This is a genomic window from Sphingobacteriales bacterium (assembly GCA_016700115.1).
In the GTDB taxonomy this organism is placed as follows: domain Bacteria; phylum Bacteroidota; class Bacteroidia; order Chitinophagales; family UBA2359; genus UBA2359.
Genome location: CP064999.1, coordinates 2,998,912 through 3,056,582, shown reverse-complemented (window position 1 = coordinate 3,056,582; position 57,671 = coordinate 2,998,912). Strand labels below are relative to the sequence as shown.

The 57,671-nt window shown below is 38.0% G+C and carries 48 protein-coding genes (2 of these 48 only partly in view); 21 read left to right on the top strand and 27 right to left on the bottom strand.

The genetic code is table 11. From position 1 onward, the window contains the following. On the bottom strand, nt 1-120 hold the start of the coding sequence (locus tag IPM47_11000) for a hypothetical protein (GenBank protein ID QQS27440.1). 609 nt of this gene lie to the left of the window's left edge; 120 of the gene's 729 nt are visible here — the first part of the coding sequence; it begins with the start codon at nt 118-120; its stop codon lies off the left edge, out of view. Between the two features lie 207 nt (nt 121-327). Between IPM47_11000 and IPM47_10995 the strand changes: the two genes are divergently transcribed. Next, entirely contained in the window at nt 328-1,596 is a 1,269-nt protein-coding gene (locus IPM47_10995) for a replication-associated recombination protein A (GenBank protein QQS27439.1), read from the top strand. Between the two features lie 286 nt (nt 1,597-1,882). Here the strand turns inward: IPM47_10995 and IPM47_10990 are convergent, their stop codons facing one another. The 4 genes from IPM47_10990 to IPM47_10975 all read right to left on the bottom strand — a co-directional run bounded on the left by IPM47_10990 (nt 1,883) and on the right by IPM47_10975 (nt 4,543). Further along, the gene (locus IPM47_10990) at nt 1,883-2,344 is read right to left on the bottom strand and encodes a hypothetical protein (protein ID QQS27438.1); all 462 of its coding nucleotides are present in this window, start codon (nt 2,342-2,344) and stop codon (nt 1,883-1,885) included. A 459-nt stretch (nt 2,345-2,803) separates the two neighbouring features. Further along, nucleotides 2,804-3,169 carry a DUF2200 domain-containing protein gene (locus IPM47_10985; GenBank protein ID QQS27437.1) on the bottom strand — a complete coding sequence of 122 codons (366 nt, stop codon included), beginning with the start codon at nt 3,167-3,169 and terminating at the stop codon, nt 2,804-2,806. Beyond that, nucleotides 3,166-3,558, bottom strand: a complete 393-nt coding sequence (locus tag IPM47_10980; protein ID QQS27436.1) for a DUF1801 domain-containing protein — start codon at nt 3,556-3,558, stop codon at nt 3,166-3,168. The genes IPM47_10985 and IPM47_10980 overlap by 4 nt, the downstream gene beginning before the upstream one ends. Before the next feature lie 112 nt (nt 3,559-3,670). After that, nucleotides 3,671-4,543, bottom strand: a complete 873-nt coding sequence (locus tag IPM47_10975) for an EamA/RhaT family transporter (GenBank protein QQS27435.1) — start codon at nt 4,541-4,543, stop codon at nt 3,671-3,673. A gap of 226 nt (nt 4,544-4,769) precedes the next feature. On the opposite strand from IPM47_10975, the gene IPM47_10970 reads away from it, so the two are divergent. From IPM47_10970 to IPM47_10955, 4 genes are all read left to right on the top strand, one after another. Continuing rightward, nucleotides 4,770-6,395, top strand: a complete 1,626-nt coding sequence (locus IPM47_10970) for a PQQ-dependent sugar dehydrogenase (GenBank protein QQS27434.1) — start codon at nt 4,770-4,772, stop codon at nt 6,393-6,395. A 62-nt stretch (nt 6,396-6,457) separates the two neighbouring features. Beyond that, nucleotides 6,458-7,774, top strand: a complete 1,317-nt coding sequence (thrC, locus tag IPM47_10965) for a threonine synthase (protein QQS27433.1) — start codon at nt 6,458-6,460, stop codon at nt 7,772-7,774. 56 nt (nt 7,775-7,830) lie between these two features. Beyond that, nucleotides 7,831-8,826 carry a cation transporter gene (locus IPM47_10960; protein QQS27432.1) on the top strand — a complete coding sequence of 332 codons (996 nt, stop codon included), beginning with the start codon at nt 7,831-7,833 and terminating at the stop codon, nt 8,824-8,826. Between the two features lie 30 nt (nt 8,827-8,856). Next, the gene (locus IPM47_10955) at nt 8,857-9,741 is read left to right on the top strand and encodes an SDR family oxidoreductase (protein QQS27431.1); all 885 of its coding nucleotides are present in this window, start codon (nt 8,857-8,859) and stop codon (nt 9,739-9,741) included. On the opposite strand, the gene IPM47_10950 is transcribed toward IPM47_10955, so the two are convergent. The 4 genes from IPM47_10950 to hemF all read right to left on the bottom strand — a co-directional run bounded on the left by IPM47_10950 (nt 9,738) and on the right by hemF (nt 13,113). Beyond that, a complete protein-coding gene (locus IPM47_10950) occupies nt 9,738-10,226 on the bottom strand; it encodes a 6,7-dimethyl-8-ribityllumazine synthase (protein ID QQS27430.1) in 489 nt (162 codons plus the stop codon). The two genes, IPM47_10955 and IPM47_10950, sit on opposite strands and share 4 nt — an antisense overlap. 92 nt (nt 10,227-10,318) lie before the next feature. Further along, on the bottom strand, nt 10,319-11,017 hold the full coding sequence (locus IPM47_10945; GenBank protein QQS27429.1) for a tetratricopeptide repeat protein: 699 nt from the start codon (nt 11,015-11,017) through the stop codon (nt 10,319-10,321). Between the two features lie 74 nt (nt 11,018-11,091). Next, on the bottom strand, nt 11,092-12,105 hold the full coding sequence (pdhA, locus tag IPM47_10940) for a pyruvate dehydrogenase (acetyl-transferring) E1 component subunit alpha (protein QQS27428.1): 1,014 nt from the start codon (nt 12,103-12,105) through the stop codon (nt 11,092-11,094). A 96-nt stretch (nt 12,106-12,201) separates the two neighbouring features. Further along, a complete protein-coding gene (gene hemF / locus IPM47_10935; GenBank protein QQS27427.1) occupies nt 12,202-13,113 on the bottom strand; it encodes an oxygen-dependent coproporphyrinogen oxidase in 912 nt (303 codons plus the stop codon). Between the two features lie 898 nt (nt 13,114-14,011). Between hemF and dnaB the strand changes: the two genes are divergently transcribed. Then, a complete protein-coding gene (gene dnaB / locus IPM47_10930) occupies nt 14,012-15,547 on the top strand; it encodes a replicative DNA helicase (GenBank protein ID QQS27426.1) in 1,536 nt (511 codons plus the stop codon). Between the two features lie 393 nt (nt 15,548-15,940). On the opposite strand, the gene IPM47_10925 is transcribed toward dnaB, so the two are convergent. From IPM47_10925 to IPM47_10915, 3 genes are read right to left on the bottom strand one after another with little or no spacing between them, the layout of a single operon-like run. Beyond that, nucleotides 15,941-16,141 (bottom strand): hypothetical protein, encoded by a 201-nt coding sequence (locus IPM47_10925; GenBank protein ID QQS27425.1) that lies wholly within the window; start codon nt 16,139-16,141, stop codon nt 15,941-15,943. A 32-nt stretch (nt 16,142-16,173) separates the two neighbouring features. Further along, entirely contained in the window at nt 16,174-16,635 is a 462-nt protein-coding gene (locus IPM47_10920) for a hypothetical protein (GenBank protein QQS27424.1), read from the bottom strand. Then, nucleotides 16,605-17,285, bottom strand: a complete 681-nt coding sequence (locus IPM47_10915) for a hypothetical protein (protein QQS27423.1) — start codon at nt 17,283-17,285, stop codon at nt 16,605-16,607. Before IPM47_10915 ends, IPM47_10920 begins: the two co-directional genes overlap by 31 nt. A 171-nt stretch (nt 17,286-17,456) precedes the next feature. Between IPM47_10915 and IPM47_10910 the strand changes: the two genes are divergently transcribed. Next, entirely contained in the window at nt 17,457-18,695 is a 1,239-nt protein-coding gene (locus IPM47_10910; protein QQS27422.1) for a hypothetical protein, read from the top strand. 218 nt (nt 18,696-18,913) lie between these two features. Here the strand turns inward: IPM47_10910 and IPM47_10905 are convergent, their stop codons facing one another. Continuing rightward, a complete protein-coding gene (locus IPM47_10905; protein QQS27421.1) occupies nt 18,914-19,705 on the bottom strand; it encodes an alpha/beta fold hydrolase in 792 nt (263 codons plus the stop codon). A gap of 112 nt (nt 19,706-19,817) precedes the next feature. Then, a complete protein-coding gene (locus tag IPM47_10900; GenBank protein ID QQS27420.1) occupies nt 19,818-20,894 on the bottom strand; it encodes a hypothetical protein in 1,077 nt (358 codons plus the stop codon). Between the two features lie 370 nt (nt 20,895-21,264). Here IPM47_10900 and IPM47_10895 point away from each other — a divergent pair, with 370 nt between their 5' ends. Beyond that, entirely contained in the window at nt 21,265-21,630 is a 366-nt protein-coding gene (locus tag IPM47_10895; GenBank protein QQS27419.1) for a T9SS type A sorting domain-containing protein, read from the top strand. A 111-nt stretch (nt 21,631-21,741) separates the two neighbouring features. On the opposite strand, the gene IPM47_10890 is transcribed toward IPM47_10895, so the two are convergent. Together IPM47_10890 and IPM47_10885 are read right to left on the bottom strand one after the other, a co-directional pair. Further along, complete coding sequence (locus IPM47_10890) at nt 21,742-22,515, bottom strand: enoyl-CoA hydratase/isomerase family protein (protein QQS27418.1); 774 nt, start codon at nt 22,513-22,515, stop codon at nt 21,742-21,744. 30 nt (nt 22,516-22,545) lie between these two features. Next, complete coding sequence (locus IPM47_10885; protein QQS27417.1) at nt 22,546-23,250, bottom strand: thioredoxin fold domain-containing protein; 705 nt, start codon at nt 23,248-23,250, stop codon at nt 22,546-22,548. A gap of 484 nt (nt 23,251-23,734) precedes the next feature. Between IPM47_10885 and topA the strand changes: the two genes are divergently transcribed. Continuing rightward, nucleotides 23,735-26,287 (top strand): type I DNA topoisomerase, encoded by a 2,553-nt coding sequence (topA, locus tag IPM47_10880; protein ID QQS27416.1) that lies wholly within the window; start codon nt 23,735-23,737, stop codon nt 26,285-26,287. A 26-nt stretch (nt 26,288-26,313) separates the two neighbouring features. Beyond that, complete coding sequence (locus IPM47_10875) at nt 26,314-27,231, top strand: hypothetical protein (GenBank protein QQS27415.1); 918 nt, start codon at nt 26,314-26,316, stop codon at nt 27,229-27,231. A gap of 59 nt (nt 27,232-27,290) precedes the next feature. Here IPM47_10875 and IPM47_10870 read toward each other — a convergent pair whose 3' ends face one another. Both IPM47_10870 and IPM47_10865 read right to left on the bottom strand, forming a co-directional pair. Next, nucleotides 27,291-28,700: a PorT family protein gene (locus IPM47_10870; GenBank protein ID QQS27414.1), complete on the bottom strand. Its 1,410-nt coding sequence runs from the start codon at nt 28,698-28,700 to the stop codon at nt 27,291-27,293. Continuing rightward, nucleotides 28,693-29,259: an RNA polymerase sigma factor gene (locus IPM47_10865; GenBank protein ID QQS27413.1), complete on the bottom strand. Its 567-nt coding sequence runs from the start codon at nt 29,257-29,259 to the stop codon at nt 28,693-28,695. Before IPM47_10865 ends, IPM47_10870 begins: the two co-directional genes overlap by 8 nt. A 699-nt stretch (nt 29,260-29,958) precedes the next feature. Here IPM47_10865 and IPM47_10860 point away from each other — a divergent pair. Then, nucleotides 29,959-35,424 (top strand): PKD domain-containing protein, encoded by a 5,466-nt coding sequence (locus IPM47_10860; protein ID QQS27412.1) that lies wholly within the window; start codon nt 29,959-29,961, stop codon nt 35,422-35,424. A gap of 68 nt (nt 35,425-35,492) precedes the next feature. On the opposite strand, the gene IPM47_10855 is transcribed toward IPM47_10860, so the two are convergent. Then, nucleotides 35,493-36,017, bottom strand: coding sequence for a DinB family protein (locus IPM47_10855; protein ID QQS27411.1), 525 nt, complete (start codon nt 36,015-36,017; stop codon nt 35,493-35,495). Between the two features lie 63 nt (nt 36,018-36,080). Further along, nucleotides 36,081-36,557, bottom strand: coding sequence for a DUF1572 domain-containing protein (locus IPM47_10850; GenBank protein QQS27410.1), 477 nt, complete (start codon nt 36,555-36,557; stop codon nt 36,081-36,083). 2,136 nt (nt 36,558-38,693) lie between these two features. On the opposite strand from IPM47_10850, the gene IPM47_10845 reads away from it, so the two are divergent. From IPM47_10845 to IPM47_10835, 3 genes are all read left to right on the top strand, one after another. Then, on the top strand, nt 38,694-38,858 hold the full coding sequence (locus IPM47_10845; GenBank protein ID QQS27409.1) for a DUF559 domain-containing protein: 165 nt from the start codon (nt 38,694-38,696) through the stop codon (nt 38,856-38,858). 379 nt (nt 38,859-39,237) lie between these two features. Continuing rightward, nucleotides 39,238-40,155, top strand: a complete 918-nt coding sequence (locus IPM47_10840; GenBank protein ID QQS27408.1) for an Rpn family recombination-promoting nuclease/putative transposase — start codon at nt 39,238-39,240, stop codon at nt 40,153-40,155. 22 nt (nt 40,156-40,177) lie between these two features. Next, nucleotides 40,178-40,336, top strand: coding sequence for a hypothetical protein (locus tag IPM47_10835; GenBank protein ID QQS27407.1), 159 nt, complete (start codon nt 40,178-40,180; stop codon nt 40,334-40,336). 324 nt (nt 40,337-40,660) lie between these two features. Here IPM47_10835 and IPM47_10830 read toward each other — a convergent pair whose 3' ends face one another. From IPM47_10830 to IPM47_10820, 3 genes are all read right to left on the bottom strand, one after another. Beyond that, nucleotides 40,661-41,716, bottom strand: a complete 1,056-nt coding sequence (locus IPM47_10830) for a DUF2279 domain-containing protein (GenBank protein QQS27406.1) — start codon at nt 41,714-41,716, stop codon at nt 40,661-40,663. A 9-nt stretch (nt 41,717-41,725) separates the two neighbouring features. Beyond that, complete coding sequence (locus IPM47_10825) at nt 41,726-42,832, bottom strand: hypothetical protein (GenBank protein QQS27405.1); 1,107 nt, start codon at nt 42,830-42,832, stop codon at nt 41,726-41,728. A gap of 95 nt (nt 42,833-42,927) precedes the next feature. Further along, entirely contained in the window at nt 42,928-44,046 is a 1,119-nt protein-coding gene (locus IPM47_10820) for an SPFH domain-containing protein (protein QQS27404.1), read from the bottom strand. Between the two features lie 203 nt (nt 44,047-44,249). Here IPM47_10820 and IPM47_10815 point away from each other — a divergent pair, with 203 nt between their 5' ends. The 5 genes from IPM47_10815 to IPM47_10795 all read left to right on the top strand — a co-directional run bounded on the left by IPM47_10815 (nt 44,250) and on the right by IPM47_10795 (nt 49,055). Next, a complete protein-coding gene (locus IPM47_10815) occupies nt 44,250-45,068 on the top strand; it encodes a hypothetical protein (GenBank protein QQS27403.1) in 819 nt (272 codons plus the stop codon). A gap of 187 nt (nt 45,069-45,255) precedes the next feature. Beyond that, on the top strand, nt 45,256-46,257 hold the full coding sequence (locus IPM47_10810; GenBank protein QQS27402.1) for a D-glycero-beta-D-manno-heptose-7-phosphate kinase: 1,002 nt from the start codon (nt 45,256-45,258) through the stop codon (nt 46,255-46,257). A gap of 99 nt (nt 46,258-46,356) precedes the next feature. Beyond that, the gene (locus IPM47_10805) at nt 46,357-47,505 is read left to right on the top strand and encodes a hypothetical protein (protein QQS27401.1); all 1,149 of its coding nucleotides are present in this window, start codon (nt 46,357-46,359) and stop codon (nt 47,503-47,505) included. 255 nt (nt 47,506-47,760) lie between these two features. Continuing rightward, a complete protein-coding gene (locus tag IPM47_10800) occupies nt 47,761-48,348 on the top strand; it encodes an NADAR family protein (GenBank protein QQS27400.1) in 588 nt (195 codons plus the stop codon). 83 nt (nt 48,349-48,431) lie between these two features. After that, a complete protein-coding gene (locus IPM47_10795) occupies nt 48,432-49,055 on the top strand; it encodes a LysE family transporter (protein ID QQS27399.1) in 624 nt (207 codons plus the stop codon). A 23-nt stretch (nt 49,056-49,078) separates the two neighbouring features. On the opposite strand, the gene IPM47_10790 is transcribed toward IPM47_10795, so the two are convergent. Beyond that, entirely contained in the window at nt 49,079-49,879 is an 801-nt protein-coding gene (locus IPM47_10790) for a rhomboid family intramembrane serine protease (protein ID QQS27398.1), read from the bottom strand. A 267-nt stretch (nt 49,880-50,146) separates the two neighbouring features. Between IPM47_10790 and IPM47_10785 the strand changes: the two genes are divergently transcribed. After that, the gene (locus IPM47_10785) at nt 50,147-50,701 is read left to right on the top strand and encodes a hypothetical protein (GenBank protein QQS27397.1); all 555 of its coding nucleotides are present in this window, start codon (nt 50,147-50,149) and stop codon (nt 50,699-50,701) included. Between the two features lie 896 nt (nt 50,702-51,597). Here IPM47_10785 and IPM47_10780 read toward each other — a convergent pair. The 3 genes from IPM47_10780 to IPM47_10770 form a co-directional block, all read right to left on the bottom strand. Next, a complete protein-coding gene (locus IPM47_10780; GenBank protein ID QQS27396.1) occupies nt 51,598-54,120 on the bottom strand; it encodes a bifunctional UDP-N-acetylmuramoyl-tripeptide:D-alanyl-D-alanine ligase/alanine racemase in 2,523 nt (840 codons plus the stop codon). A gap of 36 nt (nt 54,121-54,156) precedes the next feature. After that, nucleotides 54,157-54,948 (bottom strand): alpha/beta hydrolase, encoded by a 792-nt coding sequence (locus IPM47_10775; protein ID QQS27395.1) that lies wholly within the window; start codon nt 54,946-54,948, stop codon nt 54,157-54,159. Nucleotides 54,949-55,029: 81 nt separating this feature from the next. After that, nucleotides 55,030-56,484: a wax ester/triacylglycerol synthase family O-acyltransferase gene (locus IPM47_10770; protein ID QQS27394.1), complete on the bottom strand. Its 1,455-nt coding sequence runs from the start codon at nt 56,482-56,484 to the stop codon at nt 55,030-55,032. A gap of 441 nt (nt 56,485-56,925) precedes the next feature. On the opposite strand from IPM47_10770, the gene IPM47_10765 reads away from it, so the two are divergent. Continuing rightward, nucleotides 56,926-57,671 carry the 5' portion of an ABC transporter permease gene (locus tag IPM47_10765; GenBank protein QQS27393.1) on the top strand. It continues 307 nt past the right edge of the window, so 746 of the gene's 1,053 nt are visible here — the first part of the coding sequence; the start codon lies at nt 56,926-56,928; its stop codon lies beyond the right edge, outside the window.

Genomic DNA, 57,671 nt, shown 5'->3' with positions numbered 1-57,671 from the left:
CTTAGCAGAAATTACCGGCACATTTTGAGTGTTCGGAATGTAGTAATTGGGATTGCAGCCAAAATTCGTTAAGGTCAACAAGACTGAAAACAACCAAAATATGTTTTGATAATTTTTCATGGCAACAAAAGTGTTAAAAAGTAAAAAACTTGTTTTCACCATGTTTTAGTAATAAGCTGTTAATTTGTCGAATCAAAGTTAAATAAATAAACCGTTTAATTACTTTCACTCAAAAATTGAATGTCCTCTATCTTGAAAACTAAGTTGACAAGATACTAAGCGCACCAAAGAAGAACCTGCATTGTTTATTGCAAAAGTCTTTATAGTATGTTTTCAAATATTCCTCTTGCTGAAAGGATGAGACCCCACTCACTGAACGAATTTATAGGACAGGAGCATCTGACTGCATCCGGTGGTCTGTTGAGGACAATGATTGAAAATAAAAATATCGGTTCAATTTTGTTTTGGGGACCTCCCGGAGTAGGTAAAACAACGCTTGCCAATATTATTGCCAAACAGTTGGAATTGCCTTTTTTTATGTTGAGTGCTATTGACAGTGGGGTAAAGGATGTTCGAAATGTAATATCTCAAGCCCAACAATCAGGGAGGGCTTTATTGTTTATTGATGAAATTCACCGGTTTAATAAAGCGCAACAAGACTCTTTACTCGGTGCTGTCGAAAAGGGAATCATTACGCTTATCGGTGCAACTACCGAAAATCCCTCATTTGAAGTGATTGCCCCTCTCCTTTCGCGTTGTCAGGTCTATGTGTTAAAACATTTAAATCGCGAACATCTCGAGAAAATACTAAATCAGGCAATTGAAAACGATACCTATCTTAAAACCAAAAAGATATCACTTCTGGAAACTGAAGCTTTATTGCGGATTTCAGGAGGAGATGCCCGCAAACTTTTGAATTTATTGGAGTTGGTGGTAACCCATATTCCTGAAAAGGCAGAAATTGAAATAACCAACAAAATTGTTCAACATATTGCACAACAAAACATAGCACTGTATGACAAACAAGGAGAACAACATTATGACATAATTTCAGCTTTTATAAAATCTATGAGAGGAAGCGATCCCAATGCTGCTTTGTATTGGTTAGCCCGAATGTTGGCAGGAGGCGAAGACCCGAAATTTATCGCGAGGCGAATGTTGATCTTATCGAGTGAAGATATAGGCAATGCAAACCCGACAGCTATGGTGATGGCAAACGCTTGCTTTGATGCTGTAAACAAAATAGGATATCCCGAATGTGATTTAATTCTGGCCCAAACTGTGATTTATTTAGCAGCAAGCGCAAAAAGCAACAGTACTTATACTTCTATTCGGGCTGCCCAAAAAATGGTGGAAACTTATGGTGACCTTCCTGTCCCCCTTCATTTGAGAAATGCACCAACAAAATTGATGAAGGAATTAGGTTATGGCGACAATTACCAATATGCCCATGATTTCGAAGGCAATTTTTCGGATCAGGAGTTTTTACCTCAAAAAATAAAAGGGAAATCGTTGTACCAACCGGGAAACAATCAGCGTGAAAATGAAATCAGGAGATGGTTAAAGGAAAAATGGAAGAATAAGTATGGGTATTGATTGGTCTTTAAAATCAATTTTGAAAGCGCCTCAATATCTGAATGAACGTGAGGTTGGAATTAAATCAGGCAAAATCAAAAAAACTAAAAGGGAAAGAAACCTTATTACCTTAGTAACCGGGTAAGAATTAGTCGTTCAGACCTTATTATCTTATTCATCGGACGATTTCAGGATGTTCAAGAAGGTAATAAGGTTTCAATCTCTTACGCCTTTCGATTTGCCGCTTAACAATACCAACAACCCGATAAAATAAGGATTCTATTTCCAACCTCACGTTATTTTATTATTACAATCCGTATAAGTCATCCAAATCTTTCGCTAAGTCGTCCAAATCTTTCGCTAAGTCGTCCAAATCTTTCGCTAAGTCGTCCAAATCTTTCGCTAAGTCGTCCAAATCTTTCGCTAAGTCGTCCAAATCTTTCGCTAAGTCATCCAAATCTTTCGCTAAGTCGTCCAAATCTTTCGCTAAGTCGTCCAAATCTTTCGCTAAGTCGTCCAAATCTTTCGCTAAGTCGTCCAAATCTTTCGCTAAGTCGTCCAAATCTTTCGCTAAGTCGTCCAAATCTTTCGCTAAGTCATCCAAATCTTTCGCTAAGTCGTCCAAATCTTTCGCTAAGTCGTCCAAATCTTTCGCTAAGTCGTCCAAATCTTTCGCTAAGTCGTCCAAATCTTTCGCTAAGTCGTCCAAATCTTTCGCTAAGTCGTTTTGACAAAAAAACAAGTCATAAACCGGGGTGATTTCTGCCAAAATGACAGTTATTTACGTGAGGTTGGAATTAAATCAGGCAAAATCAAAAAAACTAAAAGTGAAACAAACCTTATTACCTAAGTAATCGGGCAAGAATTAGTCGTTCAGACCTTATTATCTTATTCATCGGACGATTTCGGGATGTTCAAGAAGGTAATAAGGTTTGCAGAACGGCTTGTTTTCGTGTTTTTACTAAGGTAATAAGGTTTCAATCTCTTACGCCTTTCGATTTGCGGCTTAACAATACCAAAAACCCGATAAAATAAGGATTCTATTTCCAACCTCACGTTGAATGAATGAATCAAATCAGATTGCGTATGGAGTATCTAAACAATTGAGAATGGTTTCATTTGAAATTAATGCCAACTTGTGTTTTGTTATGCTATTGTTTCAATCTGTGGAGTTGAATGAAAAAAGTCAACCCACAAATGAAAAATTCACATGCCCGGGTTTTTCAAATTACCCTTTTCGCAAAATCTTTTCCATCTTGCGTCCTTTGGCTAACTCGTCAATCAGTTTGTCTAAATACCTTGCCTGTTTCGTCAATGGATTTGTGATTTCTTCAATTCTGTAACCACAGATTACCCCTGTTATCAAATGTGCATTGGGATTTAGTTGTGCGTTCTTAAAAAAGGTTTCAAAAGTTACCTTTTGGTCAATTTGTTCTTGTAGCATTTTCCGGTCAAAGCCGGTCAACCACTCAATCACCTGATATAATTCTTCTAATGTTCTTCCTTTGCTCTCCACTTTTGTAACATAATGTGGAAAAACAGAGGCAAAAATCATTTTTGCTATTCGCTGATCGTGTTCGGGTGTTGTTTTCATTTAAAAAGTTTTTCTAATTGCCCTTTGCGTTTCACAATATTTTTATAATCCCATTGAATTGTTCGCGCCTTTTTTAACCATTTATTGAGGTCGGTCAGATTGATTTGGCTTACCGAAGTATAGCGTATTTCTGCTGCTTTAAACTTCCCTTCTTTCTGTAGTTTTTCCTCTTCAAAAGACTGACCGCTCCAAAAAAGCAATCGAATACAGTCTTTCAGTTTACTGTAACCCACTATAGGATTTCCATTTATAAACCAAACAGGATGTGCATGCCAGATTTTATGTTCAGCATCCTGAAGCTCCTTACAAATAGTATTAGCAAGCAAGTTACAAATTTCTTTGTCTATAATTGATTGTTGTTCGTTATATTTAGTGATTTCAGGGTTCATTTGTTGCCCATTTTATCTCTTTAATAGTCCAAAATCGTTGGTTTAAATTTCAAATATTCCTTAACAGATATTTTCTTGTACAAAGCTAATGGAAAAAAATTGTTTAATCTGATCAATTTTTAATGAGGAACATGCCAATTGCTAAAATTGCTAACAAGATTCCGGTCAGATTGATGAAAGAGAGTTTTTCTCTAAACAAACTCCAGGCAATCAAAGCAGAAAGCCCTACAGTTGCCATATTATTGACCGGAAACAAAACGGAGCTTTGCCAACCTGTTGTATGTAAGGCTTGCAACAAAAAGTAAATCGAAAAATAATTGGGAATACCTAAAACTACACCGGCAAAAATGGTTAGTAATTTTGGACGGGAGCGTTTATAAAAGAGGTACAAAGTCCCCCAAACACCTGCCATTCCAAAGGTTATGGTGGTAAACAGGTGAAACAGATCTTCGTTCAGATAATGAACCTGTGCAAAGTTGAGGATAATTTCTCCCAGCCCACTCAACAAAAAAACAGAAGCCGGCAACAACAATTCCCGATGCCCCAGTTTTTGAGCGGGCAGGGTTTGTTTCACTGAGGTTAGCAAAACTGCAATTACTGCAAGAACAACTCCAAAAATCTTAAACAATGAAAACGTATCGCCATATAAAAAAAAGGCGGCCACAACCGGTAAAACCAAGGATGTTTTACCGGCAACAGATGCCACTGCTACTCCGTTTTGCAAAATAGTTAAGGCCACCAAACGAAATCCTACAATAAAAACACTGCCAAGCAACAAAGCCAAAGGCAACCAATACAAACCTGCCTTTCCCTGTAATCCGGTTTCCGGCATCAGGTTGTTTCCTGCGGTTAATATTCCCATACCCACACAAGCAAAATAATTTGCTACTATTGCCTGAAAACTATCAATACGATGGTTGCCGTAAATTTTCAACAACACAAATATCAACGTGGAACAAGTAACCGAAAAAAACAGAGCTATCATAAGCTGTCAGCAAATTCTGAAAAACAAGCACTAAAACTTTAATTTAGAGCAACTCAAACCAAAATTTTGCTTGCAAAGGTAGCCCATGTTTATTCCGTTAAATCCGGTCTCTGAAAAAAAATCCTGCAACAACGCTTCAGAAGAAAAAAATTTCATCAAAAAACAGCATCTTTACACATTGGTAAATCTACAATTTTTTCACCATCACACACCATATTACATTGTCATGCTGTATTTAAGATTCTCCCTGCTTTTATTATTTTCTGTTTTTTGCAGTCTGAATTCTGTTTTTGCACAACCTACCGGACTAACCCTTGCCACTTTTTCAACCGGATATTCCCGACCGGTATGTATTGAAAATTGTGGAGATAACAGAATGTTTATTGTTCAACAAAGGGGGATTATTTATATCACAGACATGAATGGCGTAAAACTTACTACTCCTTTTCTCGATATAACAAGTTTAGTCAATCAAAGCGGCAATGAGTGTGGTTTATTGGGTTTAGCATTTCACCCCAACTATGCCACAAACGGTTATTTTTACGTAAACTACACGAACGGGACTGACTGCAATACCAGTTATGTCATGCGTTATACCCGTAGTACAGGCGACCCCAATATTGCCAATCCTTCCAGCGCATTTCAAATTATGACGGTTTCCCAGCCTTATTCCAACCATAATGGAGGGAATATGGAGTTTGGACCGGATGGATATCTTTACCTCGGTTTTGGAGATGGTGGAAGCGGAGGTGATCCGCAGGGATATGCACAAAATACCATGACAAGATTGGGTAAAATGCTTCGGATTGACGTAGATGGTGGAAGCCCGTTTGTCGTTCCGCCAACTAACCCCTATGTAGGAGTTTCGGGATATCTGAGTGAAATTTGGGCTATCGGACTTCGCAACCCATGGAGGTTCAGTTTTGACCCGTTGAACGGCAGTTTATGGATTGGAGATGTAGGACAGGATGGTTGGGAAGAAATAGATTATGTGCCTGCTAACAGCGCAGGAATCAATTATGGATGGAAATGTTATGAAGGAAACACAGTGTATAGTTCCGGAAGTTGCAATATCAATCTCACTTATACATTCCCTGTTTTAACTTACCCAAGCGACAATGCCAGTGGCAGCGGTTGTTCTATCACCGGTGGTTTTGTTTATCGTGGAGTTCAGTTTGGTGATATGCACGGAAGCTATGTTTTTGCCGATTATTGTTCTGGTAAATTTTGGGTAGCAAATGTAGATCCTCCCAATGTTTCTCCTTTTAGTTTTACCATGGTTTTGGATGAGGCAAACTTTCAGATCAGCACTTTTGGCACTGATTACCTCGGCGAGCTTTATGTAGCAGCCCTTATGTCTGGCACTATTTACCGCGTTCAGTCAACAAACTGCGCACCTTTATCTAAAATTACAACAGCTTCACCCACGGAAACCCTCTGTGAAGGCGATAATTACCTCCTTGAGGCTTTAACCGGTCAGGGATTTACTTATCAATGGCTGTTAAATGGATCTGACATTTCCGGAGCTACCAACTCTTCTTATTTAGCTACAGAAACAGGAGTTTATACAGTAAGGGTCATTAAAAATCCTTCTTGTTTTGCAGTGTCCAACTCAGTTAACCTTCTGTTTAAAGAAGTACCAGACCCGCAAATATCGGGTGAAAGTATCGTTTGTAATGATGGTTCTACTGAATATGTTTATTCGGTGGAAGATGTTCCGGGTTTTGAATACGAATGGACCATAACTTCCGGCAATGGCACTATTGTTGCAGGTCAAAACACCAATTCCATTACGGTTACCTGGAACAACGGAGAAGTTGGCAATATTTCTGTAGAGGTCATCAATCCATAAACCTCTGTCTTTTACTTGCCATTTGATTCTTCTACTTAATATTTTATTACCAATTCCTGAAAATGCTCTTTTATAGCACGAAGCGTCAAGCAGCCCCAACTAATTTTGAAACTGTCGTGATGCAGGGGTTGCCGCCCGACAATGGCCTTTATATGCCCGAAACCATTCCGAAAATGCCCTTCGAGTTTTGGGACGAAATATCCGGACTTTCCTTTCCTGAAATGTCTTTTCAAATTGCCCGCACCCTGTTGCAGGACAGTCTTCCTCCTGATGTTTTAAAAAAAATTGTCGGGGATGCTATTAATTTCCCCGCACCGGTTGTTCAACTGACCAAACAACTCCGTTGCCTGGAGTTATTTCATGGACCTTCACACGCTTTTAAAGACTTTGGTGCGCGGTTCATGGCAAAGGTTATGGGTTACTATGTTCAACAATCTTCCAAAACACAATATATTCTGGTTGCAACTTCGGGGGATACCGGAGGAGCAGTGGCTCAAGGTTTTTTAAAAACCCCCGGCATAGAAGTTATTATTTTGTATCCTTCCGGTAAAGTCAGCCAATTGCAGGAACAGCAACTAACCACATTGGGCAACAATATTACCGCCTTAGAGATAGACGGCACTTTTGACGATTGCCAACGATTAGTAAAAACTGCATTTTTAGATGATGAATTATTGTCGGTATTAAATTTGTCGTCTGCCAATTCCATCAATCTGGCAAGGCTGATACCTCAAGCCTTTTACTATCTGAATGCTTGGGCTCAGGTAAAAAATGAAGGCGCTCCGGTTATGTTTTCTGTTCCGAGTGGAAACTTTGGCAACTTGACTGCAGGACTTCTGGCTTGGAAAATGGGACTCCCCATCCAACATTTTATTGCTGCCAACAATGCCAATGATGTGTTTACCCAATATCACCAATCAGGTTTGTATGAACCCCGTCCTTCGGTGCAAACCTATTCCAATGCAATGGATGTGGGAAATCCCAGCAATTTTCTTCGAATCCTTGATTTGTTTGAAGGCGATATTCATCAAATCAGAAGTCTGATTACCGCTTATACTTTTACAGATCAGGAAACCCTTCTTAATATTGGTGAGATTTACCAAAAATACAATTACACGATTTGCCCGCATACAGCAGTTGCCTGTTTAGGGGCTTTGAAATATTTTCAGGAACATCCTAATTCGGATGCTACCTGTATTTTTTTAGCTACCGCCCATCCCTCAAAATTTTTAGACATAGTGGAACCGGTTATCCAAAAAAAGATACCTGTTCCAGAAAATCTGGCCAAACTTTTGGACTTACCTAAAAAAGCAAAACAATTGAGCGCAGGGTTTGAAGATTTTAAAGCCTATTTGATGTCATTGGTTAAAAAGGCTTAGGGTTTTATGTTGTGTGGTCTAACCATTTTTGTGCCTGCTATAAGCGTTAAAAACAAATGAGCGCATCCACAAATATCCGAATTCAATTCCTTACTGTTGGAGTAGGCATTACTTTATTAGTGTTAAAATTTTATGCTTTTCAAAAAACCGGTTCAAATGCCATCTTAACCGATGCTTTAGAATCTATTATCAATGTAGTAGCCGGAATTGTTGCCCTGTATAGCCTTATTTTAGCTAATACGCCCAAAGATAAGAACCATCCCTACGGACATGGAAAAGTAGAGTTTTTATCTGCAGCGTTTGAAGGATTGCTTATTTTCTTTGCCGGATTGTTGATTTGCGGAAAATCGGTGTATAATTTATTTACACCTAATGAGTTAAGCAGCATTGATTTAGGATTGATACTGACTGCTTTTGCCGGTGGCATAAATTATATGATGGGTTGGACCTTAGAGCTGAGAGGAGTTAAAACCGGATCATTGACCATGGTTGCCGATGGAAAACACCTGAAATCTGACGCATATTCCAGCGCCGGCTTAGTTCTTGGAATTGCTGTTATTTATTTTACAGGGCTTAACTGGTTGGACAATATTGTGGCGATGCTTTTTGGAGGATTAATTGCTTTTACGGGTTTCAAAGTAATGCGACATTCAATTGGGGGAATTATGGATGAAGCTGATGACGAATTGAATCTGAAAGTGATCAATGTGTTAAAAACAGGTAAAACAGAAAATTGGATTGATATTCATAATTTGCGAATTATCCGGTATGGGGCAAGGTTACATATTGATTGTCATCTGACCATTCCCTGGTATTTCACTATCAGTCAGGCTCACGAAGAGATTGATAAATTCGAAAAGCTGCTTTCTGAGAGTTTTAATGCAAACGTCGAATGTTTTATCCATATTGACCCTTGTATCCCTGAAGCATGCAGGCTTTGTTTAATCAAAAATTGTCCGGAGCGAAAACATCCCTTTGAGTGTGAAATAGAATGGGTTCCTGAAAACGTTTTGCTCAATCAAAAACACGGTTATCAATACTGGAAAACCTGAAAAAATTACAGGAAGATTTACTAAGAAAACTTGCAACCATATTTACGAGAGCATTATTTTTACCAAATGGAAAAAACAGTCATCATTACAGGAGGCAACGATGGAATAGGATTTTCAACTGCTAAGGCATTAGCAGCCAAAAACTGGCATGTAATTATAATATGCCGTAATGAAATAAAAGCTAAAGAGGCGGTTGAACTCATACACAAAGAAACCGGAAATCAAAAAATTGAATATGCTTTATGTGACCTCTCCAAACAATCATCAATCAAGGATGTAGTCTTTAAAATAAGGACAATGGTTGAGAAAATTGATGTTTTAATCAACAATGCCGGAGGCACGTTTTCAGACTTTAAACTGACCGAAGATGGAATTGAACAAACCATAGCCCTCAATCATTTTGCATATCATATTTTAACTGTTCAGCTTCTCGATTTGATAAAAAAAGCCGGTAACGGACGGATTATTAATGTGTCTTCCGGTTCACATTATCGCGCTTCCCTTGATTTTGAAAGTTTTACAAAAAACAAAGGTTATTTTATTTTGAGCGCTTATGCACAAAGCAAATTGTGTAATGTGTTGTTTACTTTTGAGCTTGCCGAACGATTAAAAGACACAAAAATCACCGTGAATTGTCTTCATCCCGGAAGGGTAAAAACAGATATAGGCACCAAAAAAACGATGAACGCTATTCATGCTATTGTTTGGAAACTCTTAGTTTCAGCTATGGGTATTACTGTCGAAGAAGGAGCTAAAACAAGTGTTTTTTTAGCAGAATCTCCTGAAGTTTCAAATATCACGGGACATTACTTCGACAAATGCAAGGTGAGAAAACCGGATTCAAGGGCATTTAATGAGGACCTAAGGAAACAATTATGGGAAATCACCGAAAAATTGATTCATCGTTTTGATTAACTGTTGTTTTTCAGATAAGCCATTTTAATGGCTGTAACTGCCGCCTCTACTCCTTTGTTTCCATGCTCTCCACCTGATCGGGCTTTTGCCTGTTGAAGATTTTGTGGAGTCAGCACACCAAATATAACCGGCAGATTATAATTCAAGCCCAGGTTCATGATTGCATCTGCAACGGAATGACTGATATACTCATCGTGTTTGGTTTCTCCGGTGATTACACAACCTAAACAAATGACCGCATTTAAATCATTGTTTTCAAGCAAAAACTGTGCGCCTAAAGGCAATTCAAATGCGCCCGGAACATGGCTTATTAGAATATTTTCTTCCTGAGCGCCATGTGTTAATAGTGTTTCTATACAACCTCTATACAAAGCACCGGTGATAAGCTCATTATATTCAGAAACCACAATGCCAAATGAAAATCCGGAAGCATCCGGTATTTTAGAAGCATCATAACTCGAAAGTGATTTTAATAAAGCAGGCATAGTCCTAAAAAATAAAAAAATCTGACACTTAGATTTTAAAAATTCAAATCAAGTGTCAGATTTAAAGAATGTAAGTTATAAATGGGATTTTATTATTGGCTGGCCTCAGCACGGGCAATATATTTATCTATTTCACGGCCTTGAGTGCTTTCCGGATATTGGCTTCTGATTTGTTCGTATAGAATTTTTGCATTTTTGAAATCTCCCTGAGTTTCTAAGGCGAGACCGGCTTTGAAAAGGTTTAGAGGAGCTGAAAACTCGTCTTTGCTTAGTTTGGCTGCTTTTTTATAAGAGTCAATAGCCTTGTTCATATTTCCGGTTTCGGAATAGGCATCACCCAAAGCACCTGCAGCCGTTGCATTTAAAAGGGGGTCTTTGGTACTGACTTTAGACAAGTGCTTTACAGCTTCTTCAAAAACTCCTAAGTTAAGGTAACAAACTCCGGCATAATAATGGGCGAGTTTTACAGATTTGGTCATCCCGCTGTAATCATCAATAATTCCGAGAAATCCGGGATAGCTTCCATTCCCGTTCAGGGCAAGATTAAAGGAATCTGTTTTAAAATAGCGCTGCGCCACAAACATATCTTCCTGCGCATTTTTTTCCTGACCGGGTAGATAAATACTGTTAAACCCAACAAGCACAGCTATAATAACGGCAATAGCGCCTAAAACACCTAAAACAAGGTTGCGATTATCACGTATATAATGTTCGGCTTTGCTGTACGATTCCCGCAGGTCTATTTCTTCGTCTAAAAACGTTTTTGCTTCATTCTGCTTGGCCTTCGACATAATTCAAGGTTCAGTTTAGTTTATAGATACAATTAGATTATATACTTACATGTTTAAATGAAGTGCTGCTACGATTAATGCCGGATGAACGGATAATCTGGTTGCAGGTAAACATCGGTGAAAAGTTCGCTATCGTCCGGATAATCCGAATGTTCAGCAAACTCAACCGATTTGTTGACTATTTCATTTATTTTTTCTTCGATTTTTTCGAGATAAGCTTCAGTTTCATACCCATTTTCAAGAATATGGTCATAAACTACTTTGATTGGGTCAATTTTTTTGTATTGGTCAACTTCTTCTCTTGTTCTGTATTTCCCCGGGTCAGACATAGAATGACCTCGATACCTGTAAGTTTGAATGTTTAAGAAAGTCGGACCGTTTCCTTTGCGGGCAAATTCAGCGGCTTCATAAACAGCATTGTGAACTGCCTCACAACTCATTCCATCAACATTAAAAGAAGGCATATCGTATCCCAAACCGAGTTTGCTCATATCTGCCACATTGCTCGACCGTTCGACAGATGTTCCCATAGCGTAATTATTGTTTTCACAAATAAATACTACCGGTAATTTCCAGAGCATGGCCATGTTAAAAGTTTCGTGTAATGCACCTTGTCTTGCAGCCCCGTCTCCAAACAGAGTAATGCAAACATTATCAGTATTCCTATATTTTTCGGCAAATGCTATACCCGCACCAAGCGGAATTTGAGCGCCTACAATACCATGTCCACCAAAAAAATAATGTTCTTTTGAAAAAAAGTGCATCGAACCGCCTTTTCCTTTGGCGCATCCGGTCGCTTTGGCATATAACTCAGCCATACATGCATCTGCAGAAATACCTTTTGCCATTGCCAATCCATGATCGCGGTATGCTGTAATAATCGGATCAATTTGTCGGGTTGCTGTTGTTATTCCGGCAGCAACCGCTTCCTGGCCAATATACAAATGGCAGAATCCCCTGATTTTTTGTTGTCCATACAAAGTACCCGCTTTTTCTTCGAACCGTCTGAGTAACAGCATAAGTTCATACCAATACAAGTAGGTATCTTTGGTAAATTCGGTAACAGGTGTCGAAAAGTTTGGAGTCATGGAACTTTTTTTCAAAAGTGAGCGCAAAGATAATAAAAATACAAAAACAGGGTATTGATACCCTGTTTCTAAAGTAAAAATTTTTAGTGTATGCTGCTAAAGCTGATAATTCGCCCAATCAATACCTTGTTTCAAAAATGATAGGGTTTCGGCCTCTCTTGATCCTTCGGTTGGTGAATAATTGTATAACCATTTTACAGTAGGTGGTAAACTCATAAGAATTGATTCAATTCGACCATCCGATTCCAGCCCAAATTTAGTGCCTCTGTCATATATCAGATTAAATTCAGCATAACGGCTTCGCCTGATATACTGCCAGTTTTTTTCAGTTGTACTGTAAGGTTTGCCTGCATAACGGTTAATAAAATAATTATACGCGGTCATAAATGAGTTTCCAACGTCTTTTACAAATTCAAACAGCTTTTCTTTACTATGTGTTTTGTTTTCTGTCAAATTATCAAAAAATATTCCCCCGATACCTCTCATTTCTCCTCGATGTTTAATATAAAAATAGTCATCAGCCCATTGTTTGAACTTCTGATAATACTTTGAATCGTGCCTTTTACAAACTTGTTGCAATAACTGATGAAAATTTTTGGCATCTTCCGGAACAACATAATGAGGAGTTACATCAATTCCTCCTCCAAACCAGTAAGTTCCGTCTGAAAGCTCAAAATATCGAACATTCATATGAATGATAGGTACTAATGGGCTAACGGCATGTAGAACGATTGAAACTCCGGTAGCATAAAACTTTTGTCTTTTCGATACTGAAAGTGCAGAGGCAAGATAATCGGATAACGGCCCATAAACAGCAGAAAAATTGACACCACCCTTTTCAATTATTCGTTCACTTTGTATAATTCGAGTGATTCCTCCTCCGCCTTCTTTTCGCTCCCAAATATCTTCCATAAACCTAGTTCTTCCGTTTAAATCTTCTATTTCATAACAAATTTTGTCTTGAAGATCTCTGAACCAATTGCTGATGTCTGTTTTATTTAGACTCATTTTTTCCGACTTTTTAGGATTGTTAAATTGAAAACAATACAATCAGCAAAGGTAGAGTAAAGCTTAATAATTACATCTAACAGACCGTATAATTATATCATTTCTTTTTTTATACATAGTTTTTTCCCTCAAATAAAATCGGCTTCACTGCTTTCTAAAACCATGATAGATTTTGCAAATACAATTTGATTTCTAATCAACATACTGTTACATAGTGATACTTTTTATTCATGCACACTTAGATTGACTCAACCCCTTTATTTTATTGAATTTATGTGGATAAATCAAGCTGATTTTTGTGGATAACCTTGTTCAAGGTTTCTCAGATTTGGGATTTTTTGAAATTTATCAGAAATTTCAGATTTAGTTCAATCAGATTACTTGATGTTTTTTTATCTGCGAAAACAACTGATTATCAGTTAATTAGGCAATTTACAATCAATTTCTCGCTTGATAAATCTAATCTTGAAGTTAAGTAAAAAGTTATCCACAATGTTATTAACAGCCTGCTCCTGTTAGCAACTATTTTGGGGGACAATTCTGTGGATAAGTTAAATTTCCGGTGGAAAATTAGTTCAAAAAAGCTTTAAAAATTCCTCAAACTCTTACTAAATCAGGCTTAAGGTTGTGGATATATTTAATTGGGTATTTTTCATTCAACACAATCAAAAAAGTTATTTTTGCAATTTTCTGAATTGTAAAATAACAGATAACCAATTTAAAATAAAGTTGCAAGAATTATATAAAACAGACATTTATAGCGTATTCTAAAAAATAAAAACCAAGTTAACCGGGTAAAGTAATAGGAATAGCAACTTGGCAGGTAAATTGTCTGTTATTTTAAGACAGGTTGGGCAAAGTTTCATTCAATGGTTCACAAATAAATTATCCCTCTATTATGTCAGATACACCAGATAACCTCAAGAACCTGAGAACTAAAACAGGAAGTTTTAATAAAAATACCGACTTGTCGAACTTTGTATTTGATAAAGTTCCTCCACAAGCATTAGATTTGGAAGAAGTTGTTTTAGGAGGAATGATGTTGGATAGAGATGCCGTTGCTGAAATTATTGACGTTTTAAAACCAGAAAGTTTTTATCTGGAAGCTCATCGCCATATTTATCAAGCAATTTACGATTTATTCGGAAAAGCTCAACCGGTTGATATTCTGACTGTTACCGAACAACTTCGAAAAAATGGGAAACTGGAAGCAGTTGGCGGTGCCTATTATGTTTCCAAACTGACAAATCGAGTAGCAACAACGGCCAATATTGAACATCATGCCCGGATTATTTCGGAAAAATTTATCCTACGAGAACTAATCAGAACCTCAACACAGATAGTTCAAGGAGCTTATGAAGAAACAACTGATGTATTTGATTTGCTAAATGTTGCCGAGCAATCTTTGTTTAACATTACCGAGCAAAATCTGAGACGAAGCTATGGAACCATGAACGTATTGGTAGCTCAGGCAATCAAAAATCTCGAAAAATTAAAAGACCACTCCGAAGGATTAACCGGTGTTCCTTCAGGTTTTATGGCTTTAGACAAATTGACTGCCGGATGGCAAAAATCAGATTTAATTATTGTGGCTGCACGCCCAGCAATGGGTAAAACTGTATTTGCAATGACAGTTGCCCGAAATGCTGCTGTAGATTTCAAAAGACCGGTTGCTGTTTTTTCGCTCGAAATGTCAAAATTGCAATTGGTTAATCGTTTAATCTCGGCAGAAACCGGGCTTTCTTCCGAGAAGCTTCGAAGTGGTAACCTTCAATCTTATGAATGGATTCAGTTGACAAGCAGAATTGACAAAATTGCTGAAGCTCCAATTATTATTGATGACACACCGGCCATCAACATGTTTGAACTGAGAGCTAAATGTCGCCGGTTTAAAATGCAACACAACATTCAACTTATTATTATTGACTATCTGCAATTGATGAGCGGCAGCTCAGCAGATAAAAAAAACGTCAACCGTGAACAAGAGATCAGCAATATTTCAAGAACCCTTAAAACCATCGCCAAAGAATTAGAAGTTCCCGTAATTGCTTTATCTCAGTTAAGCAGGGCAGTAGAAACCCGAGGTGGTGATAAACGCCCTCAATTGGCAGACTTAAGAGAATCAGGAGCTATTGAACAAGATGCTGATATGGTGCTGTTTTTATACCGTCCTGAATATTATCATATTGATTTTGATCTGGAAAATCGCCCCACAAAAGGTGTGGCTGAAGTAATAGTGGCCAAACACAGAAACGGACCAACCGATACGGTCAGGCTGAAGTTTATTCCGCAAAATGTTAAGTTTGAAAATCTGGCACTCGACATGACCCAAGGAAATGTTGTTGAACCTTTGGGCGACATCATCTTCAGAAGTTCCCGTTCCGACAACGAAGAAACCAACTCTTTTAATGATGAGGATGAGGTGCCGTTCTAATCTTTCTAAACAAGAAAAAAAGACCAAAAACTTTCTTGTTTTTAAAAGCTACTGTCTAAAACACCTTGATCTTCGATAAATAAAAACTTGAAATCCAAAATTTTGGGTTTAAGATTCCTATTTCTTCTGGTATATTCAAAAAGGTTTTAGATTTGTTAGCATGTGATGTTTTGATATACTGTCAGTGATTTTTACCAATTAGCTCTTTTATTCAGCTACATTCCAGCAAAATCAAACCATATAGTTTTACCTTCCACACATAACTTATATTGCATAAAGTGTCTTTGTTGAAAATACTGATACCCCTGAATAAAATATTGTTTTATGGGTTCAACAAGGCTGCCACAAATATAAGATAAGACGGTCGTGTTTTTTCTTCTATATTATAGATATTTAAGCGACATTGACCAAATCTGTTGGCATAAACCCGTCTGCGAATTGAGTATTAAAAATTGAATCGGGCGATTTTCGTACCAATTTAATAACTGTTTTGACCGTAAAACGCGTATTACAGAGTATTTTGAGGTCTAAAATGCTAAAGTTAGGGTTATTGTATTTAACCTGATATTGTGCCTGCAAAATTTTAGCCGTCAAGGTAGCGGTAAAGCATAGATTAACAAAATTGGTCAGATTTTTCGAGGTGTAGTTTTGAAATCGGATAGTCCGAAAAATTGTTTGGCATCCCGAAAGTCAAACTCAATCTGAAAACGCAAACTATAATAATCTATCATAGTTTGCCAGTCGAGGTTAGGGTCGGTGGTGCAAAATTTAGAGAAGGCTACTTTTTGGGTTTTCAAATTGGTTATTTTTACTATCCCCACATTTAACAGGTTTTTGCTTAAGGATTTGTTGTAACAGGGCAGTTGCCATATCTGAGTAAGGAGACCATTTTCGGTTTTGGTGTCTTTCAGTTCTTGGTTATCAAGGTTGTTCAAATCTACTTTTTCTCCGTATTTTTTGGGTCTTCCCCGATGTTTTGGGGCTACTGGGTCTGAGTAGGCATAGACGAGGGCGGCATTTACAGGCAAACGGGTAATCAGGTGAAGTCCGGTCTTTGTTACCGCAGAGAAATAATCTGCCCGAGGCATAAGCACAGTCTGCTACCATATAGGTCAGGTTGATGCCCTGGTAAGCACGAAAGCAACTTGTTTAACAAGGCGGTGAATGCCCGAAAGGATGCCGTAGGATTGGGCTGCTTGGGTCGGTTTTTGCTGCCTTGCTTCCTGCCACGAACCAAACATCTGCCTTCGGCACTGCGCTGCTTGCCAGCTAATGCCTTCTTTTCTGTTCCGCTATCCGCTTCCTGTCCCCCTCTGTCTGTACGACTTGCTCTACCACCATCGGATATGATTTCCGTTTCCCCACAGCTATCAGAGAAGCACAAAAAAACAAATCCCGAATATGGGGCATTTCTGAATGCTGCTCCAAAACTTCGACAAACCATAGGTCTTGTCCCGACTTTTCCTTCTACCACTTCGTCTATGGCTATAATATAATTCTCCTCCGGTTGATACACCCACTTCAAAAACAACTTCATACGAATGCGCTCCCACAGGTAGTCCTCTGACATAAAACGAAACCAAGTGCGAACAGAGTAGTTACTATAGCGGCATAAACTCCGTACACTTACTCCATATCGAATACACATAAAACAGTACAGAAAATCCCTTAATTGTAATATCTTTGCTACTGACAGGATGTCTTTATATAACTCTAAAGGCAGAATGTTGGGAGGCATATACTTTGATTTTGGGTTTGCAATTCGCAAAATTACAAAGATATCGCCTCCCTTCTTTTTTTTAATGTGTGGCAGCCATGTTGTGGGTTAATTGAACTTTAATCAAAACGGTTTGGTTTTAGAACAACCTTTATATTAAGGTATTTCCGGTCCGGATTGAAAACTTTTTTTGTGTTACGATTTTTCAGCAATTACAAGAATGTAGAAAAAGATATACTATTTCTAATGATGGCTGAACTGTTTTTGCAACTCATCAACAGTTCTTTTACCCTTATTTTAAATATCTATATGACACATAGTGGTTTTAACGACAGTGAAATTGCCACCTTTGTTTCCTATAGATTTATGGCTGCCTTAGTATTTGCGCTTCCTTTTGGTTTGTATATCCGAACAAAAGCAATTCGTCCTATATTGCTCTTGTCATCAGCTATATTGCCTTTTATTTCTCTCCTCATATTAGAGGCGATAGTCTGGAAATCCTCACTTTTGATTGCATTCTCTATGATAATCTGGGGATTTTGTTTTACCGCCAACCAAATAGCAATACTTCCTTTTATTTTGCGAAACACCAAAACAGAAACACATACAGAAAGCATTTCGCTAAATGCATCTGTTTGGAGCTTAGCCACTATAGCTTCCGGTTTTTTGATTTATTTGTTGTCGGGTATCAACGTACAGATTTTTGACGAAAGAACCCTGTTGCAAATTTTTTCGCTCTTGGGGATTTTCAGTTTTTTGTTTACCTGGAAGATTTCAAACAAAGAAAGTATTCCTCAATTCACTTCCAAAGAAAACGGGAAGCGGTTTGATTATGATTGGGTTGTAATTGGAAAAGCAGTTGTCCCGACTTTTTTAATTGCAGTTGGAGCCGGCTTAAGTATTCCGTTCATGAACTTGTTTTTCTTCCATATTTTTAAACTAAGTTCGGGCAGTTTTTCTCTCTTAGGCTCAATTACGGCAGTAGTTGTAGCACTTTTTTCGTTACAGGCACCGGTAATTAAAAACAGGTTTGGATACGAAGCCATTACAGCAACTCAAATGTTGTCCATAGCAGCCCTGATTCTGTTGGGAACCACCGAATTTTTAGGTGCGGGAACATTCGCTTTTTATTTGGCAGCTTTTTGCTACATTATTCGTCAACCTTTAATGAATTTAGCCAACCCAATGACCTCACAAATGACCATGTATTATGTCGGTAAGAAAAACCAGGAATTGGTCAGTGCCATCATTTCTTCAATATGGTCGGGAAGTTGGTTTTTCAGTGCTTTGATGTTCCGTTATTTGAGAGGAAAAGAAATTTCTTACGGTGCTATCATCTATATCACTGCCGCATTTTACCTCATAGCTGTTTTGTTTTATCACCTGCTCATCAAAGATTTCCGTCGAAAAGAACAGTTAGGGTTGGTTTAAGATGGAATAACCGCACATTTTTAAATTTAAGGGTTAAGTATTGCTAACAGTCAGACAGAGTTTTAGTATCTTAACTCTAAACTAAAATGGCCGGTATTCATCTTGGGTTATAGTTTTAAAATCAAACAAGCATATACTAAATCAGCCTAACTTTTTCCTCTATTTGTATTAGATTATGAATTGGTTAAACCATGAAAAATTAAAATGAATCACCCCACTTATTCACTTTTCTGATTATCATTCAAAAACCTCATTGCTGAATTATAAAAAGCTTCCGGTTGTTCAGCATGAATCCAATGTCCTGCATTAGGGATTGTTTCTATGGATGCTAAAGGAAAAAAGTGAATGATAAAAGTTTCGTCATCGGGTAGAGTTATATAGTTGTCCGAAAGGCTACCTTTCATAAACAGTGTGGGCTTGTTGAATTGATCAAAAGGGGTCAAACTGTTTCCAAGAATTTCAAGATAATGTGCTTTTAAAGATGGAAGATTGCATTTCCATCCATAAGAGCCGTCTTTATGTCGGGTCAAGTTTTTAAGCAAAAACTGACGAGTTCCAAAATCTGGAACAAGTTGCCTCATTAGTTCGTCTGCTTCGTTTCTCGAACTAACCTGACTAATGTCGAATGAATTGAAAGCCTCAAATATTATATCATGTCCTGCAGGATATTCTTTGGGAGCAATGTCCACAATAATAAGTTTGTTCACCATTTCAGGATTATTAACCGCAAATTGCATAGCGGTTTTTCCGCCCATTGAATGTCCGATAATATGCGCTGAGGGTAGATGATGATTTCTCATAAAATCATACAAATCATCTGCAAGAAGTTGATAGTTAAAGTCAGGAGTATGAAAAGATTTTCCGTGATTTCTTTGATCAACGGTAAAAACGGTGAATTGTCCGGAAAACCTAAGGGCTAATGTTTGCCAGTTGTCTAACATGCCAAAAAGACCGTGCAATATGATGAGGGGTTCCCCACTGTTTCCAAATTTTTTAAAATTTAAATGCAAAGAAAATGTAGTTAAAAGGGTGTAAATGGTTTAAGTAATTTAAATGAGATTGTTCGTATAAGTTAAGTTTATAAAAGACCGATACAAAGAACTCAAACCATGTTTAAAAAATTTAATAGTTTTCACCGTTGTAATAAAACCTCGCTTCACCATTCAGAATATTATATTTAATTACTCTCCCCTGAACTTCAAAGCTTTCGACAATCTGATCGGAAACCATCACTTGATTGCCCTCATAAAAAGCATAAAGTTTACCGTCAAAATCGGTATATGCAACTATTCCATCAAAAAATTTGAACGCAGGGGGGGTAAACGTGGTGATGACGATATTTTTCCCCTTATAGAACACATTTAAAAAACCCCTTTCGTCAATATAGGTCAGTGTATTATCAAAAATCTCATAACTCCGGGGTAATACAGGAAGCAGTTCTTTTGTTTTGCCATTCCAATAGACTTTAAAACTATTCAGGTTATCAACATAAGCCAAAATATTGTCGCCGGCCTTATAACTAACAGGGCTGACACTTTCTAATTGTTTGTTTTTCCCTTTATCGAACACATACAATTCATTGAAGCGGTTAATATAAGCCACAAAATTATTACCTACCTGATAGTTTAGCGGAGGAGCGTTGTCTATGAGTTGCAATTCATTATTGTGGACGAGATAGAAGTTTTCACCTTCTGTTATATACGCCACCGAATTATCTCCTGCCCGAAATTCATTAACAGGTTCATTTGTTGCTTCAAAAAGTTGATTCTTGTAAAATACTTTTAAAAAACGGTCAAAATCAATGAAAGCAACAATGCTGTCTCCAAGAGCATACGTTGCATTTACCCCAAGCGCTAAGTCCTTTTTTGTATCGTTGCTGATGATTCTCAAAACTCCGCCTTCCAAAGACAAAAGGTAAAATCTGGTGGCCTTGTAAAGATTGATTTGAGGCATATAATTCAGTATTTGTTTTTTACCATTTCTGTAGTAAATCACTTGACTTAATGCATCAACATACAATAAATAATCACCACCCATCTGAACATTTGTTACTTCGCGAGGCTCCAAAGTTTGAACATTACCTTTATCAAAGACATAGAATCTGCCAAATTTATCTGTAAATGTGGCAATTCCTTGTGCGTAAACTGACAGATAGGATAAACCAAGAAGTAGTATAGTTAAAAACAAATTGCGATTCATTATCAGAAATGTTATTTATTTGTATTGGAAAATTGTTTGGGAACTGCGTTAAAAACGGTTAAAAGAATTTCAAAAAAGTAATCTTTTTTTTGCAGTATGAAATTTTTAGTTTTCTAATCAATTTTCTAACAATTGTTTATGAATATTGTTTTTACTAACTTTATTTAAATTCTTGAGTGCAGAAAAAAAGAAAAAATTCAAGGTTGTTTTTTAAAGATAGATATATTAGTTTTGCAAGTCGAATAGTTGAATTTTTCTTTCAAAACAAGTTGCCTGTTGTAGAATTGGTAAAGTTTTTGCAGATAAAAGTTAAACTATTCTCCGGCAGTGTTGTTTAAAAAACAAGTAGTAAAAAATTTAAAAATTCCGCATGAAAAAAACATATACCTATATTTTCTTTGCAGCATTACTAACCTTGTTTATCTCTTTAGGGTTCATACAAGAGGCTTCGGCCCAACAATCAGCGAGAGGAGGTAATGACATTGTGAAAGTAACTTCTTCTTTCTCACCGAATCCTGCAAAAGAGAAGACTACCTTCCATTTTCAAAATACCGGACGTGAAACTTATCGTTTGGAGATTTTTGATATCATCGGAAATCAGGTAAAATTGGTCAATGATATTCAAACAAATGCTGCCGAGGTTGATATTTCAGATTTGGAAGCAGGTATGTACTTCTATTTTCTGGTAAGAGGAAGCGATCGGGTTTCAACAGGAAGGTTAATTATAAAGCAATAAGTTTTCTTTTTTCATTTTGTTTACATCAAAAAGCCACTCACTAAAATAGAGTGGCTTTTTTGTTTGTAGCAATTGAATTAAAATCTAAGGGACCGTTTAAAACCTGATGTATTATTCCCCGGTGAAATTTGGAATTCTTTTTTCGATAAAAGCATTCATTCCTTCTTTTTGATCTTTGCTCGCAAAAGTGAGGTAAAAGTTTTTTCGTTCAAACATCAACCCTTCATCCAAAGTGCTGTTAAAGGCTTGTAACACTGATTCTTTTGCAAGTTTTACAGCGACAGGAGACATTTCAGCTACCTTTCTGGCAAGTTTCATGGTTTCTTGTAAATATAATTCGACAGGAACAACTTTATTTACTAATCCTGCTTTGTAAGCTTCCTGAGCGTTAATGAAGGTGCCGGTTAATACCATTTCCATGGCACGGACTTTTCCGATAGCTCTGCTTAAACGTTGGGTTCCTCCTGCACCGGGCATTGTTCCAAGTTTGATTTCCGGCTGACCAAATTGTGCTGTTTCAGAAGCAACGACCATATCGCAAAGCATGACCAACTCACATCCACCACCTAAAGCAAAACCGGAAACTGCCGCAATAATTGGCTTTTTTGTCTTTTTTATCTGATCCCAGGTACTGAATTGATCAATATGAAACATATCAATAGCCCCTTTCTCCGCCATTTGTTTAATATCAGCACCGGCAGCAAAAACTCTTTCATTTCCGGTCAAAACAATTGCCCTGACATCAGGAAGATTGTCCAATTCCTTAAGTGCTGTTTTTAATTCGCCCATCAACTGCAGGTTCAGTGCATTTAACTCTTTAGGGCGATTTAGTTCAATCAGAGCGATATGTGGTTCATATTCCGGAGTAACCTTAATAAAATCCATTAGTTTCAGCTATTTTAAGATATTCGTTGATTATTTAACCACTATTCCTGGCTTAGAATCTGATTTTGAAGGGGTTAAACTTCCGGTTGGGTTAGCTGGAATGGTTGGGGTGAACTTTTGCATGTATTGTTCGAAAGGTTGATTTCGATAATGATTTTCAGCTATAAATTTCATCAAACCTTCAAATTTATCGGGTGTCTTGTATCCGGGATAAGCATCAATTCGCATCAATTTTTCATCCATAAAGGCAATCGTAGGATATCCAATACGACCGGTTGGTTGGTTACCGAGAATTAATGTGGCCGCTAAACGGTGCGTTCCTTTTCTTCCGTTTGGATTGGGCATAAACTCCCAATTTTGTCCGTTAAATTTGACAGGATTTGTTCCTTCCGCATTAAATTTAACAGCATAAAAGTTCTTATTGACATACTCAGCTACTTCCGGATGTTGAAAAGTCGCCTTATCCATTCTTTTACACCAACCACACCAATCAGTATAAAGATCTACCACCACTTTGCGCGGTTCTTGTTTCATTTTGGTTTCTAATTCTTCAAATGTTATCCAATTAATGAGCGCATTTGATTTTTGAGAATTGTCTCCTACAGTATTATTTTTGGAATTTGCAGGTTGGGCTTTTGAATTTGAGTTGTTGGTGTTATTGCTTTCTTCTTGTTGTGTATTGCACGAACCTAACAAAGCAGCAAGAAAAATTGAGAAAATGGAAAGATACTTCATAGAAATTTTTTTTTGGACTTTTTGGATTTACCAATGAACACATCAACTATACAGATTAGTTGAAATTATTCATAAAGATGGATGTTTTTTTTGAATCTTCATAGCTCAATATAGGTGAAGGTTCAACTATTATGCTATAAGATTAAAATATTGTACATTGTGTTTATTTAAAGTTAAATAGTTGAATTGACTACTCGATTTTGCATGTACACAATCTTTAATGGTTATTACAACATCTTGATTGGCTCGATATTGGATAGGTTAATCAAGGGGTGCAATTAATTTAAAATATTAACTTGTGCTTTTGATGTCCAAACAAGCAAAAAATCTAAAAGTTTATCAACTGTATTTATATTTACGAAAAACATTCTTTGTAAGATTATGAAAGTATCTTACCTTTGTTCCCAAATTAGAACATCGAGTTTGTTTTGGAAAGTATTTGATGAAAAATGATTGTTGTAATACAATCGCAAAAGAAAAGTTCATGCTTAAAAATTTAGTTATAGTTGAATCTCCTGCAAAAGCTAAAACGATAGAAGGTATTTTGGGCAATGACTTTACCGTTGTTTCCTGTAAAGGGCATATTCGCGATTTGCCAAAGGACGATAATGCTATTGATGTGAACAACAATTTTACCCCGCGTTATATTATTCCGGAAGAAAAAACGCAAGTAGTTAAAGAGTTAACAAAACTGGCAAAATCTTCAGCAGATATTTGGTTAGCGACGGACGAGGACAGAGAAGGTGAAGCTATTTCATGGCATTTATGTGAGGTATTGGGTTTGGATGAAAAAAAGACCAAGCGAATCATTTTTCATGAAATTACAAAACCGGCCATTCTACAAGCCGTAAAAAATCCAAGGATCATCAACAGAAATATTGTAGATGCTCAGCAAGCGCGAAGGGTGATTGACCGTTTGGTAGGGTTTAAAATATCCCCCATCTTATGGCGTAAGATTGCAAGACAAGGCGTTTTATCTGCCGGTAGGGTTCAGTCTGTTGCAGTTAGGTTGGTCGTGGAGCGAGAACGTGAAATAGAGCAGTTCAATTCATCTTTCAATTACAAGGTATATGCCTATTTCAATATCAAGGATTACAACGGCAAACAGACTATTCTTAAAGCTGAGCTTTCTGAACCTTTTTCACTTGAAGCCGATGCACAACAGTTTTTACAAAAATGTATCGGAGCAGTTTTTACCATTGATAAAATAGAAGTAAAACCGGCAAAAAAATCCCCATCTCCCCCGTTTACTACTTCAACATTGCAACAGGATGCGAGCAGAAAATTAGGGTTTTCGGTCGCAAAAACTATGCAAGTTGCACAAAAACTATACGAAGCCGGTAAGATCACCTACATGAGAACGGACTCAACTAATCTTTCCAATACAGCCCGGGAAGCAATGGGAAAACAAATTTCCAGTATGTTTGGAACTGATTACTGGAAAGAACGTCAATACAAAACAAAATCCGATTCGGCACAGGAAGCACATGAAGCAATCAGACCTACTTATTTTGATGTGCAGAATGCCGGAGAAAATTCTGACGAAAAAAGACTTTACGATCTTATCTGGAAACGAGCAATGGCTTCTCAAATGAGTGATGCCTTGCTGGAAAGGACTGTTGTTTCGATTGCTATTTCAACAGTAAAAGAGAAATTAGAAGCTAAAGGGGAGGTCATTAAATTTGACGGATTTTTAAAACTTTATATTGCCTCATCGCTCGATGATGATGATGAAAACGAAGAAGAAACCATTTTGCCTCCTCTAAAAATCGGGCAAGTATTGGATCTTAAAAATATGAAAGCCATTCAGCGTTTCAAACGACCTCCTGCAAGATATAATGAAGCCAGTTTAGTGCGAAATCTGGAAGAAAGAGGTATAGGAAGACCCTCTACATACGCACCAATTATCAGTACCATTCAACAAAGGGGTTATGTTGTTAAAGAAAACAGGGAAGGCATTGAGCGTGCTTACCGAATTTTAACGTTATCCGGCCCACATGAATCTAAACCCAATCAAATTGTTGTTACATCGGAGAAAGAAAAAATCGGTGTGGAAAAAGCAAAATTATTTCCGACAGATACCGGTAGGGTCGTCAACGATTTTTTAGTTAAACATTTTGAAAATATTGTCAATTACGATTTTACAGCTAATATAGAAAAGGCATTTGACGAAATAGCAAACGGCAAACAAGTTTGGACGAAAACAATTGGGGAGTTTTATTACCCTTTTAACGAAACAGTTGAATATACTTTAAAAAATGCGGACCGCGAAACCGGTGAAAGGCTTTTAGGAAACGATCCCAAAACCGGTAAACCTGTAACTGCAAGGTTAGGTAAATTTGGACCAATGGTTCAAATCGGGACAAATGAAGATGGAGATAAGCCACAGTTCGCTTCAATTTTACCTCCTGTAACGCTCAACACCATAACACTTGAACAAGCACTAAGTCTGTTTAATTTGCCAAAAGAAATCGGAACTTTTGAAGAAAAAACCTTAAAAGTTGGTGTAGGGCGTTTCGGGCCTTATGTAGTTCATAACAATAAGTTTTACAGCCTTCCAAAAGATGTTGACCCTTTAATGTTTACGGAAGACCAGGCGATACGCCTGATTGAGGAAAAAAGAATTGCCGAAGTCAACAAGGTTATTCACACTTTTGACAACGGAAATATTCAGGTACTTAACGGACGATTTGGACCTTATATTAAAGCCGGAGATAAGAATATTAAAATTCCTAAGTCGAAAGACGCAAAAACGCTGACCTACGAAGAATGTTTAATTTTGATAGATGGGGATGCTGCTGAGCCCAAAAAGGGGAAAAAATCTGCTAAAACCACCACCAATACGAATGCAATTCAATCTTTTGAAAACGGAAACATCCAAGTTTTAGATGGGAGATACGGTCCATATATCAAAACCGGAAAACTTAATATTACCCTGCCTAAAAATGCGGATCCCAAAACAATTACTTTAGCTGAATGTAAAACACTGATTGCTCAGGCAGCTTCTAAAAAAACAAGCACTAAAAAGGTCAAGTAGGTTTTTTACCGGATTATGTACATATCATGAATCCTGAATACAGGCTTTCAACCTTAATAAAATTGCTGGATGATGATGATATATGGCAACAAGTCGCCAAAGATATGATTGCTAAAGGGGTATATATTGAACATGAACTCCGCGATATCTGCTATTCCAATAAAATGGATTTGAATGAAATACAAACAGAAAGGTTGGAGTATGTTCTCCAAAAAATTAATTTTACAAAAGTATATCATCAGTTCGAAGATTGGCTTAGAAATACCGATACTTCTCTTTTAGCTCCATTATTATATCTTACGCAATATATTTACCCCACATTTTCTGTTTCTGAAACCAAAATAGAAGATAGAATCAATGATATTTGTGACGATATAGAAGTCAGGCTTCAGGCAAACATGACCACTTTTCAAATGTTATCACAAGTAACAGAGGTGTTATTTACTATTTATGGTATGATTGTCAACGATGATCCGGAAACTCATAATTTCGCACTCAACTATTTATTAGCTTATAAAAGAGGACATGCATCCTTATATGTACTCCTCTATATTTATATTGCACAACGGGTAGGACTTTCGGTTTTTCCTGTTTGTTATGGTAAGGAAATTTTTGCCGGTGCTTTTAACAGAAGTACCGGTAAATTTTTGAAAAAATCTGTAAAAGAAGTCCTTAAAACCCCAAATCATTCAGACTATTACCGCCCTTTAGATTTGTTGACAGATCCTTCAACAGGAGGGTCAAGATTGAGCAAATCAGATTTAAACAGCATTTTAAAGTTGTACGGATTACAACCTGCCTCCAAAAATATTTATCCCGACACAAATGTGCGTGCAGTTTATACTTTGTTGATTAATTTTAAGATAACAACTGACAAATCGGAGGAAAACAAAGCGGAAGAAGTCAATCAACTTTTAGAATTAACCGGAAAATATTTAACATGAAAAAGCCCTTACGAACCAAAAGTTGTAAGGGCTTTTTTTAATTTTTTAAATGCAGTTTATTATCGAACAAACCGATAGTTGAAACTTGCTCTCAACCCCAATAATAAATGATTTGCGCTGTTTTTATCGGGGATTTCCACTTTAGTGAAACTATCAGAAGAAGTAGAGAAGGCGGCTCTTGCGCCAAAAGAAAGAAAATAGTTTCTACTCAGATAAAGATCATAATCAACACCAGTAACAAGACCCCAGGTGCTTTTTTTGAGTAAATTGGTATGAATTGTCGGATTGTTCAGATTGATTTCTGCTGATTTCAAAATTCCATACTGAATTCCTGCCAATACATTAAGTGTAGTGGGCTGTTTAGTCAGTTTTGCAGTTCGGGTAAATCTGTACTTCACCAACAAAGGGATGTTGGTATAAGTAAGGTTAATCTGAGTTTCCCGATAGGTCACTGATTCGAGGGGCTTATAACTGATTAACTGCCCCTGGGTTGATCTGACTGCCCATTCGGTTTGAATACCCCAGTTTAATGAAAAATCATAACCACTTATAAAACCGTAAGAGTTGCCTGAATGCATTCTGTATTTCAGGTCTTCTACATTTTTAGTGGCGTTTAGTGCTTGGTTATTGAGTAACCGACTAACATGCACACCATAAAAACTACCAAAATAAAGGCCATTTGTTTTATTCTTTTTTGGTTTGCCAATTAATCCGACAGAATTAATAACATTGTGCTTGGCATTATTTGGTTCATAAACCTGAGATAACTCAGATTTGGGTAAACTCTCCAAACGATCGTTATCAGTTTGACTGTCGTTTTCTAAAGCTGGTGCAATATTACCGCTTTTTACCTGATCTGTAGCAATAGCAAGGTCTTTACCTGAGTTAATGTTTGTTAAAACATTACTTTGATGAGATTTAGAGATCTCATTTGACTTTAAATCCGGGCTTTTTGCAACATTACCAACTTGTTTTAGTCCGGAATTTGCTTTTTTTGAATATTTAGAGGTTTTGACCGGAACTTTAGTTGTGCCAACAGAAGGATTTGAGAACTGATTTAGTGTATTGGTTTTATTCGATATCGTATTGATATTTAAAGAGTTAGGATTAGAATTTTGAGTTTTTGAAAGTTGGTTTGATTGGTTGATTTCAGAAACAGCCCATAAACTTTCTTCTCCGGTTGGGTTATCCGGTTTTGCTTTGGGTGAAATAGTTTGATCGGAATTGGTATTATTTGATACCAAATGATTTTCGTCCGGAACCAATAGGTTTTGCCGGATAGTTAAAGAGCCAATTCCTGCGACCATGAGGAAAAATGCAGCCAAACTCACCTTAAAGGCGGTTTGAAAATAAAAAGGCTTGGGGCGTGGCAAATGATGCTGAATTCCATCCCAGTTTTTAAAAGGGGGTGAAATTTCGTGATTTTCAAGCGCTTGCTTAAAAACGTCGTCAATGTGTCTTTTAGACATAGGCTTGTTCTGAGTATTTATTTTGGTTGTTAACTTTTTCTTGTAATAAATATCTGGCTCGTGCCAGTTGTGACTTAGAAGTTCCTTCGCTGATCCCTAACATTTCGGCAATTTCCTTGTGTGAATATCCTTCGATGACATATAAGTTAAAGATTGTTCGGTATCCGGGTGAAAGGGTTTGTATCATTTTTAACAAGTCATTAGCTGCAAGGTGTTCAACTACCTCCTCATTTACGGTGTGATTGTCAGCTTGTGTAACTTCCATGATTGGATACATTGGGGTTGAACGTCTGAAATGTTCAATTGCGGTATTGACAAAAATCCGCCTTAACCAGCCTTCAAAAGAGCCTTCACTTCTAAATTTTTCTATGTTTATATAAGCCTTTATAAATCCTTCCTGTAAGATATCTTCCGCACTATGATAATCTCTTGCATATCGAAGGCAGATTGTAAACATCTTTGCAGAGAATTTGGCATACAAACGCTCCTGATATAGCCTTTTACAGGCTATACACCCTTTAATAATCTCTTCATCTGAATATTGCTGCTGTGGCTTCATTGTTCTGATACGTAGATATAAAAGTAAACAAAATAGTTGTATGGCCTACTCTAAAAAAATTATTTTTTTAGAATTGGTCGGCATTACAGTACAATACACCCGCTTTAACGTGTTAGTAACGCAATCGTTTTAGTTTTGGTATAGCCCTAAATGGAAAATTTTAACCTTTTTTAATCATTTAATTCCTGTTTCCCTGAAACTTAATGTCATTTATGGCAACTGATAAGTATGATAAGTCATGGTGTTAAAATTCCTGTATTTTCTGTTTCTGAAATGATTTTAAGTTCAGAAATAATAAAGACCAAAATTGATTAACATGAACCGGTTTTAGCGTAAAACTTTTTTTTCAACCGCGAATAATTTATTTTGCCTTACCTTTTATTAAAATAAACCGTACCTGATTTATGCCTTTAAATCAAATTGTCGGGCATGTTACAAAGGTAAATTCAGCTATACATCGAGGCATCTTTTGCCTTTAACTTATCGTTATTGTGTTGTTGCAGTCAATTTTAAACACTGCTATACTCAGTTTTTTGAAAACAATCTTAACCCTTATAAATATAATAAAGGATTATGAAACAAGGCAAGTGTTTATCTTTGTGTAAATCTCGTAGTCATCACAAATTATTTTCAGGCTTTATATTGATAAATAAAGCAGGAAGCAAAACCTCCAAATTATTAAAACTTAACTTATTTTTTATGAAAAGTCTTTTTACCTGTTTCATTGCCATAATGTTTGGCAGTTTTTACCACCTGCATGCTCAAAATGTAGTTTTATTGCCTGTTAATGGCGAAGGACCTGTTCAAACTTCAACCTCAGGTATTCTTTTAGATAGTGGTGGAGAGGGTTTATATACCCCCGGCAATTACGGATCAATTGTGATAAGCCCTTCAACTGTTTCTTGTCCTTTAACCTTAACTTTTACCGAGTTCGAACTGGGAATCAATATGGATTATCTGACCATTTATGATGGTCCGAATTATGATATTTATATTGGTTCATATACCGGTAATGAATTACCAAACGGAGGTTTGCCGTTTGTTTCAACTACCGGTTCATTTACCATCGAAATGTACAGTGATATAATTATTTTCCCTCCTCCTCCACCCTCCAATTCCGGATTCAGAGCTGTTTGGCAAGCCGGTGACAGTTCGACCGATGCCCAGTTTACTGTCAGCGAAACTGATGTTCCAATCAATACTCCTGTTTTGTTTACGCCTTCAAATCCTGATTATCAGGATTACTTCTGGAATTTTGGCGATGGGAATACAAGTACAGACATTATTCCTACTCATGCTTTTGCAGGCTCCGGCTCATTTACGGTTAGTTTGACCATTACTAATTGTGAAGGTACTACGGCTACTGAGTCTTTTGAGTTGTTTGTTCAAGAACCACCAACCATTTCGGTTGAACCAAATACCGGATATGATGTAACATTGGAACATGGCGATTCCACCACTTATTCTTTTACCATAACAAATACCGGAACCGGTGATTTGGTGTTCAATATTGAAGGTGCAAACCTGATAGAAAACAAAGAACTTCAAGTGCTTGCCCTGATAAACGGAGCAGATTTAACTCAGGAATACCCCTCCACGCTATTAGCTATTAACAATTATTTTACAGATTATCAACTTACAGAAATAACGACCTATAATGCATCTGAACTTGCAACTGCCCTTCAAAACAAGGATGTGTTATTGATTCCTGAACAAGAAACCTGTAATGCTGCAGCATTTAGTTCATTTGCTCCCATTTTACAGACGTTTGCCGAAAACGGCGGAACTATAATTATTAATGGAACCAATCAGGCAGGCTGTATTTTCAATACCGGATTATTTAGTGGTACTTATCAAAATTTTTACAGCGGTTCTTTAAATGTTAATATTCCTTCAGATCCGATCATGGAAGGAGTGAACGACCCATATAATGCCCTTGCTGTTACATTCTATTACGATATCACCAATCCTGATGCTGTTCGATTGGTTAGATATAGCGGATTTGATGTAGTTACTTATCGCAACATCGGATTAGGAAGAGCCATTTTGGTAGGACATGATTTTCGGTATCATAATGCGGATATGGATCGCATTATGTCAAATTGTGTAAAAACAACCAAAGATTTAATGTCTGTCAATGGTGGGATTGATTGGTTGTATGTTTCAGAAAATACCGGCTCCCTGGCTCCCGGAGAAAGCATTACTATTGACCTTGAGTTTAACGCAACAGATGTTTATGGCGGTTTTTATTCTCAAGACTTAGTGATCAACTCAAATGATGGTTCTGCACCACAAATTGTAATTCCATGCAACATGACTGTTACAGGAACTCCCAGTTTTGCCATCAACGAAAGCACGCATGATTTTGGAGAAGTGTTGGAAAACGACACTGCAAGATATAATATCATTATCTCTAACCCCGGAACGGATTCTCTAAAAGTATTCAATATCACTTTTTCAGACCCTGTATTTAGTACTGAACCTTCTAATTTTTCATTGTACGGTGGAGGAGCAACGCAGAGTGTTGAACTGAGATTTGTACCTACCGAAATTGCGCCCTATTTTGCAACAGCTACCATTGAGACCAATATCATCAATTTTTTTATCACGGTTAGCGGTACCGGAGTAGGTGCACCGGTAACTACGGTAAATCCGGTTGCCATAAACGAGACTTTGAATGTTGGCGAAACTTCAACTATTCCTTTAACCATATTTAATGATGGTCTGGGTCCTCTTTTTTATGATATTGATACTACCTATTTTCAGCAACAGCTCAAGGTTTTAGCATATACCAACGGAAGCGATGCGGGAGCATACGCTAATACCATATCTGCTATCAATGCACATTTTACGGATTATCAACTGAGTACAACCAACACGATCAGTTCAACGGAATTAGACGAATTGCTCCAAAATGTCAATGTGCTGCTCGTACCTGCGATTATTGATTTTAATGCAATGAACCTGTTTAACAGTTTTCAGTCGGTTTTGCAAAATTTTGTCAACAACGGCGGGCATGTAATATTTCTGGGCAACTTTAACTGGGGTGATAATCCCGTGCTACATTCCGGCTTTTTTGATGGGTTCAGCAGTTTCAATTCCGGAATGATGTGCAATATCTTAGACACCTCCCATCCGGTTGTTGAAGGAGTTGACAATCCTTATACTCCAATCGGAATTACTCCCATGATGTTTTTTAATTCAGACATAGTCAGATTGGTTCAACAACCGGGATTTGATATTAATCCGGGAGATGTTGTTTGTTTCAGAGAAATCGGAGCAGGACGTGCGATTTATATAGGTCATGATTTTGGAAGTGCGGATTTATCCGGCTCATTAGTCATTTCTAATGCCTTAAAATGGATTGCCACGCAGAATATTTTGCAATGGTTCAGCATTTCCGGAATTTCAGGAACCGTAGGTTATCCATCCTCTGAAACGCTTAATATCACCCTCGATGCTACCGATTTAGTCGGAGGTACTTATACTACACAAATTGTAATTTCAAACAACGACCCGCTTGCTCCTCAAATCATAGTACCTGTAACCCTTACAGTAATAGGAATACCGGCCATTGAAGTTTCAACTACTTCTTTCGACTTCGGCAACGTGATCATCGGCAATACAAAAACCTTGTCAATGGAAATCAGCAATCCGGGTACGGATAGTTTATTTTTAGACATCAGTTCTTCCTTGCCTCAATTTGAAGTAAATCCTGCAATCGCCACTGTGCCTCCATTTGGAGATATGATGTTGGATATCACCTTTGTACCGACAGAAATAGCTTTGTTGAACGGACAGATTTTTATCAACAACAATGTGAGCGATTTAACGGTAAGTGCAACCGGATTTGGACAAGGGGCACCTGTGATTGGTGTTAACCCTGCTTCGATAGATATTACTTTATTGGCCGGTGAAACTGCGGAAGAAACCATCACACTGACCAATACCGGCGCAGGGCCTTTGGAATTTACAAGCAATGGAGGATCAACCATTCCAATTCTGGCATGGACCTATCAGGTAAATATTTTCAATTATACCGGCGTTGCGGCTGCTTTGGAATCAACCGGATTAGACTATACATTTGAAGAATCCAATACCGAAGATCCATCTACAATGGCGGAATTACTGCAAAATAAACGGGTATTGTTAATACCGGATCAAAATTTTACCGCAAGTAGCAGTGTTTTTGCAGCCATGGCACCTGTTTTAGCCGAATTTGTTCAAAATGGAGGGGCAGTCCTTTATTTAGGTAATCAATGCGATTTTTGTATCACACAATCCGGTTTATTTAGTGGTTTTATCTGGGCATTTTTGTTCAACAATCCAGTTGTTGTTTTAGATGATACCCATCCGTTAAGTACGGGTTTGGGCTCAAACTATACCAGCTCAAATAACAGCATCGCATATCAAATGACAAATCCCGATGCAGTTGCGCTGACCGATGTTTTTTCGGGGGGGTCAACTTTAACCTATCGTCAGGTTGGAAATGGCAAAGTAATTTATGTAGGAGATGTGTTTACAGATCTCACTACGCCGGGAACTACCATGCTCCGCAACGCTTTACTCTGGGGAGGAGCGCCACCAACCTGGATTAGTTTTGAACCTACGGAAGGCACTAACGAAGTTGGAAATTCATTTGACATCAATGTTACTTTTGATGCTTCCGGATTGTTGGCAGGTGTTTATACTTTTGATTTGGTGCTCTTTACCAACGACCCCTTTAATCCAATAGTGGTAATTCCCTGCAATATGACCGTACTGGCATTCCCGCAGGTTCAGATTCTTGCACAACCCACCTATTCCTGCGATGGCAATGTTTATTTTTATGATCAAACGCTAAACAATCCCACCTCCTGGTCATGGGACTTTGGAGACGGAGCTACGGCCGGAATTCAAAACCCCATTCACAGCTACGCTGAAAGCGGTATTTATACCGTAACTCTCGAAGCCTGCAATGATTTGGGTTGTGATGAAATCGTATTTCCCAATTTTATTACCGTTGATTTCAACTCTGTTTACTGTGATACGATAAATATGCCATTTTCGGGAGTAACACCGATCACCGAATGTCATGGAGTATTGATGGATAGCGGAGGCAACCAAAATTATCTGGCCGGTTCAAGTGGTATTGTTACCATTTCACCTCCAGGTGCGACACAAGTCAGCCTGACATTTTCCGAGTTTTCATATATCAACATCGAATTTGCCGATCAAATCATCATTTATGACGGACCGGATGTTAATAGCCCCGTACTCGGATTTTTTACCGGATCTACATTGCCAAACGGAGGAACAGTAACCTCAACCGGCGGGTCTATCACCATTCAGGAATCAACCTTTGGTTGGTTTGGCACAGATATGGGCTTTGTTGCTACCTGGGATTGTGTAATTATTACCACCCCGCCTGTACCTGGTTTTAGCTATGAAGTAACCGATAACTGTTTAGGCATTGTAGAATTTACCGATGCTTCCGGAAATTTCCCCGACAGTTGGTCATGGGATTTTGGAGATGGCAATACTTCGACCGACAAAGACCCGCTACATTCTTATTTACAAAGCGGAACCTATGACGTTGTATTGACTTCCTGCAATATGGTAGGATGTGAATCGGTAACCGTGCCCGTAACAGTCGAAGGAGTATTGTTTGTTAACTTTACTGCACCTCAGTACATACAAATAAACAGTCCCATTATGTTTATGGACAACACCGAAAACGCAACTTATTGGCAATGGAATTTTGGTAATGGTCAAACTGCAGTAGGACAAATTGCCAACCCTGTTACTTTTTATGGTGCATTAGGTGTTTATACAGTTTCCCTGACGGTTACCGACTCCAATGGTTGTGTCCGAAGCGGTAGTCAGGTTGTTACTGTAGTTGAAGATGTCGGCATTAATGACCCCATTGCAAAGTCAACTTTGTTAATCTATCCAAATCCTTCAAATTCCGGCATGGTAAACCTGCAAATATCAGCTCCTGACCAAAGTCATGTTTTTGATCTGAGAATTTACGATGCTATAGGAAAACAAGTTTATACCGAAAAGCTGAATACGGCAGGTGATTTTACCCATCAAATCAACACCTCCGGATTTGCCAAAGGCATGTATTGGGTAGCCCTTCAGTCCAACTCAGGTCTGATCACTCAAAAACTAATTGTTCAATAACCTGATAATATTCACGTTACCGGTGCTTTTTTTAAATGTAAATTATTAAAAAGTGCCGGTAACGTTTTCTAACTCAAAAGTCCGTAATATCTTTCTTCCAATACCTTAAAATGCCAACGCTGATGTCCGGCCAACATGAAGCCTAATGAAAGCGGGCAATACTGCATTCCGTTAAATCCGTTGCCGGTTTGATGTAACATGTCAGGGGTTAAAAATTGAAACATCGAGATAGTCCCTTTGCGAACAAGAATCAATTCGGCTAACAAATCCTCCACCGTTCTGCTGTTTGCTGTTGTATTTTCGGCATAAGCCTCCTCGTCAAAAGGTGTCATTTGTTGTTTGTCTCCACGGGCTATTGCTGTGATTCGATAGGCAAACACTCTTTCTGTATCAATCAGATGCCGCAAAATATCTTTCACCGTCCATTTACCAACGGCATAAACTTTTTCGCCTAAAGCAATCCATTTGTCTTTGGGGGCAGTTTCCAATTCTTGTAAGCTGATTTGAAGGGCTTCGGAATAGGATACATCATCCGTCAGGTAGATATACCGGTCAAAATATGCGGGCATTTTTTTGATGTCTGACTTCTTCATATTGGCAGTTTAAAATAAGGTAAATCATAGATTGGATATCAATTGAAATTCGGCCTCGAATTTTTACGATTTACTTTGAGTGAGTATTTTTTTAATCAATGAAATTTGCCCCAAATGGTAATAACTATGCTCAATAACTCCTTCAATATTCCTCAGATAGGTGCCGTATCTTTCGTCTATAAAGGGTTGGTCAAAAATTTTGTCGTCCATTTCTTCAATTTTGTCTGCGAACTTTTCAGAATTCGTCAGAAACTCAAATACCAATTGATCCCATTCAGTTTCAGAAGTAATAGCCGGAAAATCCCAACTGTATTTATCACTAATTTCAAGTCTCCCGGTTTCAAAAGCACTTAAAAGACCTGCCGTATAATAGTTGACATGATAGATCAGTGCTGCTATAGTGTTTAAGTTTTCAACTTTTTGAGATGCCTGTTGCCAATTAATGCTTTGTATCTGCTCTTTATAATTTGTGTTTGCAATCCAATGGCCATTCAGAAACACTTCCCGAAGACGGCTTGCTAAAGTTAAGTTTCTTTGCATTGTTCGTCACAGATTTATAATGGTGGAATAGACTATTTTTTGGGTTCAGTCAATTTGAGATTTGAAAGACTAATGTCATCAAACTGATACTAAGAGCAGCCTTTCGACGGCTCAAAACGACAAATTTACAAAACCCCAGCAATCCTGATAAAAAAAATACCCTTCCTGCATTTTTAACATTCCGGGAGCTGTTTTTATTGAAAAAAGTGTGAATATGGGGCAAAAAAAGTTTCAATTTTATAAGATAAAATTGACTTTCCCTTGAGTAAAATTACAATTTTTAAGAGGAAAAAAACAATTAAAATGCCGGAAATTGCAATTAAAATTCCTTTTGAATCTTGTTTTTTCGACACTTTATTGGCTAAGTATCAGTTATCCCCAATAATCCGTCATTTTTGATGCCTTTTAAATTTGTATAAACAACATTCAGTTTGTAAAATTATTGGATCTTCTGTTGCTTGTGTTTTATGAAAAGTTTGAACATACTTTAAAAAGAATCAAAATTAAGAACCGAAAATTTACCATTCAGACTAAATTGAAACTATGATGTAGGGTATTGGTATAAACCCATCTCTTTTCCCACATTTAAGTTAGTTGGTTTACTCCGTCAAATTTAATTCAGAATATTAGTTATTGTATTTAAACCAAACAGGTTTTGTAACTGGGTAATTATCGGGCGTTCTATAAGAAAAGAGTGGGCTTGTGGAGCGATAAATGGTCGGCAAGCTCGTCAAAAATACAACCTCGATGCGGTGTAGTAATTGTAACAAACAAACACCAAGCGTCAAAGAGCCCTGAAAAGGTGACTTTTAAAAAAGCAATCAGAAATAAGGTAACAAGGTTTCGATCTCTTATACGGATTGCAAATTCATTTTAGTCTAATCCAATTGTTCTGTACATCCCAAAATCTTGCGTTTTGGGATAAATGCAATGCCGTAGGCATATTATATTGGTAGAACAGCCGATACGTGGAATCTCAATACCGTAGGCATGTAATTTACATAGAACAACATCTTTTACAACCTTTATTACATTCCTTCTGAATGATGATAACGGGTTCTTTTTCGTAGCTACCAATATATTATCCCTACGGGTTAAGGATAATAAAATTGTTTCAGTTCCAAAAAATATCAACAGCCATTATCTTGTATGAACTATTTTAATATTACAATCTGAATTGCGCCTTCTGAATTGCCGCTTAACAATACCAAAAACCAGATAAAAAAAGGATTCTATTACCTGCCCTACGTTAATTTAACCCCAACCTCTCTTTATTGAAAAGTAAGAAAGCCCTAAAACTGCTACTTTTTGTAAAGCAATAAACAAAAAGAGAACACATAACCCGCCTTACACAATAACTACCACTTTCCTTTTCACAAAAACACTACTTAAAGTGGCATCATAAATCTGACGGTTAAACACAAATTAACAATATCTTGACCTATATTGAAAAATTAGTGATAGATTTATCACTGAATCAATCCAAATAGGAGTAAACTATAAATTAGTTCAACTTTTAGCTAAATATTTTGAATATTTGGTTTTTTAAGGTTAGATAAAAATCGGTTATAGTTGTCAAATCCTTAAATGTAAGGAGCTTTGTTTGTTTTTGACCCTCACATGTTTTGCAAATATATTTTGCAAACATTTGAACAACAAGGAAAGAACCGGCTAAAAAATGGTTGACTTTTGAAAATTCCTTTTAGGAAAAAATATTTTTCCTACAAGGAAATTTTTTTTTCTTCTAAGAAAAATTTTATTTCCTCTAAGAAAAATTAGTTTTCTTTTAGAAAAAGAGCTATTCCTCTAAGAAAAATTATTTATCCTGTAAGAAAAATCACAAACCCACTAAGAGAATATTTTTTTATTCCAGACAAAATTTTTTTTCCTCAAAGAAAAATTAGTTTACTTGTAAGAAAAACATTTAAACCTCTAAGAAAAATTAGTTTTCCTTTAGGAAAAGAACTTTTCCTCTAAGAAAAAATATTTATCCTCAAAGAAAAAAGTTTTTTCCTCTAAGAAAAAATATTTTTCTTACTTGGAATCTGCACAATTTAAAAGTCAGAAGGGGATTGTTGGCAGTACCGATGAAAAAACCAATGTTGTGGGGTTAAATTCAGAAGACAACACCCCCTTTTGTATTTTATTGCCGACTTTTATTGCCATCAGGCAAGTTTGGTTGTTGAAATTGACGGTTCTATCCACCAAATTAAAGAACAGTACCAATACGATGTTGCTCGAACTGCAGAACTGGAACAACTCGGAATTAAAGTCATAGCTTTACAAATGAAGCGGTTATAGCACATACAAAAGCAGAGTTTGAATCAATAAAACAGACTGTACAAAACCGTTTATTGTTTACCCCTTAACCCACAACTTCCCCCTACGAAGCAAGTAAAAAGTCCCCTGCAGGGGATTTAGGGGAAACAAGGCTTGCCCATCCAAAAACTATCTCCTAACTTTGAAGTATCAGTTGGGGTAGAGGTGAATAACTATTAGTACAATGGTATTGTGTTGGTAGAAGATTTTGGGTTGCATGTCAATCATGCTGAGTTTCGCACGCTTGATCCGCAAACGGGAAGGTGGTGATTAACTCCAAAAATCGGGGTAGGTAACCTCCGGCAAAAAGGGAAAATCACAACAAGCAAAAAAACGTATCTTTGTCTGATAATCAGCAGAAATGAACGAATTTAGAGAAAGATACGTCAACCCTTTCACCGACTTTGGGTTCAAAAAGTTGTTTGGAGAAGAACCCAACAAGGACTTGCTGTTGGATTTTCTGAATGAGTTGTTGCGTGAACAAGTAGGCAAAATAAAGGAACTGACCTACCTAAAAACGGAATACCTCGGTGCAGGCGTAACAGACCGAAGGGCTATTTTTGATCTGTATTGCGAGAACGAACGAGGTGAAAAGTTCATCGTTGAGCTACAAAAATCGAAGCAGAATTTCTTCAAAGACAGGACTTTGTACTATGCCACCTTCCCTATACAAGAGCAAGCCAAACGAGCAGATTGGAACTATGAGTTAAAGGCGGTTTATACAGTGGCAATATTAGATTTTGTATTTGAGGAGGATAAGGCAGAACGTAACAAATACCGCTACGATGTAAAACTGACAGACATAGAAACCTGCAAAGTGTTCTATGACAAGTTGACGTTTATCTACTTAGAGATGCCAAAATTCGATAAGCAGGTAGAAGAGTTAGACACTCGATTTGAGAAATGGCTATATGTGCTAAAAAACTTAAACCGTTTGGAAAGAGTTCCCGACCGATTGCGGGAGCGGATCTTTGAGCGACTGTTTGAGGTGGCGGAAGTCGCCAAATTCACGAGAGAGGAGTTGCAGTCTTATGAAGACAGTTTGAAGTATTATCGCGATTTGAAAAACTCATTAGATACGGCATTTGATGAAGGAAAGGAGCAAGGCCGAGAGGAAGGAAAGATAGAAGGATTAATTGAAGGAAAGATAGAAGGAAAGAAAGAAGGGTTAAGAGAAGTGATTAGGAAAGGTACGGGAGCAGGAGTAGATGTGAAAACATTAGCAAATCTGACCGGATTATCAGAAGATGAAGTGAGCCGGATCATCAAAGAGGGCTAAAACACATTACTACCCATTTGGCTTGCCCATCCAAAAATTATCCACTACCTTCGATGGGGAAGAGATCAACTACCAGTACAACGGCATTGAGTTGGTAGAAGATTTTGGGCTGAATGTCAATCATGCCCTGTTTCGCACGCTTGACCCTTTTCTACCCCTAAATCCCCTGAAGGGGACTTAAATATGTTTATACTATCAAGTGATTTGTATAATACAAACAGTTTTTTAGTCAGTGATTTTGGTTTGGATTTAAATAACTTTAACCAAGTAAAAAGTTATTTACCTACTCAATGCCACTTAACATCTCAAACATTACCGTCCTTACCCCACGAAGCAAGCAAAAAGTCCCCTGCAGGGGATTTAGGGGTAACAAGGCTTGCCCATCCAAAAACTTTCTCCTAATTTTGAAGCATCGGTTGGGGTAGAGGAACGTTAGGTTGGAAAAAAAAGCCTTATTTTAGAAGGTTTTAATTTCCCAACCTAACGTTAATTTATTGATTTGATATTACCAATACAGCCAGTATGCTTTAAAATCGCCCGAATTACTCAGAGAAATTGCAGGGGCAGGAATTTTCAACACATTAACTGCTTCAAAAATGGTTTTAAGTAGTTTGGAACGGGTTTTAATACGGCTCAGATTGATATCTGCAGAAAGGTAATAGGTCCTTTTGCGGGAAATATGGCTGAAATCGTGCGTATTGCCATCCTCGTCAGTCCATTTGTTTTCAAAACCTCCCAACAAACCATCTGCTCCATATCCTATTGCAATATTCAGCCAATCAGGAAAACGGGTTTCGCGATTGGGGGAAAACAACAATGGGCTGAACGAAAGCCAATAACTCTGACCATTATAGTCTTTCAGGAGTTTTTCCCGGAAAGAATTGCCATAAAGTTGTTCAATTCGTTCCTGAACTTCGGGGGGATAATGGCGATAACTGACTTGTGAAGATGAAAATTTTAACCTCACTTTTTGTTCCTTCCAAATCAGTTCCTGTGATATTACGAATGCTGAGCCGGCGGTATTTGCGATGATATCTCCGGAAGAAGCTCCCCATTTTTCGGAAAACCCGTCTAAAACTTCAATTCCCATCTGAAAAACAAATCCACAGGTACCTCCAATCCAAACTGCTTTTTTCTCTGAAACGCCTGACCAGCGATAGAGCTTAATGGCATACAAACTTTCGGAGTAAGCTGTCCAACTATGTCCTATTTTATCTATTTGATTCCACTCGCCGTTATCATTAAAAAAATGAAACGCGGAACGTGGATATTGAGCATACCATGCTTTGTTTAAGCCAATCATAGCTGCCGAATAAGAGAGCACTATTGCAGAACTCAGCCCGGTAATTCTGACCGGATTTGGTTTTGGGGCTGTTGCAAAAAAGGGCAGTCGTTGATGGTGATTTACCGAATCACTTTGATGGTTTTGTGCCCAACCTGAAAAAGAGGAAACCGACAAAATTAAGGTTAAAAGCAACCCATATCCTGTCTGTTTACCGGAAACAAAACCGAAAACAGACATTATAGTATGAAGGATACGATTTTCAGAAAAAAACTGCAAAATCAAAAGTTACCGGTTTCCGCTTGTAAGATAGGCTATGAGGGCAAAAATAGCAATCAGAGTCAACACAAACAAGATTACTTTGATAGCACTAACCGGTCTTTCACCCCGAACAACCCCTGTTCTTCCATTGATGACAAATCTGTAAACCTTATTGTTATAACGGTAAGAACTTATCCAGATTGGAAGAAGGATGTGCTTAAAGGTTATGCTGTAAAAATCGGAATGTAGTGACAATATTTGTTGATGATTACCGCCTATTTGAGTGCAAACTGCTCTTCGGATGGCAATGTCCATTTTTTTCTTGGCCAATTCCAGTCCGTTTTTCACATCCACCTGATAACGCTCTGCTCTGAAACCGCTCAGATATTTTTCGTTAAATGGTTGTATATTTTGTAAATCAAAAGGCTCCAGAGAATCGACATATTGTGTAGGTAATGATGTACAGGCAACTATCAACACATCGTCAAAAAACACTTTCACAATACCGCTTACGTTTGTCCACCGGGTTTTGGTAACGGGTACTTGTCTAAACTCTGTTTTTCCGTTTACCGATACCGCCTGAGTCACATAATCGGTATAATCATCTCCCCTTCTTCCGGTATAAGTTGAAGTTGTCTGGCTGTCATAAGTCCAATAAGGGATATATATGCCGATGAGTTTGTCTTTTTGTGAGGCATACCGCTTTAAATTGTTGGGAGCAAACCATAAGGAGTTTAACCATTTCCTGAAGGATTCAGTAGCCTGTTCCTGAGAAATTTTAAAGGGCAATACTCCTTTAGGCTTTACAATCTGACTGGTTGAAGCTCCCTTTACCACTAAACTACTGCTGCAAAAAGGACAAGAAGAAGCCGTTACATTGGGCAGCAATGTGGTTTCGGCTCCACATGATTCGCATTGTGCCAAAGTAACAACCTGCATATCCTCTGTATCGTAACATTCGCGGATAAAAGTGTCGAAATCAATTTCTTCCAACACTTCTTCCGAAACAGGTATTTCATTGTTGGTGCCGCAATAGTCGCAAACTAAACTATTGGTTCCGGCTTTAAAGGCAAGCATAGCACCACAGTTAGCGCATTTAAGTTCACGAAAAACCAATTCAGCAGGTGTAGTCATGCCAATTAAAGGATGGAGCTAAATTATAAGATTTGAACCTGAAAGCTGTTGCCAAACAACAGACAAAAGCCAGTCATAAGTGCTGATTTAGGACATTAGATGGCAGGGGGTATCGGTGGAGGAACAGCATTAAACAAAACACTTACCTCGGCCAAACTTTCGGCGGCTACCCAATTACTGATTCCGGCTTTCCAAACAAGAGTTTGTTTGGTCAATACTCCGGTTTGAATCAAATTCTTGAGTTCTGCTTCGTTAAACGGGCCGGTTTGTTGGTTGTTTTGTGCGACAAAAACCTGCAATTGTTCCGGCAATTTTGGAGGAGTAACATTTTCGGAAGTTTCTTTAACCGTTTCTTTCTTGTCGTTCATCTGTGACATCATCTGATTGACCATTCCAAGCCCCATCCCCAAACCAATGCCTTCATTAGCTCCGCCTGATGTGTTTTCAGCGGCTTTTTCAATGGCTTCTGCTGTCTGAAACTGCATATATTTGCTCAAATCGCCGATGATGCCCATGCTGCTGCGTTTGTCTAATGCCTGTTCAACTTCGGGAGGCAATGATACATTTTCAATCAGCAATTTGGTCAATCCAATGCCATAATCTTCAAATTCAGGTGCAATCCTGCCTTGAATGAATTTTGACATTTCGTCATAGTTTGCTGCTAAATCCAAAATAGGGATTTTGCTTTCACCAAGCGTTTGGGTAAATCGGGCAACAATGATATTACGCAATTGTTCAGTAATGTCTTCTACGGTAAAATGTCCGGCTGTACCTACAATTTCTTCAATAAATTTGGCAGCATCGGTAACTCTGACTGCATAAGTGCCAAACGCCCTTAAACGCATTGGTCCAAATTCCGGATCGCGGATAATGACCGGATTTTTGGTGCCCCATTTTAAATCGGTAAAATTTTTGGTGTTGATAAAATATACCTCTGCTTTAAATGGGCTTTCAAATCCATATTTCCAACCTCTGAGGGTGGATAAAACAGGAAGATTTTCGGTGTTGAGGGTAAACATACCCGGCGAAAAAACATCGGCAATTCGACCCTGATCAACAAAAACAGCAACTTGTGTTTCTCTGACTGTAAGTTTTGCACCGTTTTTGATTTCATTGTTATGACGTTCAAACCGATAGACCATCGTGTTTTGAGTGGGGTCTAACCATTCTATGATATCTATAAATTCGCCGGTCAGTTTGTTAAATAGGGACATGGGAAAAGTGTTTTCTTGGTGATAAATATTCCGGTTAAATTGTTGCGAAAAATACTTACTATTCTCTGACTAACCAAATATTTTTAAAAAAACCGTTTTAAGTAACTAAGTATTAAAAAATATACATAAAGAGTCTTAGATTTGCTTTGGCCAATTTTGCAGACTGACCTGACCTGAATAAACAATCAAATCTCTCCTTCCTGATGCCCCAAATATCTGATACCACCATTTTGTTTTATATTGTTCTGCTCATTTTACTCGGAGGGGTTTACTTTATTTCCTACTTGTTTCATTATGCCGTTGAAGAAAGTTCTGTGATCAATTTCCGGCTTAGGGTTACTCTTTTATGTTTGTTTACACTTGGTTTACCTTTCTATTGCTTTATTTTTTTTGATGGTTGGTATTATCAAACTATTTCGTTTTTTAGTCTGGACTACCAATTTGATTGGCTTCATTATGTTGGTGTGTTAATCTTGCTTTCCGGAACTACGATCTATCGTTTTTTCAGGTATGCCGATTTTGAAGACTTGATCTTTTTGGGGTTAATCTCAGTATTCATACTTCGCGCTTTATTCGATCAGGCATTTGTGAATCATGTGTATGCCTGGATTTATTTTGCGTTTGTCATGTATTATGGTGTATTTATTATCAGAAATGTATTTACAAGAATTTCGGACTCAATATTTTGGGGGGTTGTTTTATCATTGGGCTTTTGGGGATTTTCATTTTTTGTGTTGGATTATTTCAGAACCAATCAGTTTTATGCCGCCTATATTGCCATTATTTTTGTAACTACCTTATGGATGCGTTATTTGTGGATTTTGGAATATAAACGCCGCAAACGATGCCCGAACTGCGGAGGTTGGGGAAAATTGGGAATAAAAGGTAAAAAGCGTTTTTGGTGGGCAATCGGGTTTAAAGAAAGCAGCAGTTCAAAATCGTGTGAAGCCTGTCAGGGTAAAGGATGGATGCACAAATATCCTGTATTACTTCACGGCGAAGCAAAAAAAGCTTCTACATAATGATTGATTGCAGCAACCTAAATCGTTCCGGCATGTTAAAGAAATATTTAAAAATTCAGAAAAGATAAAATCAATTATAAAGTATAAATAAATGAAACAATCGTTTATTTTTGCGCAAAGACCATAGTTTTGAAAGAAGCATCAAAGCCCTGAAGAATCATTTACCGCTACCTTCAAGCAAACAACCATGTCAGAACAAAATTCGATTTCACATATTTTTGAATCATTTCAGCATTTACGAGTAATGGTTGTTGGCGATGTTATGCTCGACCATTATATTTTTGGTCATGTAACCCGTATCTCTCCGGAAGCCCCAATACCTGTTGTTGAAGTGTTTAAACGGGAAAACCGTCTTGGCGGAGCTGCAAATGTAGCCCTTAACCTGAAAGAATTGGGTGCAAAGGTGTTTTTGTTGTCTGTTGTCGGTGACGATCCGGATGGATATACCTTCAAGGAAACACTACACCATCATGGCATCAATTCACAGATGATTGTATTGGATCAGGAACGAAAAACAACGGTAAAAAACCGCATTATCAGCCGCAATCAACAAATGTTGCGCTATGATGTGGAACAAAAAGACCCTTTGGAAGAAAATACAGAGTTATTGTTAATTGACAATATCATAGATGTAATTTATGCTGAAAATCCGCAGGTAGTTGTTTTACAGGATTACAACAAAGGAGTGCTTACTCCTAAGCTGATTGCCAATATAATTCACAATTGCAAGCAGGCTAAAATTCCGGTGGTGGTTGATCCTAAATATGACAACTTTTTTGAGTACCGGGGCTGTACTTTGATAAAACCCAATCTTACAGAAGCCATCAACGCCTTGGAGATTGACATTAACCCGGCTAAAATTGAAACATTAGTTGCTGCAGATAGTCAGTTAAGAAGCATTCTTCAAAACGATTATACGGTTATTACCCTGTCATCTAAGGGTATTTTTGTGGCAACTCCCGACGATCACGAAATCTGCCCCGCTTACCAACGAAACATAACGGATGTTTCCGGAGCGGGTGATACTGTTTTAAGTATTCTTGCGCTTGGCATCGCTTTGGAATTAGATATTTTTGCGACCGTAGAGTTGGCCAATATTGCTGCCGGATTGGTTTGCGAACAAGTTGGTGTCGTTCCTGTTGAAAAAGAACGGTTATTTAAGGAAGCCAGTGCTTTATTGAGCGAATAAGTCCGTTTTGCTACTGAAATTTTAATAACTTCGTGTCCGATCATCTTATCATCGGAATAAGATACGTTCTAATATCCTGAATACCCAAAAACCTTAATTATGTTCATCCGCAAATCCATTTTTAGCAGCATCCTGATTTTTGTGGTTTCATTTACGACGGGCTGTTTTTCTGAAAACAACAAACTATTGTTGGATTATGCAGACATAGTGCCCCTTGTAAATCCAGCCACCTCAGCTTTGACGACGGGCGATAAAATCTATGGATATATGACAGACGATACTACGATTGTCGGTTTTGGAGGCGGATATGCTTATTATACCCCTAATTACTTCGATTCAATTTATGCGGTTGCCGACGGCGTGTTGTATGAAAGAGTGATCTATAACGATTTTGAAAACATTGTCATTTACCCCGAAGCTTATTCCGACCTGCAGTTAGAGGAAAGCAACAATTTTGGTGAAAACTACTACAACAAATTGTATGTACCCCGTTTTGAAAACCGGATCGAAGGCGGAGAAACTATAACCGGCACACATGACTTTAAAGTTGTCCATTTCTTAAACAAAGACCTCGGATGGGTATTTACCTCTTATGCTGCCGCTCAGGGAAGTACGGTTTTCCCGTCAGGGTTGAAAGTCTATCAGGTTATCAAAGATGCCTTTAATAACATCAACTTGTTCAACCTGATTTCGGAACTTAGTCAGGTTTATACTCCGGCCGATGCTTATTTTATCAACACTTTTACCGGTTATCTGTTGGTGAACAACAGCAGCAGCGATTCCTACTTGTTAGTAAGCAATGACGGAGGGGTAAACTGGACTGAAACCTACCAGATTTCATCGGGCGTTGCACTTACTACCCTCTTTGTATTGCCCGGTTCGCCCAATTTTATGTATGCCTATTCAAAAACCGGTAAGCAGATTTACTATTCTTCCAACAGCGGGCAAACCTGGCAAAGTTTTAATTTGATAATCGCCAACTCCGGAATTACGGATCTGTATGCTGTTGATGAAGAATATGCTTATGCCGTTTCGGCTGCCTTTAACGATGATATCGCCGTAGTAGCTGATGTTTACCAAACAAAAAATGGCGGGCAAAGCTGGGAAAAAGTCAACCAAAACAGAATTTACGCAGATGCTCTCGACTTCTCCAGCAGACTTGTAGGAATAGCAACAAGTGGAAATGTGCTTCAACTGACTTCAGACGGAGGTAAAACATGGAAACCCTTAGTCTATCCTTTAGATTGACAACCCATTCTATTTAAACCCGAATCCCACAAATCAAAAGCTTTTAGTTTTTCACTTTTCACTTTTCACTTTTCACTTTTCACTTTTCACTTTTCACTTTTCACTTTTCACTTTTCACTTTTAGTTTTTCACTTTATGATATTGCTCCTTTTTGACGGTTAACGATTTCAATCTTTGTCATAATGGGCATAGAGCGATAAAGGCAACCAGATTTGAAACGATGTTGGCATATCTAACCTTCTAAATTGTACCATTATGAAATACTCAATGAAATGGATAATCAGTCAATATGAAAAAGGTAAAAAACTCAAGTATATCTTCTTTTGGGGGCATAAACCCACCTGCGATGCCGACGATTTAGGGAAGTTTAGCTTAAGTCAATGGTATGATTCTCCGTTTACCGTTAAAAAACAAGTTTACCCGACTGCCGAACATTGGATGATGGCAGAAAAAGCCCTGCTGTTTAAAGATTACGAAATGCACCAGGCTATTTTAACGGCAAAATCACCGGGTGAGGTGAAAGAATTAGGACGAAGAGTGAAGGGATTCGATATAAAAATATGGGAATCTAACCGATTCGACATCGTAAAAACAGGCAACAAACATAAGTTCTCACAAAATCCCGACCTGCTCAGCTATTTACTTGCAACAAAAGACCGGGTTTTGGTTGAAGCCAGCCCTTTTGATACGATTTGGGGAATTGGATTAAGGGCAACCTATAAACACATTGAAAACCCGACAACCTGGTTAGGTTTAAACCTGCTTGGTTTTGCCCTGATGGAAGTGAGAGATTTTTTACTAAAAAGAACCGAGAGGTCTAAATCTGCAATTGTTAAACTTTAGACAAAAGTTGCAGAATTGGTGAATGAAAAATTCCAAAATCCCACCTCTTTTGTTTTAAATCGCAACGCAAAAAATAAATTAAAATGATGCCTTTTGTCGAAGGTTTTGGTATAGGGCTGCTTCTTATGTTTATTGTTGGACCGGTATTTTTTACCTTGCTTCATACAGCCCTGTCAAAAGGGCTATTCGTGGGCTATTGGTTAGCAACAGGTATTTTTATCAGCGATATTTTATGTGTTTTGATTGGTGTTTTTGGTGCCTCAGAAATTCTGAAAAATCCGGACAATGGTTTTTACCTCGGTCTATTGGGCGGTTTTTTGCTTTTGTTTTTTGGAACAAATTACTTGATAAAGCCCCCTGCCCCATCATCTGTTCAGTCCGGTAATCCCAACAACTCCAAATACTATCTGGCTTTTACCAAAGGATTTGCGGTAAATTTTCTAAACCCCACCGTATTTGTTATCTGGCTGAGTATTATCGGAAATGCAAGCGGGAAATATGGTTTTGGGGGTAAATTGGCTTTTTATTTGTCCGGAACTTTGTCGGCCATTTTTATGACCGATATGCTGAAAGTAACTTTTGCGGCTAAACTTTCCCGCATTTTAAACAAAAAATGGCTCCTCCGTTTTTTCCGCTTGGTTGGTTTGCTCCTTATTTTCTTCGGATTACGCCTTCTGTATCATACGCTTTTTTCAAAAACTGCTTAAAAAACGGTATTCACCAATGCAGCTTACTCGCTTTTGGGCGGCTCGTCCGTTTTCTTACTCTCCAACAAATGGTAATTTACCTCCCAGTTTAAAATATTATCTGACGTGTACCGGTTTGTTTGAATTGGCTTGGGCACCCAAAACGGGTCTTCCAGATTAGTTTCAACAGGTTGTTTTTTTAACTGCTCTTCTTCAATTTCCCAATCATACCTTTTGCGCGGATTTACCCCTCTGTACAGATACGCTGTTGCAATTCCCATAATTGCCCCTGCAATATGTCCTTCCCACGAAACCCCTCTTTCCAACGGAAGCAATCCCCAAACCATACTGCCATAAAAAAGAACAACGATGGACGCTAATGCTATGGATCGCGTATCTTTTCGAAACACGCCGCTAAAAAACACAAAAAATGCCAGCCCATAAATTAACATACTTGCGCCGATATGATAAGATGCTCTGCCTGCCAGCCAAACCATCATTCCACTGCCTAACCAGATTATTGAAATCAGCTTTGCCGCAATCTGCCTGTAAGAATATAAAACAATGAATCCCAAAACAATTAAAGGCATCGTATTGGAAAAAATATGGGAAAAGTCTCCTAAAATATCATTACCTCTTGCCCCTCCATGAATCAAAGGAGCCGTGATAATGCCGGCAATCCCCCGGATTGTCCTTGGGTAAATACCCAAACTGCTCAGACTAAAATTAAAAACAACCTCCGCAATTTTAATCAACCAAAGTACCAAAACCGCATAAACCGGAATCTTCAGGCTGTTAATAACCTGCTGCTTTTCATTTTGAATAGGATTAACTGTTGTTGTCATTGATTAAAATGATATGAAAGTGAAGGAGTGTTTTTTAAAGACGATTTCTATGAGTATCAATGGTAAACAATCCCGGATGGATTGAGTTTAAAAATTACCCAAATCCAAAAGTAAGAATTGAAAGTCTTGTTCCCGCTATAAAGTTGTGAAAAACCAACGTCATCCACTATATAATACCAACTAATATTTAATTCTGAACCATCAATAACTGACAAACTTCTTTAAATTCTACTACTCAGAGGGGTTAGGAGTGGGTTCTTTTAGATAGTGAAATGGGGTAACTACCCTTCTTCCAGCATATCCGCATCAGATAATCCAAATTTCCTGATTTCTTTTTTTGGTATGGTCATAATGTTTGATTTTAAAGGTTTATGTACAATACTGGTATCTAAATATTCTCAGCAGGATGCAAAAAGCACTGTGGCCGTGTTGAAGGTCATTGTGGCCGTTTCTAAGGGTGCTGTGGCCGTTTATAAGGGTGTCGTGGCCGTTTATAAGGGTGCTGTGGCCGTTTATAAGGGTGTCGTGGCCGTTTATAAGGGTGTCGTGGCCGTTTATAAGGGTGTCGTGGCCGTTTATAAGGGTATCGTGGCCGTTTATAAGGGTGTCGTGGCCGTTTATAAGGGTGTCGTGGCCGTTTATAAGGGTATCGTGGCCGTTTATAAGGGTATCGTGGCCGCCGAAACAGGGCTTAGAAGCGGCCACCGGGGGTTTCAACACGGCCACCGGGGGTTTCAAAACATCGGAAACCATGTTATTTTTGGGAAAAGAAGCATCAAAGCCGAAACAGGGGGGCTTTTTTGTGGTGTAAGGGGCTATTGATTTGATGGTTAGATGCATAAAAACAACGGTAAGGGGTTACAAAACGCATCCGAAGGGTTAAATAAGGAGGATTCCGGGTTAAAAAATTCCGGGTTGAGATATTTTTATAATAATCATGGCTGAAAATGCAAATTATTTAACTATCCAAGCTTTTTTGGGAAAAAAATTTGAAGAATCGGTTTTTTTTGGGGGGGAAAGGGGTATTAAGAAATTCAATTACGCGGATGAGGTTCACCGGGTTTTAGGTTCCACAGAGGTTCGGGGAGTTTTTGGGTGTCCGGAGTTTTCTTTTTAGACCAACTATAATTTAATTTTGCACCATCAATTACTGACGTAGGTCTTTAAATTCCCCTCCTTGGAAGGGTTAGGGGTGGGTTCTTTTAGATAGTGAAGTGGTATAACCTTATTACCTTAGTAAAATATATAACAAGTAAACTCACAAACCTTATTACTTTATAAAAATGAAAGCATAAAAAAGGGATGTATGCACTTCGGACAATAAGGTAATAAGGTTTTTTTTGAGTGTGTAATTAGTTGGTTACTAAGGTAAAAAGGTGGTGGTGAAAACAAACTACTCGGTATGTTACCTAAAGGAGGGCAGACTTTTTCAATTATTCTTAACCGCCTAAGTCAACTCTTTAAGTCATCCACAGACATTTAATACCAACTCTAATTTGATTTTGCACCATCAATTACTGACGTAGGTCTTTAAATTCCCCTCCTTGGAAGGGTTAGGGGTGGGTTATTTTAGATAGTGAAGAGGTATAGCCAACATCTTTCAACTTTTAGGTAAAGACGTTCCTACTTTTCTCAATGTATTTGATTAAATATGCCGGAACCATCACTGCTTAACAACCTGTTAATCACTTAGTAAGCAGAAAAACTAATGCCTGAAATCATTCCTGAAAATAAATGCGTTTTACACGGTTCGAAATGCCGGTTAAAATTTCATAGGGAATAGTGTTCAAACGGTTTGCGATGTTTTGAACAGGCAGACTTTCCCCAAAAACAATCACCTCATCGCCTTCTTTAACCTGTTTTATCGCTGTTACATCAAGCATTGTCATATCCATACAGATATTTCCGATAATAGGTGCAAGTTGTTGATTGACCATCATTTGCCCAACTCCATTGCTAAGATGCCGGTTAAGGCCATCTGCATAACCAATCGGAAGGGTAGCTATAACTGAAGGACGATTAACCTTTCCTTTCCGGTTATACCCTACGGTTTGATTGGGTTGAAGTCTTTTTAGCTGAGAAATATGGGTTTTGAGGGTGCTGACATTCTGAAGTTGTGTTTGAATATGTTTAGTATTGTCTATTCCATACAAACCAATTCCAAGTCTTACCATATCCATTTGAACTTCGTCGGGAAATCGGGTGATTCCACTGCTGTTTAAAACATGCCGCAAAAATTTGTGCTTGGTCTGTTCTTGCACCAAATCCGCAATTTTACTGAATAAATTGATTTGTTGATTGGTAAAATAGTCGTGTTCCGGATTGTCGGATGCTGCGAGATGTGTAAAAACAGAAACAATTTTAAGTTGCGGGTTCTTTTCAAGCAGTTTCAGCAAATCCGGTAAATCGCTTTCTTCAAAACCAAGCCGGTGCATTCCGGTATCTAATTTCAAATGAATGGGATAAGGAAAGTTTACCTGAACAGGAGTATGGTAAAGATAGGCAGCAAATTGAGCAAGGTGAGAAAGACTGAACAACTCCGGCTCAAGTTGATGACGTACCAGAGCGTTGAAACTGTCAGCATTTGGACTCATAACCATTACAGGTAAGGTAATTCCCGCCTCTCTGAGTGCTACTCCTTCGTCTGTATAAGCTACAGCAAGATAATCTGCTTTGTTTTGTTGTAAAACATTGGCAATCTCATGCCCTCCACTTCCATAAGACAGTGATTTTACCATCACCATGATTTTGGTGTCCGGTTTCAACAACGATTGATATACTTTCAGGTTATGTGCAATAGCATTCAGGTTTATCTCAAGGGTCGTATTATGGGCTTTGGCAGAAAGCACCTGTACTATTTTTTCAAAGGCAAAAGGACGAGCGCCTTTAATTAAAATTGCTTCGTTGGAAAAAGAGGGGATTCTTCGTAAAAAGTCGGGAGTCGTGGGGTAAAAACCGGCATTAAACTGAGAAAAAAGCGACCTCATGGAAGACAATGTTTGTCCAATACCTATAAATCGGTTAATTTTTTTTTGAGCCAGCAGTTTTGCCACTTTTTGGTAAAGCATTTCCGGTTGTTCTCCGGTTTCCAGAATATCGGAAAGTATCAGGGTTTTGGTCTGATGCTGATGTTGTTTTTGCAAAAAATCGAGTGCTATTGAAAGGGAGTGAATATCGGAGTTGTAGGCATCATTGATAAGTGACGATCTGTTTATCCCTGCCCTTAGTTCAAGCCTCATCTCAACAGGAACTAAGTTTCCCATTCTCCCCACAATTTTATCTAAAGGAACATTTAAATGAAGCATCATCATCAAACAATGGATGGCATTTTCGACAGATGCCTCGTCAGTAAATGGTACCTGAAAACTAAACGGTGTCCCTTTTTTATACCATGCCCTGATATTTGTGTGAGAAGAATGAAACTCAACCTTTAGTCTTAAAACAATATGAGCGTTTTCATCTGAATTATCAGAGGTTTCTGCGCAAGTCCAGGCAAGTTGAGAAAAATGGTACAACCCTTGATTTAAAGGGTTGGATTTCAGAAGGGTAATAGCATCCTCAATAACAGGGTAATCGGCACAATAGATCAGGAAATCAGATTCTGAAAACAAAGAAAGTTTTTCGGTTACTTTTTGGTTTAAAGAAGTGAATCCTTCGTTATGTGCCTGCCCTATATTGGTTAAAATTCCGATATCAGGTTTGATGATTTTTTGAAGATTCTGCATTTCATTAGGTTGTGAAATGCCTGCCTCAAAAATAGCAAGCGTATGTGTTTGGTCTATCTGCCAAACAGAAAGAGGAACGCCTAACTGCGAATTGTAGCTTTTCGGGCTTCTGACAATTTGAAAATCCTGCCAAAGCAGTTGATACAGCCATTCTTTTACCACCGTTTTGCCATTACTTCCGGTAATCCCTGTTACAGGAAGTTTAAAGTTTTGACGATGTCGTGAGGCTATCTGCTGAAGGGCAAGAAGTGGATTTTCTGAAAAAAGAAAATTGGATTCGGGATAAAATTCTAACTCAACCGGAATACTGACTACAAAATTCCGCACCCCTTTGTTATACAGTTCCCCGATAAAATCGTTTCCGTTATAGGTACTGCCCTGAAGTGCAAAAAATAGAGCATCCTCTTCAAAAGCAACTTTCCTGCTGTCGGTGATCAGGTGTTTAATTTGGGGATTATTGATTTTTTGAATCCATTCAGCACCGGTAATTTCCTTGATTGTTTCGAGTGAAAACATGGAACAAAAATCTCGTAAATCGTGAGAAGTAGGTAGTTATTTGTAGAAATGTTTGCGCCAACCGTCTGTTTTATCAAACTTTTGCCAGTTGTTGACCGGCTGGGCTAAAATTTCAGAAATGCAGTGTAAAACAGCGGGATGATGACCAAATCCGGCATGGCTACATTCCACCTCAATATTTTGAGTAATGTCTGTTTCTTGTTGTTCCATACAATGTTGCCACGAAACAATCCCGTCATATTTGCTATAAATGGCCGTTGTTGGCACAGGGACAGGCCGTTTTATTCTATCGAGCAAATCTGGCGTGATATCTGATTTTGCAGCAACTCCTTTTATAAGTTGATAAATCCAGACTGCATTGTTTGGTTTGTCAATCCCTCCAAACGGTGATGCAAGTGTAATGACCTGTCTTACATAATCAGGAATAACTCTTGCAATTTCGCGGGCATAAACTCCACCCAAACTCCAGCCAATCAGCGACACTTTTTGGTGATGTCGTTTTGCCAGCCTGATAACACGTTTCATCAATGGCATTTCTACTTGTTGGTCGGCAAGATTTGGCCCCATATTCCATGGGTAAGCCTGATAGTTAATGCTGTTCAGAAAATGTCGCAAAGGAATGGTAGTAATATCTCCGGTCATGAATCCGGGAAGAACCATTACAGGATGTCCATCTCCTTTTGGGGGTGAAAGTCTTAAAAAAGGATAAGCCGCAACAAACATCCCCAACTCAAAAATTGTGCGCACTTCAGAAAGCATCATCAGTGGCGAAGGTTTTTCAATTCTATGCTCGTCCTGTCTGAGCACGTTTTTTATGGTTTGAAACATTATGTTTGAGGGTAATTGCAAATGGTTATGAAAATGTGTTGTTAGTCAATTTAGAATTTTTATTTTTCAGAAACGAAGCCTCTAATTTGGCTGTCCTGATTTGACATCCGGTATCACATGATTTTGTTCAGCCACTTCGTTTTCAAGTTCTGAAAGGGATGTAAGAAACATTCCGGCAAAATGTTTGATATCGGGCATAATTTCACGACACGAAGTCAATCCGATAGAAACGTTTCCTGCATAACTGAACACAGTAATAATCAGACCAAGTCCATCAATCAGAGGGGCAATTGCAAGATTTTTCAACATTCTCGACCCGTTCATATACATGTGTCTGGAAGGACCGGGCACATTGGTAATTACCAGGTTAAACACAGGTTTATGAAGCTCCCCTATTTTCATTCGTGTATATAACCTGGCAGCAAGTGCATCTAACTGCGAAGGTATATAATCCATCAACTTCTCGGCTTTAACCGCTTTCTGGTGAACTTTAGACCCAACGGTACTTTTGTTTATCGCCTTTAAACGTTGAAGCGGGGAAGCTATATCGGTAGAAAGCGAAACTAACATCGCCGAAATATGATTACCAATAGCGTTTTCATTTCTTTCATCTCTTATCGAAACCGGTGCCATTGCTATCAGTGATTTCTGGGGCAGGTCATTTTTCTCTAAAAGGTAATGTCTTAACGCCCCTGAACAAACCGCTAAAATAACATCATTGACAGTAGTTCCCGGCACTTTGTTTTTGATGTTTTTGATGCGGTTGAGTTCAAGTTCAACTCCTGCAACTATACGGTGTGGCGTAACCGGCACATTAAATAAAGTTCGGGGTGCGGTGAAAGGTGCCGGAGGTGCTTTTCCCTGTACCGCAGCAATTTTTTTGTCTGCATTGTTTTTAAACAGACTTTCAATTGTTTTCCCAATGAGTTGCGCCACTTTAAAGGGAGTAGAAATAGCCTCTCCCGAATTCCGGATTAATAATTCTATATTCGTAGGAATTCTATCTGCTTTATGAGGAGGAAGGTGAAGAATTACTTCCTGATCAGCATGTGAATTAAATAAGAGTTCCATAATTGCCACTCCCGATTTGCCATCTATGGCAGCATGATGAACTTTGCTGATAATGGCAAAGGCATTATTGGTTTCCTGATCTAATTGCAAACCTTCAACCACCAAAACCTCCCAAAGTGCCCGTTGCCTGTCAAGTGGACGGCTGAAAAACCTCGAAGCCAATTGAAGCAATTCAACAGTATCGGCAGGTTGTGGTAAAGCAACATGGGAGATATGAAATTCGAGTTCAAAATCAGGATCATCAAACCAATATGGATGACCTAAATCCAACGGCACTTCCACTAATCTTTGTCTGAAAACCGGAAATTTCAATAGCCGCGAACCGATATATTGCTTCAAATTTTGAAAATCAAATTTTTTATCGGGAGCCGGATTTTCAAAAACATATACGCCGCCAACATGCATCGGAGTTCTATGCGATTCCAAATAATAGAAAGTTGCATCTAAAGTACTGAGTTGTTTCATTAGACGGGTATCATGGATTTAAGGATCTAAAACAAATTTGCCTTTTTTTACTGTACAAAGATAGATAAAAAACTATGAAGTAACAACAGGATAACAAACCCTGTTTCTCAAACAGTTGTACACTTAGGTAAAGTATAATAGTAAATTCTTGGATGATTAAATTCAGCTTATCAGCTTCACTTTTAAAAAATAATCAAATCAAGATCATTTGGACACAAAAAAACAAAAGACATTTTTAGAAGAATTATAAATCCGGAAATTCTATGACTCGAATAGTTGAAAATTCTGAAACAGACAGCAGATAAATACTGGTAAATATTTAAAAAAAAGCCTTAAATAAATTGGATTTTTTGCAACTTTGCGATTGAAGAACTTGAGAGAAATTTTTTACGGACATCTAAAATTGCCCCCTGACGCTTCTTATTTTTAACAAATTCAGGTATGTTAAACTACATCATCAAACGCTTCCTGTATGGTCTCCTTGTTTTATTGGGTGTTGTCTTTATCGTTTTTTGGTTATTTAACGGTTTGGGCGACCCTGCACGTCTAACACTTGGGCAAAGGGCGGATGTTGAAACTATCGAAGCAGTTAACCGCGAACTTGGGTTGGATAAACCCCGTGCTGTTCAGTTTGTGATGTATCTGAATGATGTCTTGCCATTTTCAATACACGAGAAAAATCTTAAAAACAAAGAAAAATACGGGTATTTGGAACTAATCCCCATCGGAGAAAAAGTGGTGGTGTTGAAAGCACCCTATTTGCGCCGTTCCTATCAGACAAAGCGTCCGGTAATGACCATGCTGATGGAGGCTTTACCCAAAACCGTAATACTTGCCCTGACAGCCATGTTGTTTGCCACTATAGTTGGGATAGTGTTGGGGGTTATTGCCGCTATTAATCAATTTAGTTGGATTGATAACAGCATTTTAGTCAGCTCTATTTTAGGTATTTCACAACCCTCTTATTTTTCAGGAATAATTCTGGCATTAATTTTTGGCTATTGGTTAGGTGATATAACCGGATTAAACTACACCGGTGGGTTGTACGTGATCAATGATTTTGGAGAAGAAGTCCTTCAATTAAAAAATCTGATTTTACCGGCATTGGCTTTAGGCGTTCGGCCGGTTTCAATCATCGTGCAACTAACTCGAAGCAGTATGCTCGATGTATTGTCTCAGGATTATAT

What these genes read in the sequence shown, in the direction of transcription:
- IPM47_10960 (QQS27432.1), top strand. Translation starts at nt 7,831, where the DNA reads ATGAGCGCATCCACAAATATCCGAATTCAATTCCTTACTGTTGGAGTA.
- IPM47_10900 (QQS27420.1), bottom strand. Translation starts at nt 20,894, where the DNA reads ATGAATCGCAATTTGTTTTTAACTATACTACTTCTTGGTTTATCCTAT.
- IPM47_10795 (QQS27399.1), top strand. Translation starts at nt 48,432, where the DNA reads ATGATGCCTTTTGTCGAAGGTTTTGGTATAGGGCTGCTTCTTATGTTT.
- IPM47_10840 (QQS27408.1), top strand. Translation starts at nt 39,238, where the DNA reads ATGAACGAATTTAGAGAAAGATACGTCAACCCTTTCACCGACTTTGGG.
- IPM47_10975 (QQS27435.1), bottom strand. Translation starts at nt 4,543, where the DNA reads ATGATAGCTCTGTTTTTTTCGGTTACTTGTTCCACGTTGATATTTGTG.
- IPM47_10775 (QQS27395.1), bottom strand. Translation starts at nt 54,948, where the DNA reads ATGTTTCAAACCATAAAAAACGTGCTCAGACAGGACGAGCATAGAATT.
- pdhA (QQS27428.1), bottom strand. Translation starts at nt 12,105, where the DNA reads ATGACTCCAAACTTTTCGACACCTGTTACCGAATTTACCAAAGATACC.
- IPM47_10790 (QQS27398.1), bottom strand. Translation starts at nt 49,879, where the DNA reads ATGACAACAACAGTTAATCCTATTCAAAATGAAAAGCAGCAGGTTATT.
- IPM47_10825 (QQS27405.1), bottom strand. Translation starts at nt 42,832, where the DNA reads ATGACTACACCTGCTGAATTGGTTTTTCGTGAACTTAAATGCGCTAAC.
- IPM47_10780 (QQS27396.1), bottom strand. Translation starts at nt 54,120, where the DNA reads ATGTTTTCACTCGAAACAATCAAGGAAATTACCGGTGCTGAATGGATT.
- IPM47_10970 (QQS27434.1), top strand. Translation starts at nt 4,770, where the DNA reads ATGCTGTATTTAAGATTCTCCCTGCTTTTATTATTTTCTGTTTTTTGC.
- IPM47_10850 (QQS27410.1), bottom strand. Translation starts at nt 36,557, where the DNA reads ATGCAAAGAAACTTAACTTTAGCAAGCCGTCTTCGGGAAGTGTTTCTG.
- IPM47_10855 (QQS27411.1), bottom strand. Translation starts at nt 36,017, where the DNA reads ATGAAGAAGTCAGACATCAAAAAAATGCCCGCATATTTTGACCGGTAT.
- IPM47_10995 (QQS27439.1), top strand. Translation starts at nt 328, where the DNA reads ATGTTTTCAAATATTCCTCTTGCTGAAAGGATGAGACCCCACTCACTG.
- dnaB (QQS27426.1), top strand. Translation starts at nt 14,012, where the DNA reads ATGTCAGATACACCAGATAACCTCAAGAACCTGAGAACTAAAACAGGA.
- IPM47_10950 (QQS27430.1), bottom strand. Translation starts at nt 10,226, where the DNA reads ATGCCTGCTTTATTAAAATCACTTTCGAGTTATGATGCTTCTAAAATA.
- topA (QQS27416.1), top strand. Translation starts at nt 23,735, where the DNA reads ATGCTTAAAAATTTAGTTATAGTTGAATCTCCTGCAAAAGCTAAAACG.
- IPM47_10985 (QQS27437.1), bottom strand. Translation starts at nt 3,169, where the DNA reads ATGAAAACAACACCCGAACACGATCAGCGAATAGCAAAAATGATTTTT.
- IPM47_10870 (QQS27414.1), bottom strand. Translation starts at nt 28,700, where the DNA reads ATGTCTAAAAGACACATTGACGACGTTTTTAAGCAAGCGCTTGAAAAT.
- IPM47_10895 (QQS27419.1), top strand. Translation starts at nt 21,265, where the DNA reads ATGAAAAAAACATATACCTATATTTTCTTTGCAGCATTACTAACCTTG.
- IPM47_10890 (QQS27418.1), bottom strand. Translation starts at nt 22,515, where the DNA reads ATGGATTTTATTAAGGTTACTCCGGAATATGAACCACATATCGCTCTG.
- hemF (QQS27427.1), bottom strand. Translation starts at nt 13,113, where the DNA reads ATGAGTCTAAATAAAACAGACATCAGCAATTGGTTCAGAGATCTTCAA.
- IPM47_10865 (QQS27413.1), bottom strand. Translation starts at nt 29,259, where the DNA reads ATGAAGCCACAGCAGCAATATTCAGATGAAGAGATTATTAAAGGGTGT.
- IPM47_10820 (QQS27404.1), bottom strand. Translation starts at nt 44,046, where the DNA reads ATGTCCCTATTTAACAAACTGACCGGCGAATTTATAGATATCATAGAA.
- thrC (QQS27433.1), top strand. Translation starts at nt 6,458, where the DNA reads ATGCTCTTTTATAGCACGAAGCGTCAAGCAGCCCCAACTAATTTTGAA.
- IPM47_10920 (QQS27424.1), bottom strand. Translation starts at nt 16,635, where the DNA reads ATGCCTCGGGCAGATTATTTCTCTGCGGTAACAAAGACCGGACTTCAC.
- IPM47_10770 (QQS27394.1), bottom strand. Translation starts at nt 56,484, where the DNA reads ATGAAACAACTCAGTACTTTAGATGCAACTTTCTATTATTTGGAATCG.
- IPM47_10915 (QQS27423.1), bottom strand. Translation starts at nt 17,285, where the DNA reads ATGCCTCCCAACATTCTGCCTTTAGAGTTATATAAAGACATCCTGTCA.
- IPM47_10945 (QQS27429.1), bottom strand. Translation starts at nt 11,017, where the DNA reads ATGTCGAAGGCCAAGCAGAATGAAGCAAAAACGTTTTTAGACGAAGAA.
- IPM47_10980 (QQS27436.1), bottom strand. Translation starts at nt 3,558, where the DNA reads ATGAACCCTGAAATCACTAAATATAACGAACAACAATCAATTATAGAC.
- IPM47_10805 (QQS27401.1), top strand. Translation starts at nt 46,357, where the DNA reads ATGTTCATCCGCAAATCCATTTTTAGCAGCATCCTGATTTTTGTGGTT.
- IPM47_10810 (QQS27402.1), top strand. Translation starts at nt 45,256, where the DNA reads ATGTCAGAACAAAATTCGATTTCACATATTTTTGAATCATTTCAGCAT.
- IPM47_10815 (QQS27403.1), top strand. Translation starts at nt 44,250, where the DNA reads ATGCCCCAAATATCTGATACCACCATTTTGTTTTATATTGTTCTGCTC.
- IPM47_10875 (QQS27415.1), top strand. Translation starts at nt 26,314, where the DNA reads ATGAATCCTGAATACAGGCTTTCAACCTTAATAAAATTGCTGGATGAT.
- IPM47_10800 (QQS27400.1), top strand. Translation starts at nt 47,761, where the DNA reads ATGAAATACTCAATGAAATGGATAATCAGTCAATATGAAAAAGGTAAA.
- IPM47_10885 (QQS27417.1), bottom strand. Translation starts at nt 23,250, where the DNA reads ATGAAGTATCTTTCCATTTTCTCAATTTTTCTTGCTGCTTTGTTAGGT.
- IPM47_10860 (QQS27412.1), top strand. Translation starts at nt 29,959, where the DNA reads ATGAAAAGTCTTTTTACCTGTTTCATTGCCATAATGTTTGGCAGTTTT.